Here is a 57,671-nt window from a genome sequence, read left to right as displayed (position 1 = left end):
TCCTGATCTTCCAGATCGTCCTCGACGTCGGCGATCGGGTCCCGAACTACATCGCCTACCTGCTGATCGGTGTCTTCCTCTTCGCCAGCACTCGCGCAGCCATCGGGCAGGGCACCGGCATCATCCGGGCCAACAAGGGTCTGATCCGTGCTTTCGCCTTCCCCCGCGCGGCACTGCCGCTGGCCCTCGTCGTCCGTAGCTTCCTCAATTCCGTGCCGGTGATCGTCGTGATGCTCAGCATCATCATGGTGAAACCCCCGCACGCGCTGCCCACGGCAACCTGGCTGCTGTTCCCGGTCGTGCTTGCGCTGCAGTTCATGCTCAATTTGGGGATCGCGTTTTACCTGGCCCGGCTGACCGATGCCTACCCGGACCTCGGCAAAGCCATTTCGATCGGATCCCGACTCCTGCTGTACGCCTCTTGCGTGATCTTCCCGGACGAACGGATCCGATCACTGCCCGGTGGTGACATCGTGTTGGACGTCAACCCGATCTATCACGTTCTCGACATCAGCCGTGATCTGTTGATCTACGACACCCTTCCCGAGGCGAGATCCTGGTTGATCCTCACCGCGTATGCCGTCGGCGGACTGGTGTTCGGGTTCATCTACTTCTGGCGGGGAGAGGTGAGTTATGGACGCACCACACAGTGAGGTCACAGTGGAGGTGGACAACATCGCCGTCGAGTACACCACCGACACCAGCTCCATTTCGCAGGTTTCGCCGGCTCACCGCGCCAAGGCCAAGATCGGTCGGATATTCGGCATCGCGCCGAAGACCACGGTGCCCGCGGTCAAAGGGGTGTCGTTCAGCGCCCATGTAGGCGAACAGATCGGCATCGTCGGCCAGAACGGCTCGGGCAAGAGCACCCTGCTGCGGATCATCGCCGGTGTCGAGCCTCCGACCCGGGGTGAGGTCCGGGCCACCTCCACCCCGGTTCTGCTCGGCGTGAACGCCGCGTTGATCGGCTCGCTCAGCGGCGAAGGCAACATCCGGCTCGGGCTTCTCTCCCTGGGCAAGACCAAGGCGGAAGTGGATGCCCTGATGCCAGGCATCGCCGCGCTGGCCGGTCTGGGCCCAGCCATCAAACGCCCCATGGGTACCTATTCCTCCGGCATGGCCGCCCGACTCCGCTTCTCGATCGCCGCCGCCTACAACCCCCATATCCTGTTGATCGACGAGGCTCTCGGCACCGGCGACGCAGCATTCGCCAGCCGGAGCGAGAAGGTGATCCAGCGGTTGCGGGAGAGCGCCGGCACGATCTTCCTCGTCTCCCACGCGGCGCAGACGATCGAGGAGACCTGCACCCGCGCGATCTGGTTGCACAACGGCGAGATGATCGCCGACGGAGAGGCGGTCGAGGTGGCCCGGAAGTACCGCTGGTGGGCGCACAACATCGCGCAGGACAAGCCGGAGAAGGCAGCCGGCCTGCTCGACGACGCCCGTGCCGAGTACGGATTGTCGAGGCCGCAATGAGCACCCGAGTCTTCATCATGGGCTCCTGCGTCTCCCGCGACAGCTTCGAGTTCCTCGGCCCGGAGTTCTCGCTGGCCGAATATGTCGCCCGACAATCGCTGATCAGCATCGGGCGGCCGGTTGCGAGCGACACCATCCCAGCCGATGAGTTGGACAGCGCATTCCAGCGTCGGATGCTGACCGGTGACCTGGCCGGCAATGCCCTGGCCCAGATCGACAAGGCCGGCGAGATCGATCTGCTGCTTTGGGATCTGACCGATGAGCGACTCGGGGTGCACCCGGGCGGAGACGGTTGGTTCACCCGTACCATCGAAGGTGTCGGGGCCGACTTCTATCCCGAAGACCTGCCGCATCATCCGTTCGGCAGTGATCAACACTTCGCCCTCTGGGCCGAGGCCGCCGAACGCTGGATCGATGCACTGGCCGCTCGCGAACTGCTGGGCCGGACCGTGATGCTACAGGTGCCCTGGGCGGCGGTCACGACCAATGGTCTGCCCACCCCGGCGAGTTTCGGACTCACCGCCCAGGATGCGAATGCGGCGAGTTTTCGCTATCAGCGGGTGATCATGGACCTGGCCCCGGAATTGCCGATGCTGCGGCCGCGGCAGCGCATGATCGCCCGGCCGGGACATCAGTGGGGTCTGGCCCCGTTCCATTACACCGAGGAGATCTACACCGAGATCGCGACCTCGGTGAAGCAACTTCTGCACTGAGTCGGCAGTCGAGTCTCCGAAACCGCAGTCGGCCCCTGGGCCTCAGCAACATCCAGGCGAGTCAGTTGCCCCACTCGTCCTGTACGAAGAGACTCACCCGTTCTCGGGTACATCCTCACCCGGTTGCTCCTCACCCGGACCCGGCTCGGCTGTACCGGTGGGCTCGGGATCGGGGTCGTTCGTCGGCTGCGGGTCCTTCGTCGGCTCCGGATCCTTCGTCGGTTCGGGCTTCTTCGTCGACTCGGGCTTCTTCGTCGACTCGGGCTTCTTGGTCGATTCGGGCTTCTTCGTCGGCTCCGGCTCCGGGTCCTTCGTCGGTTCTGCCGCAGGCTGGTCCGCGCCCTGATCGCTCTGCCCTGCCGCACCCTCACCGGACCCGCTCGTACCCGACCCCTGCTGCTCCGAGCTGTTCACCGTCGGCTCCGGCTCCGGCTCGAAGGTCGGTTCGGGCTCCTGGGTCGGTACCGGCACCTCCACCGCTGCCGGGGTCGAGGTCGGTGTGCTCGGTGTCGGGGAAACCGACACCGGAGCCGGGATTGCCGCGATCGGCGGCTGTTCTGCGGCCTGCCCGAGGCCGAGTCCCATCCAGGACCCCAACCCCAGCATCGCCACCCCGGCCGCGATCAGGGAGAACTGTGCCGGCCCGGGTTTGCGGATGCCCTTCGACGCCCGGCGTGCCCAGGTGATCAGGGCGAAGGCGATCGGCACGATGGCCAGCATCAGCACCGCGAACCACGGTCCGACCAGACCGCCACACAGGCCGACATAGGCGAACAGGCAGATGATCGCGAACCCGATCTTCTTTCCCGAACTCCTAGTCAGGACAGCAGGGTTCGCCAGGCCGTCGAGAATCTCGTCGACCTCATCGCGTGCGCTGTGTTCAGTCACGCCTCTCCCAGTCCAGTCGGTGGTTCGGCCCAAACTCCAACGAGGTTACACCAGCCTCTTAACCGTTTCACAGGCGAACGCCACTGTCTGCCGGTAGCAGCACTATCAGGGCAAGCGGTACTCGAGACTCGTCGCCACCACCAGTCCGTCGGCGATGAGGCTCTGCAGGGCTCGCTCCCGCTGGACCGGTTCTGGCCAGGCCAGGTCGATCTGCGCAGCGCTCACCGGTTCCTCCGACTCCCGCAGAACCCGCAGGATCGCTCCCCGACACTGCCGATCCGTACCGGCATAACCCTGACCACGTCGCGGGACCGCGTTGTCCGGCGTACCCGCTGCATGCCAGGCACAGATCTCGATCACCGGACAGCGTGAGCATTCCGGTCGCTTGGCGGTGCAGACGAGCGCTCCGAGTTCCATCGAGGCCGCGGCCCAGCGGGCCGCCAGCGCCGGCTCGTCCGGCAGCAGTGCCTCGGCCCGGGCGTACTCACCGCGGGTCGGCGTCGGGCCGGGCAGTGCTGTCCCGTCCAGCAGCCGGCCGAGTACCCGGCGGACATTGGTGTCCAGGACGACCTGTCGCTGCCCGAACGCGAAACTGGCGATGGCCGCAGCCGTGTAGCTGCCGACGCCGGGCAGCTCGAGGAGTTGTCGATGATCCGAAGGCACCTGGCCGTCATGCTGTTCGGTGATCGCGACGGCGGCCGCGTGCAGACGCATCGCCCGCCGGGGGTAGCCGAGCCTGCCCCACGCCCGGATGGCCTCACCGGCCGGCTCGGCGGCCAGGGCAGCCGGCACCGGCCAGCGTTCCAGCCATCGTCGCCACGGCTCGAGCACCCGGGAGACCGGGGTCTGCTGGAGCATGAACTCCGAGACCAGCACACCCCAGGGCGAGCACTCCGGTCGCCGCCAGGGCAGGTCGCGCGCCGCCTCGTCGAACCATTCGACGACCGGCTCGACGATCTGGTCCGAAACATCCACCCGCCGAGTGTGCCTCACCAGCCAACCCCGTAGCATCGACTTGGCGCCGATTCGGGGCGCCACGACCCGACCACGAGGACCCCATGAGTGCAGAATCGACCACCTCCCCGAAATGGCTGATCACCGGTGGCGCCGGCTACATCGGCGCCCACGTGGTACGGGCCCTGCAGCAGTCCGGACAAGGGGTGGTGGTGGTCGACGACCTCTCCAGCGGGTTCGGTGAGTTCGTACCGTCGGACGTGCCGTTGGTCGTCGCCTCGATCACCGACCGCGCAGCGCTCGACCAGCTCTTCGCCGAGCACCGGATCGAGGGCGTGATCCACGTCGCCGGTTTCAAGTACGCCGGGGTCTCGGTCGAACGCCCACTGCACACCTACGAACAGAACGTCACCGGTACGGTCGTGCTGCTGCAGGCCATGCAGGACGCCGGTGTGGACAAGATCGTCTTCTCGTCCTCCGCTGCCACCTTCGGCACCCCGGAGACCGATCTGGTCACCGAGTCCACCCCGACCCGCCCGGAATCGCCCTACGGTGAGTCGAAGCTGATCGGTGAGTGGTTGCTGGCCGACCAGGCCCGGGCGACCGGTCTGCAGCACACCTCGTTGCGCTACTTCAACGTGGTGGGCTCCGGCACCCCGGAGATCTTCGACGCCTCCCCGCACAACCTGTTCCCGAAGGTGTTCGAAGCACTGCTGGCCGGGAAGACACCGATCATCAACGGCGACGACTACCCGACCCCCGACGGTACGGCCGTCCGCGATTACATCCACGTCGCCGATCTGGCGCACTCCCATGTGATCGCCGCCGAACGGCTCGCCGCCGGTGAACCATTGGAACCGGTCTACAACCTCGGTTCAGGCGCCGGCTCCTCGGTACGCCAGATCATGACCGCCATGGCCACCGCCACCGGCATCGACTTCACCCCCGAGATCGCACCCCGCCGCCCCGGCGACCCGGCGCAGATCGTCGCCAGCGGCGAACTCGCCGCCCGCGACCTGGACTGGCACATGCGCCACACCCTGGACCAGATGGTCTCCAGCGCCTGGGAGGCGGCACGACAAGCCGCGCACCGGGACAGCTGACCCTTCCCCCCCCTCAGCCCCGCCTCACTCCCAAATTGTCGGAAGTTATGGCGACTTGAGCTTTCGGCAAGTCACCATAACTTCCGACAATTTGGGGTACGGGCGGGAATAGAGCAGCGGCCCGGCTCCCCAAGGGAAGCCGGGCCGCTGCTCTTTCCAGGGCCGTCAGCAGGCTGTCGTACCCGTGACGAACCTCAGGCCGTCTGCTCGCCGTCCTCGCTCGGACCGCCCTCGAGCTCCACCGGAGGCGTGTCCGGCAGTTCCGCCCGCGGCGTACCGGTGAAGGTGAACGGATGCTCCGCTCCCGGCTCGGCGACGTCGACCAACACGATCTCGCCCGACTTCAGCTCGTTGAACAGGATCTTCTCGGCCAGGATGTCCTCGATGTCGCGCTGGATCGCACGGCGCAACGGCCGCGCCCCCAGCACCGGATCGAATCCACGCTTGGCGATCAGTTCCTTCGCCGCCTGGGTCAGCTCGATACCCATGTCGCGGTCCTTCAACCGGACCTCGACCTGGGCGACCATCAGGTCCACGATCCGCTCGATGTCGGCCTGCGTGAGCTGGTGGAAGACCACGATCTCGTCGATCCGGTTCAAGAACTCGGGACGGAAGTGCGTCTTCAGCTCCTCCGCGACCTTCGCCTTCATCTTCTCGTAGCCCGATTCCTCGTCACCGGCCTTCGAGAAGCCCAGATTCACCGACTTGGAGATGTCACGGCTACCCAGGTTGGTGGTCATCACGATCACCGTGTTCTTGAAATCGACCGCACGGCCCTGGGCGTCGGTCAGACGACCTTCGTCCAGAATCTGCAGCAACGAGTTGAAGATATCCGGGTGGGCCTTCTCGATCTCGTCGAACAAGACCACCGAGAACGGCTTGCGGCGCACCTTTTCGGTGAGCTGGCCGCCCTCTTCGTACCCGACATATCCGGGCGGTGAACCGAACAACCGCGAAGCGGTGTGCTTCTCGGAGTATTCGCTCATGTCCAGCGTGATCAAGGCGTCTTCGTCACCGAACAGGAATTCGGTCAAGGCCTTGGTCAACTCGGTCTTTCCGACACCCGACGGGCCGGCGAAGATGAACGAGCCACTGGGCCGCTTCGGGTCCTTCAACCCGGCACGGGTACGCCGGATCGAACGGCTCAGCGCCTTCACCGCGTCGTCCTGACCGATGTAGCGCTTGCCGAGCTCGGACTCCATGTTCAGCAGCCGGCTCGACTCCTCCTCGGTCAGCTTGAAGACCGGGATGCCGGTGGCGCTGGACAGCACCTCGGCGATGATCTCCTCATCGACCTCGGCGACCACATCCATGTCACCCGAGCGCCAGGCGCGCTCCTTCTCCTCGCGTACCCCGATCAGCTTCTTCTCGTCGTCACGCAACGAGGCTGCCCGCTCGAAGTCCTGGGCATCGATCGCGGCTTCCTTCTCCAACCGGACCGTCGCGATCTTCTCGTCGTACTCGCGCAGGTCCGGCGGTGCGGTCATCCGGCGGATCCGCAACCGGGCGCCGGCCTCGTCGATCAGGTCGATCGCCTTGTCCGGCAGGAAGCGGTCCTGGATGTAACGATCGGCCATGTTCGCCGCCGCGGCCAGGGCCTCGTCGGTGATGGTCACCCGGTGGTGGGCCTCGTACCGGTCACGCAGACCGCGCAGGATGTCGATCGTGTGCCCGATCGACGGCTCGGCAACCTGGATCGGCTGGAAACGGCGCTCCAGCGCGGCATCCTTCTCGATGTGCTTGCGGTACTCGTCGAGGGTGGTCGCACCGATCGTCTGCAACTCACCGCGAGCCAGCATCGGCTTCAGGATCGAGGCCGCGTCGATCGCGCCCTCGGCCGCACCGGCACCGACCAAGGTGTGAATCTCGTCGATGAACAACACGATGTCGCCGCGGGTCTTGATCTCCTTCAGCACCTTCTTCAGGCGCTCCTCGAAATCACCGCGATAGCGCGATCCGGCCACCAGCGCCCCAAGGTCGAGGGTGTAGATCTGCTTGTCCCGCAGCGTCTCCGGCACGTCACCGCGGACGATCGCCTGCGACAGGCCCTCGACCACGGCGGTCTTGCCGACACCGGGCTCACCGATCAGCACCGGGTTGTTCTTGGTACGCCGGCTGAGCACGGTCATCACGCGCTCGATCTCGGTCTCCCGGCCGATCACCGGGTCCAGCTTGGACTCCCGGGCGGCCTGGGTCAGGTTGCGCCCGTACTGGTCGAGGACGGTGGTGCTGGACGGGGTGGAGCTGGACTCACTGCCGACTCCCGCACCGACCGGGCCGGACCCGGCTTCGGACTTGCCGCCCTGGAATCCGGACAGCAACTGCAGCACCTGGCTGCGGACCCGGTTCAGGTCGGCGCCGAGCTTCACCAGCACCTGGGCGGCGACACCCTCACCCTCACGGATCAGGCCCAGCAGGATGTGCTCGGTCCCGATGTAGGTGTGGTTCAGCTGCAGCGCCTCGCGCAACGAGTACTCCAGCACCTTCTTCGCCCGCGGGGTGAAGGGAATGTGACCGGTCGGGCTCTGCTGGCCGTGGCCGATGATCTCCTCGACCTTCTCCCGTACCGCTTCCAGCGAGATCCCGAGCGACTCCAAGGCCTTTGCCGCGACGCCTTCGCCTTCATGGATGAGACCGAGCAGGATGTGTTCGGTCCCGATGTAGTTGTGGTTGAGCATGCGAGCTTCGTCTTGAGCCAGCACGACCACTCGCCGTGCTCGGTCGGTAAATCGCTCGAACATCTGGTCTCCTCATCTTTGCCACAGCCCCCTCGGTCCGTGGGGCCCGGCGTAGGAACAGTCTAGACAGCGCTCTGCAGCGCCGAAGTGTTCCCCCGAATCCGTGCGTTCGCCCTCGGCGCAATTCCTTCACCTGAAGACCCGTTGCGGTTCAGGGCCACCCCGACCGCGACCGGCCGGCAGGCCGAAGACACGACACCCGATCCGCAATGGGATCGGGTGTCGTGAAAGTTACGCCGGAGTCAGTGCGCCTTGTCGTAGGCCTCCTGGATCTCGGCCGGGATCCTTCCGCGGGCCGAAACCTCCAGTCCCTGCGCCTGGGCCCAGGCCCGGACGTCGCCGGCCTTGGATGCCGTCGAGGTCGACGCCGACTTGCCCGCGCTGCGCTTGCGCCCACCCAGCCGCCGGCCGTGGGCGACCCACGGAGCCAGGCCGTCGCGCAGTTTTGCTGCATTGTCCTCGGACAGATCGATCTCGTAGTCGACCCCGTCAAGTCCGAAGCGAATGGTCTCCGTCGCCGAAGAACCGTCCAGGTCGTCCTCAAGAATAATCTGAACCCGTTGTGCCACGGAATTCTCCTTCTGAAATTCGAAATTCTGCCGAGATTGATGGTGCCATATGGATTGTTCGCCGACAAATGATCCCCGAGAAAACTCGCAGAATCTGTGGGGAACCCTTCGGTGACGCAAAACGAACAGGGCCCCGGAACAATTCCCGGGACCCTGGTCGAACCGACCTGTGCGTCGAAGGTACGACTGTGCGCTCAGGCCTCCTTGGCCTGTGGCAGCTCCGCGGAGACCGACCGCTCGGCCGCCTTCAGGGCAGCCATGTTGGCCACGGTCGGGTGTTCGGTGTCGGCCGACCAACGATCGTCGGCGGCGGGGTCGCCGGCCGAACGGGCGAGCTCGAGCACCGACGCCTCGGGCTCCTCGCCCCGCAGTTCGGCGAGTTCGAGCTCCTTGGCCACCAGCAGATCGGTGAGTTCGGCGATCTCGATCCGACGATCCTCGTGCTTGGTCTGCAGCACCGCATTGTCACCGCGCAAGGTCGACACCTCGGTCTGCAGGACGGCGATCCGGCGCTTCAGACCGACGATCTCGGAGTTGGCGTGCCGACGCTGCTCGTCCAGGCGGTCGTTCACCGCGGCGAGATCGTCGTTGTAGTGGGACAGCACGTCGAGGACATCCTGGGACTGCGCCCGCTCCGCGCTCCGGGCGGAGGCCTCCCGGCGCAACTGCTCGCGGTTCTCCTCCGCAGCCTGCTGGGCGGCCTTGCGGGCTTGGACAATCGTCACCCACAGAGCGGCGACACCACCGATGATCGCAATGGCGACGCCGGCTCGGACGATCCAGACCTGACCGAACGCCGCGGCGACGGCCAGGACGGCTGCCACTGCCAGGACGATCTGGGCGGTCCACCGCACGCGTGTGGGAAGGTTTCTGCGCTGTGTGGTCACGAGCATCACAGTAGACCGAATACCCCGAATTCTGTGGCATCTCCTCGGCGTGGCACATCATGCTGAGGGTTCATTCACGGCTGATCCACAGCCGGGCTCACAGCTCGGGCTGGTCCTCGGCATCGTCGTCGCCGTCCTCCGGCACCCGGCAGGCGCGTTCCAGCACCAGGCCCGCGACCATCACGATCAGTCCGCCGATCATCGCCACCGAGGCACGCAGCACACGATCCCGAGCAGCCGGTAGGGCCAGATCGGGCACCGAGAGCATGGCGAACATCAGATAGCCACCGGCCATCAGTACCCCACCCAGGGCGGCCGCCTTGCCAAGCGCCAGCAGTGCCACCGCGCGAGCCGGCTCGGTACGTACCCGATCGCGGCGCAGCCGCAACCAGGCCCCGGCGGCGATCGCGGAGATGCAACCACCGATCACCAGCAGCACCACCGCCCCCGGCCAGGTCAGCTGCAACGGCAGGCCGCTGAGCAACTCGACCAGACTGGCCAGTGCCCAGGCACCGACTGCACCGACCGCCGCGGCGGCGACCAGGTGCATCGGCGGGGTCAGCCGCAGACCTGTCCCCGCGGGATCGGGTCGGCCCCGGTCGGGAGGCTGTGATGAACGCGGTTCGGTCAGTGCTCCAACTCCAGGTCGTCGCGCCGGACGACACCGCTGGTGTCGAGGTCGGCGAGCAGGTCACCGATCGCGCCATGCCCGGGGATCGTCCCGGCCGGCTCGATCTCCAGCCACGGCACCAGCACGAAGGCGCGCTCATGTGCCCGCGGATGCGGGATCGTCAGGTCCTCGCTGTCCAGTTCCTCGTTGCCCACCACGATCAGGTCGACATCGAGGGTCCGCGGCGCATTCCGCTCCTCGCGGGTCCGGCCGAAGGCGTCCTCGATCGCGATCCCGCGCTCCAGCAGGGTCCGCGACTGCATGGCGGTGTCGGCGATGACGACCACGTTCAGGAAGTCCGGGTCACCCTCCGAACCGCCCACCGGGGAGGTCTCGTACACCGAGGAGATGTCGACGACCCGCAGGTCGGGGGTGTCCTCCAATGCCTTGATCGCGCCGGAGAGATTGGCCTGACGGTCCCCCAGGCTGGATCCCAGGCAGAGCACCACCTGCCGGATCGGTTTCATCCCGCTGAGGGTGTCGGCGTCGATAGCGAACGGGTTGGGACTGGTCATCGATCAGCACTCCTTTGCACCGTGACGGCAACATCGGCTACCGGCACCGGCATCTGAACATCCGGTTTGTGAACGGTCACGGCGACCTGTCGAACGCGTCGATCGTGAAGACACCGATCGGCGATCCTGGTCGCCAGGGTTTCCAGCAGGTCCACCGGCTCACCCTCGATGTCGCCAACGACGGCAGCCGCCAAGCCAGCGTAGTCGATGGTCTCGGCCAGATCATCAGTCGCCGCTGCCGGCGACAGGTCCAGCCAGCACCGCAGATCGACCACGAAGCGCTGGCCCTGCCGACGCTCGGCAGGATAGAACCCGTGGTAGCCGTAACCGGTGATGCCGACCAGGTCGATCCGGTCACCGCCGACAGGCCGTTCGGGGCCGGTGGGCGTCGGGGGGCCAGCATCGGCGGGGGTCTCCATACTGCTCCTCACCCTCTCGTTCGGGACCGGGCAGCCCGGTCGGACTGCCGAGCCGACCCTAGCCCAGGGTGCCTGCACCGCCGCAGGGCGTCCACACCCCACCCGGGTTCAGCCCGCACCCGGATTCAGCCTCACCGGTGGGCGACGACCTGATCGGCGACCGCGATCGCATCCCGATGCTCTGCTGCCGTATGCGTCCGTACCCCCCAGACTCCTCGGGCAGCCACCAGCGCGGTCACCGCTGCCGTCGCGGCGTCGCGCTGCGCCGGCGGACGCGGTCGCCGGCGGTCGGCCAGCAGGTCACCGAGGAAGCGTTTGCGCGAGGCACCGATGAGGATCGGCCGGCCCAGGCTCTGCAACTCGTCGATCCGGCCGAGCAGCTGCCAGTTGTGCTCACCGGTCTTGGCGAAGCCCAGACCCGGATCGAGGACGATCCGCTGCTCGTCCACCCCCGCTGCGATGGCGGCCTCCAGACGGGCGGCGAGCTCATCGCGTACCTCGCTCACCACGTCGTCATAGACGGCGTTGTGCACCATCTGCGTGGCATGACCTCGCCAGTGCATGCAGATCCAGGGCACATCGAGATCGGCCACCACCGACAGCATCTGCGGATCGGCCAGCCCGCCGGAGACGTCGTTGACGAGCTGCGCTCCGACCGCCACCGCCTCGGCGGCGACCTCGGCCCGGGTGGTGTCGACCGAGACCGCGATCCCGGCGGCGGCGAGCTCGGCGATCACCGGCTTCACCCGGCGCAGTTCCTCCTCGGCGTCGACCCGTTCGGCCCCGGGCCGGGTGGACTCACCACCGACATCGACGATGGATGCGCCGTCGGCCACCAGGCTGCGGGCGTGCGCGATCGCCGCCGCGTGATCGAACCAGCGGCCACCGTCGGAGAAGGAGTCCGGGGTGACATTGACGATGCCCATGACCCGGGTGGGGCCGGGAGTCAGCAGGTGATGGCTCACCCGGGCATTCTGCCCTGATCGGCGCGACCGGCGCCCGAACTTGTCGGGGTCATGTCAACATCAGCCAGCGTGTTGACGTTGTCGATCGATAGACCCTACTTTGACAGTCAAACTACTGGCGAGGGCCGTGCGGTTCTCGCCGGTTCGCAACAGAGAGGCCGTGAGGTTGACCGATCGACCAGAGAACCCCAAGCTCCCCACTCCGACGGCAACCGGTTCCAGCAGTTTCACCAAGCCGGCCGAATCGCAGCAACCAGCGGTCGCCGATACACCCCAGACGACCGCCGAGCAGCCCGAGGTCGCACCGGCCGATCCGAAACCGGGCACCCCGGCGGCGCCCACCGGTGACGTCCCGGCCGGCGACTCCGATGACCCGCGCAGCCGGGCGATCGGCACCTGGCAGGTGGACACCGCCCACTCCGATGTCGAGTTCACGATCCGTCACCTGATGAGCCGGGTACGCGGGTCCTTCACCGATTTCACCGCCACCGTGCACATTCCCTCGACCGATTTCACCCAGGCCTCGGTCGAGGCGACGATCCAGCTGGGCTCGCTGACCACGCAGAACGAGCAGCGCGACGCGCATCTGCGCTCGGCCGACTTCTTCAAGCAGACCGAACCGTTGATGACCTTCCGCTCGACCGAGATCGTGCAGGCAGCTCGCGGGCGGCGGCAGGCGAGCGCGGACACCAACTACACGATCATCGGGGACCTGACCCTCAACGGCGTCACCCGCGAAGTCGAGCTCACCTCGGAGTGGCTCGGGGTCGAGGTCGACGGGTTCGGCACCACCCGACTCGGTGTCGCAGCCTCCACCGAGATCAACAAGCGCGACTTCGGGGTCGACTTCAACGTGCCGCTGGACGGCGACAAGTTGCTGCTCGGTGACCGGGTGGACATCGACCTGTCGATCCAGGCGATCCGCGGCTGACCGCCCGCCGGCCGCTTTCGAGCGGTGGCCTGCGATGCCGGGCCCGCTGATTCCGCAGCGGTCCCGGCGTCGTACCGGCGGGATCAGCCGCCCCGGCGCCCGCGGATCAGGGCCAGCGCCTCGGCCCGCGTCGTGGGATCGCGCAGCTGCCCGCGTACCGCGCTGGTGATCGTCTGCGCACCGGGTTTGCGTACCCCCCGCATGGTCATGCACAGGTGTTCGGCCTCCATCACCACGATCACCCCCCGGGGTTGCAACCCGTGCACCAGGGCGTTGGCGACCTCGGTGGTCAGCCGTTCCTGCACCTGCGGGCGCTTGGCGTAGACGTCGACCAGCCGGGCCAGTTTGGACAATCCGGTGATCCGCCCGTCCGGGGCCGGGATGTAACCGACATGGGCGACGCCGGTGAACGGCAGCAGGTGATGTTCGCAGACACTCCACAACTCGATGTCGGTCACCAGGACCAGTTCGTCATGGCCGAGGTCGAAGGTCGTCGACAGCGCCTCGGCCGGATCGGTCCGCAACCCGCTGAACATCTCGGCATAGGCGCGTGCCACCCGGTCCGGGGTGTCCCGCAAGCCGTCGCGATCGGGATCCTCACCGATCCCGAACAACAGTTCCCGCACCGCCGCCTTGACCCGGTCATGATCGAATTCTGCGCTCACCCGTGCACTGTACTTTCGCCGGCCCGGCGGCCCTCGACGGGTCAGGCGGGTGAGACGGCCGGCCGCGGTCACGGCCGGTGGCAGACTCGGTCCATGGCTCCCGCACCTCCGACCGAGTCCGCTTCCGTCAACGATCCGGCGGTGATCGAACGCCTGCTCCGCGATGCCGATCGCTGGGCCGTGGTCGGACTGTCGAACAACAGCGCGCGCACCGCATACCGGATCGCGGAGTTCCTGCAAGGACTGGGCAAGCAGATCGTGCCGGTCCACCCGAAGGCCGAGACCGTGCAGGGACAGACCGGGTACGCCTCACTGGCCGACATACCGGGCCCGATCGATGTGGTCGATGTCTTCGTCAACTCCGAGCTGGCCGGGGCCGTGGTGGACGAGGCGATCGAGGTCGGCGCGAAGGCGGTCTGGTTGCAGTTGGGGGTGGTCGACTCCGCCGCCGCGCAACGCGCCGCCGAGGCCGGGCTGGACGTGGTGATGGACACCTGCCCGGCGATCGAGGCACCGAAGTTCGGGCTCGGCTGAGGCAGGCACTAGATCCCCCGTGGGACCGGGTGCGCTGACTCAACCGCTCATCTCACCGAACTGCTCGTGCGGACTCCGGGATCTCCTCGGCCCCGGTGATGAAGGAGACCACGTCGCTCATCGTGATCTTCTTCGGATCGACGACCCCGGCCCTGCTGCCCAGCCGATGGACATGGATCCGGTCGGCGACCTCGAACACCGCTGGCATGTCATGACTGATGAGCACCACCGGCAACCCTCGATTGGAGATCCGTTTGATCAACTCGAGCACCTGCGCGGTCTCCCTCACCCCCAACGCAGCAGTCGGTTCGTCCATGATCACCAGCTTGGACCCGAACATCGCGGCCCGTGCGACCGCCACGGCTTGACGTTGGCCACCCGACAAGGTCTCGACCGGCTGCTTCATGTCCTGGATGGTCGCGATCCCCAGGGCGTCGAGTTGTTCGGCCGCCGCGACTCTCATGGCCTTCCGATCGAGTATCCGCAGCCACCCCAGTGGCCCGTCGCGGCGCAGCTCTCGACCGAGGAACATGTTCGTCGCGATGTCCAGGCTCGGCGCGACCGCCAGGGTCTGGTAGACGGTCTCGATGCCATGCTCCCTGGCATGGCGCGGATCGGTGAACCGGACCTTGGTCCCGTCCAGCTCGATCGTGCCGGCATCCGGATTGACCGCTCCGGTCAAGGACTTGATCAAGGTCGACTTGCCGGCGCCGTTGTCGCCGACCACAGCCAGGACTTCACCCGGGTACAGATCGAAATCCGCCTGTTTCATCGCCGTGACCTGGCCGTACTTCTTCACCAGGCCCCTCGCCATCAGAACAGGCCTGACCGTTTCCATGGTCTCCCTCTGCGTCATCGTGCCCTCCTGCGAGTGGCCTGATCCACTGCCACCGCAGCGATCACCAAGGCTCCCGTGGCCAGGTTCTGGTAGTTGGAGTCGATACCCATCTGGGTCAATCCCGATCTCAGGACCGCGACGATCAGCGCACCGATGGCGGTCCCGGCCACACCACCACGACCACCGAACAAACTGGTTCCGCCGATCACGACAGCAGTGATCGCGTCGAGGTTGCCCGTCTGGTACGCATTCGGATCCGCACTGGGCGTGCGGCCGAGCGCCATCCACGCAGCGCAGCCGTAGATCAGACCGGCGAGCGCATAGACCGAGACCAGCACCCTACCGACCCGGATACCGGTGAGCCGGGCAGCCTCGGCGTCATTGCCCACGGCATAGACGTGCCTGCCCCAGGCGGTCCTGGTGAGGACGATCCCCACCACCAGGTACAACACGACGGCGAACAGCATGCCGAACGTCACCGGGATCTGACCGAAGAGATAGCGCGTGGTCCCCATCACCTGCAGCAGTCCGTCGGGTACCGGCCACGAGGTCCCCTCGGAGTAGATATTGGCAACGGCGGTCATCACCGCAAGCATCCCCAAAGTGACGATGAAGGGTGGGAGGCGAAGCCGTGTGACCAGCGCCCCGGACAGCAGTCCCACCAACATGGTGGCGAGCATTCCTGCCACCAGTGCACCGGCACTCGGCCAGCCACCGGTCGCGAGTTTCGTTATCAGCAGCGTTCCGAAGACCATGATCGCGGCGTTGGCGAGATCGATGCCCGCTGTCAGAATGATCAAGGTCTGACCCAGGGCCAGCGTACCGATGACCAATGACTGCTGGATGATCAGGGAGAAATTGTCCGCGCTGAAGAAGGTGGTCGTAGCTGCCGAGAAGACGATCACCGCGACCAACAGGGTCAGCCCGGGCCCAAGGACGGGATTGCGAGCGAAGACCGTACTGAGTCGCGTGACCAGGGAACGATCCTTTTCGATCACCAGTGGTGCAGACATATGTCAGCCCCAGCAGTTCTCGGCGCCCCAGGCGGTGTCCTGTGATTCCATGCCGTCCACCGGGTCGTCGGTGATCAACATGGCACCGGTGTCGATGAACCCGGAGGGCTTCTCACCGGTGGCGGCATAGGTCTCCACCGCGGCGACCCCCTGTACGGCCATCTCCTTGGGGAACTGCATCACGGTCGCCGCGAACTCGCCATCGGCCACATCCTGCACGCCTTCGCAACTGCCGTCGATCGCACCGACCAAGACCCGGTCGGTCAGGTTGCGGTCCTTCAGTGCCTGATACGAACCACGGGCGGCCGGCTCATTGATGTTGTAGACCACGTTCACCTGCTCGCCGACTCGCTGCAGGAGGTTCTCCGCTCCCTGTTGGGCCTTGGTCTGGTCACCCTGGGTGATAGCGCTACCGAGGATGTCCGGTGAGTCCTCGGGCACGCCCATGCCCTCCAGGAAACCTGTGCGGCGCTGAACCCCGACAGAGGCCGACGGGTCCAGGTCCATGGTCAGGATCTGTGGCTGGGTGTCCCCGAGCCGAGCTTTGATGTACGCACCGAGCAGTCGACCTGCCTCGGTGTTGTCCGTGGCGTAGGTGGCACTGACGACATCGGCCGGGTCGGTCTCGGTGTCGAGGGCGATCACCACGATCCCGGCAGCCTCCGCCTTCTCGATCGCATCCAGGATCCCGGTGGCATTCGAGGGAGTGATCAGAATCCCCGATACCCCTTGCTGCACCAGGTTCTCCACCGCGGCGATCTGGCCATCGTTGTCGCCGTCGAACTTCCCCGACAGCGCGATCAGCTCGTTGCCATTGGCCTCGGCGGCCGCCGTCGCCTCCTCCCGGAGCTTCACGAAGTAGGGATTCGTCTCGGTCTTGGTCACCAGACCGATCTTCACCGGCCCGCCGTCTGCACCGACCGGTGCGGATTCGACTGTTCTCGATTCGGTGCATCCCGTGAGCGCGATGCTCAAGGATGCGGCCGCAGCCACCACAGCCAGTCCCGGCCTGGAGAATTGCTTCATCCGAAAGACTCCCTTGTCTTGTCCGTTGCGTCGTCACCCCACTGTCGGGCGACGGTTTTCGGTCACAGTAGTTGCGGTGAACCCCGGGGGGCATCCGTTTGCGCAAAGGTTGCGCAAGCCGCAGGGAGGGTCGCTAATGGACCCATGGCTCCACGAGGCAGTGCGCCACGGCTGGCCGATCTGGCCGAACGTGCCGGCGTGTCCATCAGCACCGTCTCGCATGTCATCAATGGCACCAGATTCGTCGCCCCGCAAACGCGGCGTGCTGTCGAACAGGCCCTCTCCGAGCTGGGTCGACCGGCCCGTGCGGCAGCGCCGAAGAACCGGGCCGTGGGCCTGGTCACGACAGCCGCATCCAACCCCTACTGCGGTGAGATCATCCACGGAGTCGACAGCGAGGCGAGTAGGAACGGTTTCGCGGTCCTGTTGTGCGACAGCCATGACGATCCCGCCCGGGAGGAGGAGGCGGTACGCACTTTGGTCAGTCACCGGGTCGACGCCGTGATCATCGCTCCGACAAGGGACTGGCAGAGCGTGACTCTGCCCATCCTTCGACATCACGAGCTGCCGTTCGTCCTGGTCGACCGTACCGACGACGTGCGCTGCGATCAGGTGACCACGGAGAGCCAAGGTGCCTCCCGAGCACTGGTCGATCATCTGTTGGAGATCGGCCACCGGCGGATCGGCATGATCACCGGCGTGGATGGGATCTCGACGACCACCGAGCGAATCGCCGGATACCGTGAGGCCCATCTCGATGCCCAGGTCCCGGTCGATCCGTCCTTGATCGTCTCCGGCCGGTCGACGGTTGATGGTGGACGGCGGGCGACCGAAACCCTGCTGAGCCACCCGGACCCGCCGACGGGTCTGTTCTCGGCCAACAATGCGATGACGATCGGGGTCCTGCTCGCCGTACGTGATGCCGGTTTGCGCATACCCGACGACATTGCGGTGGTCGTCTTCGACGATCTCGAGGGAGCGGAGGTGTTCAGTTCGCCGCTGACCGCCGTGGCCCAACCCTTTGTCGCCGTCGGCGCTCAGGCGTTCCAGCTGCTGTACCGGCGATTGCAGGACCCGCTCGCACCGAGACGGTTGGTCCGGCTGCCGAACGAGATCGAACACCGAGACAGCTGCGGCTGCCACCGGCGGCAGCGTTGATACAAGAATGCCCGTCCGCCAACCGCGGGACGGGCATTCTGGGCAGCGACGACAGCCCGGTTCAGCGTGACGTGGGTGGCTGGCCGCCGTGGCCGTTGGTGTCCGGGCCGTTCGGGTACGGGTTGTGGTAGCTCGGCCCCTGCGGCCCGCCGTTCGGGCCCGGGTAGGGGCCCGGCTGGCCGGGTGCGGGATAGGTCGGGCCCGGATGCCCGCCCGGGGCCGGCGGCTGCGGATTGCCCGCCTGGTGTCCCGGGGGCAGCGGCGCACCGGCCGGTACGTGCTCGACCTCCGGCTGCTTCGGGCTCGGCGGCGGCTCCACCGGCGGCAGGTCACTGGGCTTGCGATCGTCCGAACCGGTCCAGGCCGGCCGCTTCGGCCAACGCCGCAGCGGTTCGAAGACCTTCGCCACCTGCGCCTTGTCCAGGGTCTCCTTCTCGAACAGCTGGCGTACCAGCTCATCCAGCACGTCCCGGTTGGCCTCCAGCACCTGGAAGGCCTCGTTGTGGGCATTGCTGACCAGCGTCGAGACCTCGTCGTCGACGATCGCGGCGATCTCCTCGGAGTAGTCGCGGCCACCGCCGCCACCCATGTCCCGGCCGAGGAACGGCTCGGAATCACCGGAGCCGAGCTTGATCGCGCCCAGCCGCTCGGTCATGCCGTACTCGGTGACCATCGCCCGGGCAACCTTGGTCGCCTTCTCGATGTCGTTGGCGGCGCCGGTGGTCGGGTCGTGGAAGACGAGTTCCTCAGCAGCCCGCCCACCCATCATGTAGGCGAGCTGGTCGAGCAGTTCGTTGCGGGTGTTGGAGTACTTGTCGTTGTCCGGCATCACCATCGTGTAGCCGAGCGCCCGGCCACGGGGAAGGATGGTCACCTTCTGCACCGGGTCGGTGGCCGGCATCGCCGCCGCCACCAGGGCATGGCCGCCCTCGTGGTAGGCGGTGATCAGCTTCTCCCGCTCGTTCATCAACCGGGTCCGCTTCTGCGGTCCGGCGATCACCCGGTCGATCGCCTCGTCCATGAACTCGGCGGTGATCACCTGCTTGTTCGACCGGGCTGCCAGCAGGGCGGCCTCGTTCAGCACATTGGCCAGATCGGCACCGGTGAACCCCGGCGTCCGGCGGGCGACCGAGGTCAGGTCGATGCTGTCGTCCAGCGGCTTGCCCTGGGCATGCACCTGCAGGATCTGGGTGCGTCCGGCCAGGTCGGGCGCCTCGACGGCGATCTGCCGGTCGAACCGGCCCGGACGCAGCAGCGCCGGGTCCAGTACATCGGGACGGTTGGTGGCGGCGATCAGGATCACGCCACCGCGGACGTCGAATCCGTCCATCTCCACCAGCAGCTGGTTCAGGGTCTGTTCGCGCTCGTCATGTCCGCCGCCCATGCCGGCACCGCGGTGCCGACCGACGGCGTCGATCTCGTCGACGAAGATGATCGCCGGGGCGTTCTCCTTGGCCTGTTCGAACAGGTCACGAACCCGGGAGGCACCGACACCGACGAACATCTCCACGAAGTCGGAACCGGAGATGGAGAAGAAGGGGACTTTCGCCTCACCGGCGACGGCGCGGGCGAGCAGCGTCTTGCCCGTACCGGGCGGACCGTAAAGCAGCACCCCCTTGGGGATCTTCGCCCCGACGGCCTGGAACTTGGCCGGTTCGGAGAGGAACTCGCGGATCTCCTGCAGTTCCTCGATCGCCTCGTCGGCACCGGCGACATCGGCGAAGGTCGACTTCGGGGTGTCCTTGTTGGCGACCTTGGCCTTCGACTTGCCGAACTGCATCACCCGGCTGCCGCCGCCCTGCACGGAATTGATCAGGAAGAAGAACAGCAGACCGATGATCAGCAACGGCAACAGCCACGGCAGCACCGCGGTGAAGAAGTTGGGCGAGGGGTTGCTGACACTCCAAGTCGTCAGCGAGCCGTCGGCGACCCGTTGCTCGAGCCGTTCGACGATCCCGTCGGACTGGGTCCCGACCCAGTGGGCGCTGACCTTCTGCGGCTCGGTGCCGGCGGTCGTCACCCGGATCTCCTGCTCCTCGTTGATCAGCTCGACCTCGGCGAGCGGATCGTCGGAGTCGATCAGCTGGATCACCTGTGAGGTGGGCTGCTCCTGGAATCCGGTCGCCCGGCCGGCCAGGTCGAAGACGACGACCAGCGCGAGCAGGGCAAGCAGGATCCACAGCAACGGTCCACGGAACAGCTTCGAAAAGTTCATTGAGTGCCTTGACGATGGGATACGAGCACCCTGAGACTACCCGGCTCCGGCAAGCTGTACCGCATTGCCGCAGCAGGTGGCGATACTGGCTCGCCGCGACCCGCCGAGCCGTACCCCTCGGAGGGCGCGACGGTAACTCCGGCCACGCCGGGCGGTCCCGCAGGCGGTTCGGCCCACAACCTCTGGTCACTTCGTGCGCGTCAACACACACAGATTGACCAGAACCCACACCCGTACCCCGGTCGAGCGTCGCCGATCCTGCAGGAGAAGCATCGAAGCCACCCAGGCGGCGGCAGCGCGACCGACAACCGCTTCGATGCGCCGACGAAGGAACGGCGGAAAGCGCGACCGGCCGTCGCCCGGAGGGCGACCAACTATCCGTACCCCGGTCGAGCGTCGCCGATCCTGCAGGAGAAGCATCGAAGCCACCCAGGCGGCGGCAGCGCCACCGACAACCGCTTCGATGCGCCGACGAAGGAACGGCGGAAAGCGCGACCGGCCGTCGCCCGGAGGGCGACCAACTATCCGTACCCCGGTCGAGCGTCGCCGATCCTGCAGGAGACGCATCGAAGCCACCCAGGCGGCGGCAGCGCCACCGACAACCGCTTCGATGCGCCGACGAAGGAACGGCGGAAAGCGCGACCGGCCGTCGCCCGGAGGGCGACCAACTATTACGAGTAGACCTTCGGATCCAGGGTGCTCAACCCGCGGTAGTTGCGGTACCGGCCGTCGTAGTCCAGCCCGTAGCCGACGACGAACTCGTTCGGGATGTCGAAACCGACGTACTTCACCTCGACCGAGTTCTGCAGCGCCTCCGGCTTGCGGAACATGGTCATGATCTCCAGGCTGTTCGGCCCCCGGGACTTCAGGTTCGACACCAGGTACGACAGCGTCAGCCCGGTGTCGATGATGTCCTCCACGACCAGCACATCGCGACCGGAGATGTCGGTGGTGAGGTCCTTCAGGAACCGGACGACCCCGGAGCTCTGGGTGCCCGATCCGTAGGACGACACCGCCATCCAGTCCATCTGGCAGTGCGACTTCAGTGCCCGGGCGAGGTCGGCCATGACCATCACGGCGCCGTTCAGCACACCCACCAGCAGCGGCTCGGTGTCGGCGTAGTCGGAGTCGATCTCGGCAGCGATCTCGGCGAGACGGTCGGCGATCTGCTCGGGGGTGTAGAGCTCGTGGGCGATGTCGCCGGCGATGTCAGGGGTATCCACGAAAACTCACTCTGGCACAACCTGCAGGATTCCCCCAGAGCGGGCGACCTTCAAACCCGGGACTTCCACGAAACGCTGTCCCGACCAGTGGGTGACCAGCCGCTCCACGGCCACGATGTTGGCCATCGACAGGTCGCTCGCCCCGTGGTGGATCAGCCAGGCGCGGATCATCCGCCGCCGGATCGCCGGATGTTCGGGACTGATCAGCGCCACCGGCAGGAAGTCGATGTCGGCGACCTCACCGGCTCGGGTCGAGAGCAGGTCGTCGTCGACGGCGAGTTGTTCGGCCGAGCGGGCCAGTGCCTCGGCGACCCCGGGACCGAGCTGGTCCTCCAGCACCGGCAGCACCCGGGTACGCACCCGCACCCGGGTGAAACGGGGATCGTCGTTGTGCGGGTCGTACCACGGTTGCAGACCGAACTCGTCGCAGGCGGCCGCGGTCTGGGCCCGCCGGACCCCCAACAGCGGACGGCGGTACGGCCCGCGCGCGACCGGCATCCCGGCCAGGGATCTCGCCCCCGACCCGCGAGTCAGTCCCAGCAGCACCTGTTCGGCCTGGTCGTCCAGGGTGTGCCCCAACAGCACCAGCCCGCCGGTGGCGGCGGCGACATCGTCCAGCACCTTGTACCGGGCGTTGCGTGCCGACGCCTCCGGTCCGCCGGGACCGGAGGCGACGGTGACCTTCGCCACCAGGATCTCCAGCACCTGCTGTTCGGCATCGGGTTCGGTACGGCTGCGCCGCTCCTGCCAGGCCCGCAGCTGCCGGCGTACCCCGGCGGCCACCTCGTCCGAACCGGGTTGCAGACCGTGGTCGACGATCACGATCCGCAGTTCGTCGACCAGCTGGGCGGTGGCCGCGGCCAGTGCCAGGGAGTCGGGGCCTCCCGAACAGGCGACCGTCACCGAGGTCACCTCGTCCTCATCGGCGAGCAGATTTCGTACCGCCTTGGTGACGGCGTGGGCGTTGGGGCCGAGGGCACGGTAGGCCATGCCCCAGTGTGGCACCGATCTGACCGATCAGACCCGGGGAAGACTCCCCATCCGGGACAGCCACAACGTCGGTTCGGCGATCTCGGCCGCATTGGGCAGGGTGTTCGGGGAGGTCCAGATGTGGTTCAGGCCGCTCATCCCGACCTCGGCCATCACGGCCCGGCAGAAGGCCGCGCCCTCGGTGTACTGGCGCAGCTTGGCATCCAGCCCGAAGACCTTGCGGATCACTGCGGCGAACCCCTTGGCCTGTCGGCGGGCGTCGAAGCGGCGGCGGATGGTCCGTACCGTCGGCACCACCGCGGGCCCGACCTCGTCCATGATCACATCGGCGTGCCCCTCCAGCAGCGACATCGTCGCCACCAGCTGGTCGAGCACCTCCTCCTGACCACTGTTGCGGGCGATCTGCTGCAGATAGTCGGCACCGCCGATGATCATGGAGATCCCGCCCGGCTGCAGATTGTCGAGGAAACTGCGCAGGTGATCGCGCAGATGGTCGGCCAGCCACGGCGCATGGGTGAACTGCACCCGATGGGTCTCCTCGTGCAGGCAGACCCAGAGCCGGAAGTCGTGTGCCCGCAGCCCGAGCTTCTGCTGTACCGACACGATGTTCGGCGCGACCAGCAACAGCCGCTGGGGATCCCCGAACGGATCGAACTGGCCCAGCACCGACCCGGACAGGAAGGCCATCATCGCCCCGAGTTGCACCGACGACGCGCGTTCGGCCACCGAGGGCCGAGACGCTCCGGCCGGTCCGGCCAGCAGTTCGCCCATCATCGCCAGGTTGGAGCGGATCCAGCTTGGCCGGTCGATCACCGCCACCGCCGGGTCTGCCGGCGGCACCTGCAGCCCGGTGATCCGGCCGACATGGTCGGCTGCCTGCTCGGCACTGCTGCGCAGATCGGCCACCACCTCGCGCGCCTTTTCGGCGGTGAGCTTCGGCCCCGGTCGGACCAGGGCCAGCGCGGTCGCCCGGGCCAATCGCTGGTCAACGCTCACATCCATGCCGGCCGCACCTCGCTCGTCCCGGCGCTCCTGCGCCTTCTCCAATCTAGCCAGCCGGGTTCAGCGGCACCCACAGCCGGCAAGTTCTGCTGCCATCCGTTCCAACCAGGTCCGGTTCTCGTAGTCGTTCTCCGGGGCGTCACCGTTGATCACGAAGGCGAACACGAGCAGTCCGCCGTCGTCGTCGATCACGTACCCGGCCAGTGCATGGACCTGCCGCAGGGTGCCGGTCTTCGCCCGTACCTCACCCCGCCCGGGATCGGTTCCGGGTTCGACGAACCGCTGCCGCAGGGTGCCCTCGGCGCCGGCGACGCTCATCCCGGTCAGCAGCGAACGGTAGTTGTCGTCGACCACCCCCAGTTCGATCGACTCGACCACCGCGGCGGTGGACAACCGGTTCTCCCGCGACAGACCGGAACCGTCCCGCAACTCGGCGCCATCGGTGTCGAGCCCCAGTTCGTCGAGCACCTGCAGCAACCGGGCGGTCCCGGCCTCGAAGGAGCCGTCACCGGAGACGAGGGTGCCGAGCTGGCGCAGCAGCACCTCGGCGGCGTTGTTGTCGGAGTGGCTGATCACCCGCTCGACGATCAGCCGCAGCGGCATCGACGACACCTCCGCGAGCGTCCGGGCGGTTGCCGGGGCGGTTGCCGGGCCGGTCTCGGTGACCTCGATGTCGTGGTCGGCCAGCGCCTCGGCGAAGACCTCGGCAGCCTCGCGCGCCGGTTCGGACGGACGGGTACGGTCGGCGCCGAATCCGCCGTCGAGCCACAGGGCGCTGATCGGCGTCACCTGACTGCGATAGTTCTCCGGCCAGTCCTCGTTCCAGTCCGGCCCGCCGAACAGGCCGGCATCGAAGCCGAGCGCGACCTCGGTGACCCCGTCGGCGGCCAGCGCCCCGGCGGTCAGTTCGGCCAGTTCGTCGATGCCGGCGGCCTCCTCGGGCCGTTCGCCATCGGCACCCAGCCCCTGGTCGAGCAGGTACGGGTCGCCGCCGCCGACCAGGACGATCTGCGGCACCTCGGGCTGCCCGGGCTCCTCAGGGGCGGTCGGCTCGGCGGTCGGCATCACCACCGTGGTGCTGAACCGGTGGTCGGCGCCGAAGGCCTGCAGCGCGGCCGCCGAGACCGGCAGCTTCAGCGTCGAGGCCGGGATCATCGGCCGCTCGGCATTCTCGGCCTGGACCTGGTCGCCGGTTGCCGGATCGATCACCACCGTCGCGACGTCGCCACCGGTGCTGCCGGCATCGGCCAACCGCTCCGCCAGCCGATCGGCGTCCACGGGTGTCGGGGAATCCGCCGCAGGCAACACCGGTTCGGGGGTGGCGGCCGGTGCGACCGGTTCGGCCGGGGTGAAGGCCCCCGGCGGCAGGGTGGCGGCGGCCACCGGCGGCAGTGCTCCCCACTCGCGACCGGTCTGCTGCAGCTGCCGGGGCAGGATGCCGGTGCCCAAGCCGACCAGCAGCACCAGCGCCAGGCTCGGCCCGATCACCCAGAGCAGGGCCGGTCCGATCCGGCTGGTTCGCGATCCCGACACCGGCCCATGATCGCAGACCGGTCCGGCCCACCGGGCGCGGACGACGGCGAGCGGAAGGCTCGAACGGCGAACTCATTCTGCTCCGGGGCGCCACTGACGCTACCCTCGGTCCACTACGGCACCGCAGAGAAAGGGCCAAGCGTGACAGAAGAGTACGAGTCCAGCCGGACCCCGGAGTCCGAACAGGCGAAGGCATTCACCTTCGATGTGACGGTCGAGATCCCCAAGGGTCACAAGAACAAGTACGAGTTGGACCACGAGACCGGCCGGATCCGACTGGACCGGACCCTGTTCACCTCCACCCAGTACCCCTCCGACTACGGGTTCATCGAAGGCACCCTCGGTGAGGACGGCGACCCCTTGGACGCCTTGGTCCTGCTCCCCGAGCCCACCTTCCCCGGTTGCCTGATCGAATGCCGCGCGATCGGCATGTTCCAGATGACCGACGAGGCCGGTGGTGACGACAAGGTGCTGTGCGTACCGGTGGCCGACATCCGCCGCCACCATCTGCAGGAGCTCGAGGACGTACCCGATCTGTCGCTGCGCGAGATCGAGCACTTCTTCTCCGTCTACAAGGACCTGGAGCCCGGCAAGTCGGTCGAGGGTGCGTCCTTCGCCGGTCGTAAGGAGGCCGAGGAGGAGATCCGGGCCAGCTTCGAACGGGCCAAAGGCACCCACTTCGAGCACAAGCACGTCAACCTCTACTGACACGCGATGAGCGCCACCGAAGACCGCCCGGCCCTGCCGTGGAGAACCCTGGTTCTGGTCGGTCTCGGTGGCGCTCTCGGCGTTCTAGCCCGGGATGGCCTGGGCTTCGCCGGCTCCCCCTTCGCGGTCATCACCGCGATCAACATCGCCGGCTCCTTCGCTCTCGGGCTGCTGGCCGGGTTGGCCACCGGCACAAGCAGTGAACGGTGGGCGATCCCGCTGCTGGGCACGGGTTTCCTGGGCGGGTTCACCACCTTGTCCGCGGTGACGGTCGTCCTCGCCGGTGGGCCCGGATTGCCGGACCTAGCGCTGGCCGGCGCACAGGTCGTGTTCGGCACGGGGCTGGCGCTGTTGGGTCTGCTCCTCGCCGACCGGGTACGCGAGGCGAGCCGATGACCGAATCGCTGTTGTTGGCCACCTTCGGGGCCCTCGGCGCGATCTGCCGGGCGCTGCTGGAGCACCGCTTCGCCACCGCCGACCCCGACGTCCTGCCGCGTGGGGTGTTGATCGCGAACCTTCTCGGGAGCCTGCTCATCGGAGCACTCCACGGGTGGGCGGACCTGAACGCCCACTACCTGCTGGCCACCGGTTTCATCGGTGTCCTGACGACCTGGTCGTCGTTCTCCCTGGGCACCGCCCGACTGCTCCACCATCGGCGCTACCGACTGGCGGTGATCAACATCGTGCTGAACCTCGGTGGTGGTGTGCTGGCCGCCCTGGCCGGTTCGGTGCTCGGCGTGATCATCTTCGCCTGATCGGCCGGCTGATGACGCCGATCATCCCGCGGGGCAGAATGGAAGGCCCCGACCCGGAGTAGTGATGCCCGTCATGTCATCCACCCAGCCCGCCGAGCCGACCTCCACCGCAGGCCAGACCTCGACCGCAGACCCAGGCTCGATCCGTGCCGTGATCGAACGCAGCTCGCTGCCACACGGCCTGCCGGACTTCGCCGCGATCTCCGACGACGCCTTCCGTCCGGCCTTCACCCAAGCCATCGCCGAACACCTGGCCGAGGTGGACCAGATCGCCGCCGACCCCGAACCGCCGACCTTCGCCAATACCGTCGAGGCCTTGGAACTGTCCGGCCAGAAACTCGCCCGGGCGGGTCGGATCTTCTCCAACCTGGCGATCTCCGACGCCAATCCCCAGCGCGATGCGATCGCCCGGGACCTGGCCGTGGCATTGGCCGAGCACACCGACACGATCAACCTTGACCCGCGGTTGTTCTCCCGGATCCATTCCCTGTACGAGCGCCGCGACGAACTCGGGCTGACCGAGACCCAACTCCGGCTGCTGGACAAGCAGCATCGTGACGCGATCCGCGCCGGTGCCGGCCTGGATGCCTCGGCACAGGAGGAGATGCGGACGATCTCGGCCCGACTGGCCTGGTTGGCGACCAAGTTCCCGCAGAACGTACTTGCCGAGGCCTACACCGCCGGGGTGCTGATCACCGACGAAGCCGAACTCGACGGGCTCAGCGCGACGGCGGTGGCCGCGGCCAGACAGGCCGCAGTCGAGGCCGGCCACGATCAGGGCTGGTTGATCGCGATGGAACTGCCCAGCAGCCAGTCGGCGGTGGCCGAACTGACCGATCCGGCCGTTCGCCGACGGGTGTTCGAGGCGTCGGTGACCCGCTGTCTGCACGGGGAGCACGACAACCGCGCATTGATCACCGAGATCATCGCTCTGCGCGCGCGCCGGGCCGAGCTGCTCGGGTACGCCGATGCGGCCGCGTACGAGATCGCCGAACAGACCGCCCCCTCGCCTGCTGCCGTCGACGAGCTGTTGACCCGGTTGGGAGCGGCGGCGGTACGGGCCGGCGAACGCGAACTGCAACAGGTACAGGACTATGCCGACTCGGTGAGCCCGGGAACCGTCATCGCGGCCTCCGACTACACCTATTGGCTGGAACGACAGCGCGGGTCGGTGACCGGAGTCGACCTCGACCGATTCGAGGAGTACTGCGAACTGGAACGGGTGCTCACCCACGGGATCTTCTTCGCCGCCGGGCAGCTCTACGGATTGCAGTTCGTCGAACGCGACGACCTGGTCGGTTATCACCCCGATGTCCGGGTCTGGGAGGTCTTCGACACCGCGGGAGACAGCATCGCGCTCTTCCTCGGCGACTTCCACGCCCGCAGCTCGAAACGCGGCGGAGCGTGGATGAGTACCTTCGTCGACCAGTCCTCGGTACTGGCCGAGACCCCGGTGGTGGTGAATGTGCTCAACCTGAACAAACCCGAGCCAGGGCAACCGTCGCTGCTGAGCGTGGACAATCTGATCACCTTGTTCCACGAGTTCGGTCACAGCGTGCACGGGCTGCTGTCGTCGGTGGAGTACCCGTCGCAGTCCGGTGCATCGGTGCCCCCGGATTTCGTCGAGTTCCCCTCCCAGGTGAACGAGATGTGGGCCTTCCATCCCGAGGTCCTGGCCAACTATGCGGTGCATCACCGGACCGGTGAGCCGATCTCGCCGGAGTTGGCCCGGGCCGCCCGGGAGGCGGTCGAGGTGGAGTCGGCCCACAGCACGATCGAATACCTGGCTGCGGCCGTACTGGACCTGGCCTGGCACCGCCTGGGAACCGAGGAGATCGCGGCGGTCGAGGATGTCGAGGCCTTCGAGGCGGCGGCGCTGGCGACCGCCGGGTTGGCTCATCCGCTGATTCCGCCGCGGTACCGCAGCACCTACTTCAACCACATCTTCGGCGGGCAGTACGCCGCCAGTTACTACTCCTACATCTGGTCGGAGGTACTCGCCGCAGAGACAGAGCAGTGGTTCCTCGCCAACGGCGGTCTGCAGGTCGAGAGCGGTCGCCGGTTCGCCGAGTCCACCTTGTCCCGCGGCGACAGTGTCGACCCACTGGCCGCCCACCAGCGGTTGATCGGCCGGAAACCGGAGCTGGGGCCGTTGTTGCGCAAACGGGGGCTGGAACCGGTCGCCTGAGCGCGGAATCTAAGCTGGGGCGATGCGATCGCTGTATCTGCTCCGGCACGCGAAGGCGGCCGATTTCACCCCTGGCGGGCTGGATCACGAACGGCCACTGACCGAGCGCGGCCGGCTGCAGGCCGCCGAGGTGGGGCAGGCCCTGGCCGATCCGGGACTGCCACGGATCGACCAGGTGTTGTGTTCGACCGCCACCCGTACCCGGCAGACCCTTGCCGGTCTCGCTACGGCCGGACTGGAACCGGACTGCCCGGTGACCTTCAGTGATGCGATCTACGGCGCGAGCCCCGAGGAACTGCTCGCCGAGATCGCGACCGCCGACGGCGATGCACTGCTGGTGGTCGGCCACTCCCCCGGGATTCCCGGTCTGGTGCTCGAACTGGCCGATGCCGACTCGGATCCGGCTCTGCTGGGATCGGTCGGTTCGCGATACCCACCGGCCTCGCTGAGCCTGCTGCGGGCCGATACCGGATGGACCGATCTGACCAGCGCCACCTTGTCCTACGTCCGCCTCGGAAGCTGACGCCTCACCTGGTCAGTGCGTGGCTGCGGTCTCCCGGTGCAGCGCCTGACCCAGCAGCTCCAGGGTCTGCACGCGGTTCGGGCTCCGGCGCGGGTCGGTCGCGGCGTCGGCACCGGCCACCGGGTGGATCATCACCTCGTCGACGTCGTAGCGCTCGGCCAGCTCCTGCAGCCTGCCAGCGACCTGGTCGGCGGTACCGATCAGCCACTTGTCCGACATCGCATCGGCCAGTACCTGGTGCGCCGGCGGGATCTGGGTCTGCAACGCCTCGTCGATGTTCAGTTGGGGACGCATCGGCTGATTGGTCCGCAGGGCCAGCATCGACAGCAGGTTCGGCCGGGCCTGGGCGATCGCCTCGGCCTCGGTCTTGGCGACGACTGCGTTCACGGTCAGGAAGGTACGCGGTGCACTGGTCACCCCGGGAGTGAACAGCGAGCGGTACAGGTCGAGGGCCTGGCCCGTACCCTCACCGGCGAAGTGGTGGGCGAAGACGTAGGGCAGGCCCAGCTTGGCCGCCAGCCGCGCCGAGTAGTCCGAGGACCCGAGCAGCCACACCGGCGGCGCCGAGGTGGCGGCGGGCGTCGCGCGCAGTGCGTACCGTCGGCCGCCGACACCGAGCTCGACACCTTCGGGTTCGAGCCAGGCGATGATGTCGTTGACGTAGGCGTCGAACTCCGCCACGGCATCGTTGCCCCTGCCCTGGCGCAGTGCGTAACTGGTGACCGGATCACTGCCCGGCGCGCGGCCGATGCCCAGGTCGATCCGGCCGGGGAAGGCGGCCTCCAGCAGCGCGAACTGCTCAGCGATCACCAGCGGTGTGTGATTGGGCAACATCACGCCACCCGAACCGACCCGGATCCGCTCGGTCCGTGCGGCGAGCAGCGCAATGCTCACCGGCGGGTTGGTGGCGGCGACTGCAGGCATGTTGTGGTGCTCGGCGACCCAGTAGCGGGTGTACCCGAGCCGGTCGGCGGCCTGTGCCAGCTCCACACTGGCGGCCAGCGAATCGGCGGTGGTCTGGCCGGTACGTACCGGCATCAGGTCCAGTACCGACAATGACAGGTCTTTGCTCATGTCGGTTCAACACCACCGACCCCGGGTTGATTCCGGCCGGTGGGCCCCTCGAGGCGACTGACAACCTGGTGGTGGGTGTCGCGGCGACACGGCCTGCCAGTACGGTGTCGGAGACATCTCAAGGCCAGTTCAAGGAGGCAGCCAAGCGATGACAGAGCCGGATTCCCCCCACCCGCGGCGCTCCTGGCCGAGCGATGACCCGGGTCAGCCGGACGGCCCCGGTTCGACGCCCCAGCGTGGACTGGCCTGGCCGGTGCTGCCCCAGGACTCCTATCCGTCGAGCCAGCCGACCCCGTCACGTCCGGAATCGCCGGCCCGGGGTCTGCCCGCCGACGCCGCCGCGGCCGAGGGCCGGCTCGACCCCGATGCCACCCACATCGCCGATCCGGCCGCCGTGCGACAACAGCCCGGCCCCTACGGCGTACCTCCCCAGGCCGGTACGGCACCGGGCGGTTTCTCCCGCCCCGGACCCGACACCGCACAGGCCCCGGCTCCCCATCCGGGCAGCGCCGGTGCTGCTCCGGAGAATCGCCCCTGGACCGGACCGCAGGCCCCGCCACCGTTCCTGCCCGCCGGTCCCCAGCAGGGGTGGGCAAACCCATCGCAGCAGCCCCGCGAAGCGACACCCTCCTCGCCCTTCTCCCAGTCGGGTGGGCGAAGCGCCCCGGAGCAGCAGCAACCGCAGGGCATCGGTGCGCGGCTACGCAAACTCTTCGGGGGCCGACGGGCCGAGGAGGCCGAACGCCGAGCCCGGGAGGAGGAGGCCCGCGCCCGGGAGGAGGCCCGGCGGGCCGATCAGGAGGCAGCCGAGCGCGCCGAGCGGGAGCGGGTCGAACGCCTCGCCGCCGAGGAGGCCGAACAGAAACGGGCGCAGGTCGAGGCCGTCAAGGCCCGACGACACAAGCTGATCGACACCCCCGTCCGGCATCACCTGGTGACCGTCTCCTCCCTCAAGGGTGGGGTCACCAAGACCACCGTGGTGCTGGCACTGGGTACGGCCATGGCGCTGCACCGCCGGGATCTGGTGCTGGCCATCGACGGCAACGCCCACCGCGGCACGCTGGCCGGCCGCCTGGGTGAGGAGACCTCGCTGACGGTACGGGATCTGGTCGCCACGCCCGGCGAGGTGACCACCGCGACCGATTTCCGCCGCTTCACCTCCCAGGCCGAGAGCCGCTTCGAGGTGCTTGCCTCGGAGTCCAATCCCCTGCAGGCACAGGGATTCTCGGCCGAGGAGTACAGCACCGCACTCCGGATCGCGAAGACCTTCCGCAGTGTGATCCTGACCGACACCGGGACCGACCTGACGCTGCCGCTGATGACCGAGGTCTACCAGAACACCGACACCTTGGTGGTTCCGGCGACAACCGCCTATGACGGTGCGGTACTGGCCTGGGAGACCCTGGACTGGTGGGAGGACCAGGCCGATCCCGAGCTGGTACGCAATGCCATCGTCCCGGTCACCCAGATCGAACCGTTGGCTCTGCCCCTGGACCTGGCGAACGTCGATGCCGACAGGTTGGCCGAGTTGCGTGAGGAGTACCTGGTCAAACAGGCGGCCCGGCGCCAGGAGATCCTCGACCGTTTCGGTCCCCGGGTGGGTGAGGTGATCTTCGTACCGTACGACCCGAGTCTGCGGGCCGGCGGGATGTTCGACTGGCAGGGGCTGAGCCCGGAGTCGCAGGAGGCCTACGAGAAGGTGGCCGAGGCGGTGGCGCGACGCTTCGCCCGGGAGGAAGCCGAACCCGGCGCCTGAGGGCGGTCGGGCGGGCCGGTTAGATTGAGCCCATGGACCTGCCCGTGATGCCCCCGGTGAAGCCGATGCTGGCCAAACCGCAGAAGCGGATCCCGCCGGATCAGGTCTACGAACCCAAGTGGGACGGTTTTCGTTCGATCATCTTCCGCGACGGCGAGGAGGTGGAGATCGGTTCTCGCAACGAGCGGCCGATGACCCGCTACTTCCCCGAACTGGTGGAGGCGTTGAAGGCGAACCTGCCCGAGCGGGTGGTCATCGACGGTGAGATCGTGATCGTCGACCCCGAGCGTGACGGACTCGACTTCGAGGCCCTGCAGCAACGGATCCATCCCGCCGAATCGCGGGTACGGAAACTGGCCACCGAAACACCGGCCGGCTTCGTCGCCTTCGACCTGCTGGCCCTGGGCGATCGCGACCTGACTTCGGAGCCGTTCTCGGTTCGACGTGAACTGCTCGAACAGGTCCTCGCCGAGGCGAAGCCGCCGATCTGGATCACCCCGGCCACCGATGATCATGAACTGGCCGAGCGCTGGTTCACCGAGTTCGAGGGTGCCGGTCTGGACGGGCTGATCGCCAAGTCCCCCGACGGTACGTACCAGCCGGACAAGCGGGTGATGACCAAGATCAAACACGAACGTACCGCCGATTGTGTGGTGGCCGGATACCGCGTCTACAAGTCCGACCCCGAGGCCATCGGATCGCTGTTGCTGGGGTTGTACGACGACACCGGGACCCTGTCCAGCGTGGGAGTGATCGGGTCCTTCCCGATGGCGCGGAGAAGGGAACTGTTCACCGAGCTGCAGCCGTTGGTGGTGCCGATCGATGATCATCCGTGGAACTGGGCGAAGGAGTATCTCAGCGGGATGACCGAATCGGGCGCCCGTTCGCCGCGGAAGTCGGAGGGCAGTCGGTGGAACAACGGCAAGGATCTGAGTTTCACACCGTTGAGCCCGGAGCTGGTCGTCGAGGCCCGCTACGACTACATGGAGGGCACCCGCTTCCGGCACACTGCGCAGTTCGTCCGCTGGCGACCCGACCGCGACCCTGCCTCCTGCACTTTCGATCAACTGGAGCGGCCGGTCGGTTTCGAGCTGGCCGAGATCCTGCCACCGGCCTGATCCCGCGATGATCTTGATCGATCCGCCGACCTGGCCCGCCCATGGCACGGTGTTCTCCCATCTGGTGTCGGACCGTTCGCGAGCGGAATTGCACGAGTTCGCCCTGCGCAGCCAACTGCCGGCCCGAGCCTTCGACCGTGATCATTACGACGTCGCCGAGCAGTGGTACGACCAGTTGCTGGGTGCCGGGGCCGTACCGGTCTCGGCGCGGGAGTTGGTCACGAGATTGCGGGCATCGGGGCTACGACGGACGAAGCAGACCGTGGCCCGAGAGCGCGCCGGGCGGATCGAAGAACTTCGCCATGCCTGGCAGGAGCTGGACCTGGGAGCGCCCGGATTGCGGGATCGGCTGTTGGCGGACTGGGGGGCCAGGAGTCGGCGCTATCGCGATCAGCAGCACCTTGCCGAGGCGCTGGCCGCGATCAGCCTGCTGACCCCACATCCCTCGCGCGAGCTGCGGTTGGCGGTCTGGTTCCACGACGCGGTCTATGCAGGGGAACCGGGGGCCGACGAGGAGGCCTCGGCGCAACTGGCCGAGCAGAGCCTGAGCGGGCTGCTTCCCTCGGGACCGGTCGCCGAGGTCGCCCGGTTGGTACGCCTGACCGCCTCCCATGCAGCGGCCGGTGAGGACACCGACGGCATGGTCCTGAACGACGCCGACCTGTCGATCCTGGCCGCCGACCCGGAGCGGTACGCGGGGTACACCGCAGGTGTGCGCGCGGAATACCACCATGTCCCGCCCGCCCAGTTCGTCCGTGGCCGGACCGCGGTGCTGGAGGACCTGCTCGGTCGGGACCGCTTGTTCGCCACCGCCCGCGGACGAGAACTGTGGGAGGAATCCGCCCGGCACAACCTGCAGGCAGAGCTCAGCGGCCTACGCCGGTGACTACAACCCCCGGTTCGGCCGGTTTTCCGCAGGCGCACCGATGGCTGCCTCTGCGAAGATGGGGCCATGGCAGAACTCAAGGACCAGATCCGCGACGACCTGAAGACTGCGATGAAGGCGCGGGACAAGCAGGTGACGACGGTGCTCCGGTCGGTGCTGGCGACGATCGGCACCGAGGAGGTGTCCGGTGACGCACCGCGCGAGCTGACCGGCGACGAGGAACTGGCGATCATCCGCAGTGAGGTGAAGAAGCGCCGCGAGGCAGCCGAGGGATTCACCGCCGGTGGCCGGACCGAGAGTGCGGAGTCCGAGCTGGCCGAGGCCAAGATCCTCGGTCGGTACCTGCCGGCCGCGCTGTCCGAGGACGAGCTGGACGCCCTGGTGGCGGCCGAGGTGTCGGCGGCCGCAGCCGAGCTCGGCGAGCAGCCCGGGATGAAGCAGATGGGCCAGATCGTCCGTGCGGTGAACGAGAAGGCGCACGGACGCGCCGAGGGCAAGGTCGTCGCCGCGAAGGTACGCGCAGCGCTGCAGTGAGCTGATGCGCGCCGGTGAACTCGCCCCCGTCTGGCGCTCGGTCAGGCGCAGCGGTCGGCCGGAGCCAGGTCGTGGGCTCGGCCTCCCCGTGCCATGACCGAACACGGGCCGTGGGCGCGGCCTCCCGCCGCCATGACCGATAACCCAGGCTGGGAGGCTCGACCTCCCGGTGCCATGATCGAACCCAGGTCGCAGGCTCGCCCTCCCGCGCCAGGGCCGAACCCAGGTCGTAGGCTCGACCCATGAGCGAACGCCCCACCAGGATCGGTGTGCAGATCCAGCCCCAACAGGCCGACTACGGCGCGATCCGGGAGGCCGTCGCAGCGGCCGAGGAGATCGGGGTCGACATCGTCTTCAACTGGGATCATTTCTTCCCGTTGTACGGCGACCCCGACGGCAAGCATTTCGAGTGCTGGACCATGCTGGCGGCCTGGGCAGAACAGACCTCGCGGGTCGAGCTCGGCGCGCTGGTCACCTGCAACTCCTACCGCAACCCCGAGTTGCTCGCCGACATGGCCCGGACGGTCGACCACATCAGCGACGGCCGGCTGATCCTCGGCATCGGCTCGGGTTGGTTCGAGCGTGACTACACCGAGTACGGCTACGAGTTCGGCACCGCCGGCGGTCGGCTGAACGACCTGTCCGAGGCACTCCCGCGGATCGAGTCCCGGTTGCAGAAGCTGAACCCGGTGCCGACCCGTGACGTGCCGGTGCTGATCGGTGGCGGCGGGGAGAAGAAGACCTTGCGGCTGGTCGCCGAGCATGCCGACATCTGGCACACCTTCGCCGATCTGGAGACCCTGGAGCACAAGCTCGGCGTCCTCGCCGGACACTGCGACGCCGTCGGGCGCGATCTCGCCGAGATCGAGGTGTCTGTCGGCGTCAACGGCCGCGGCCGCGACGGCCACCCGATCGGCCTGCCCGACGACACGGCCGATGCCCTGCACGGCGCCGGTGCCCGACTGTTCACCGTCGGTGTCGGCGGCCCGGACTATGACCTCGACGGGCTCGCCGAATGGGTGGCCTGGCGAGACCAGCACAACGCCTGAGCCGTCTGGCCTTGGGCCTTCGGCACTTCCGGTCCTTGGCGCCTTGAGACCTTGGCGCCTTGAGACCTTGGCGCCTTGAGACCTCGGCGTCCTTCGCGCCTTGAGACTTCGGGTCCTTGAGGCCTTGGAGATCGCGACCCCTCTGGAGCCTCGAACTCTTCGGGGTCTTCCCGCCCCAACACCGCTGCAGTGGCTCGAGAACCCAAAACCGCCCCATAAACCCGCAGATCGGCCGACTGGAGCCACGCCAGCGGTGTTCGACCGGCTCCACATCCACACCGAGAGACGGGTTCCCATTGCGGCTGTGCCGGCGGTGACCTCCGGGCAGTGCAGGAGTCTGCGAGACGGGCAGCGAAGCCAGGCCGATCAACATGCACTCCGGGCTTCGAGTCGTGTGGGGAAGACGGCCTATGAGACGAGCAGCGGCCAAGGACCGCGTCGAGACAGACCAAAGCCCCGGCGACTCGAGAGTCGCCGGGGCCAAGCCGAACTGGTGCGAGCGTCGCCTCTCGGCGAGTGGCGCGACGCGGTTCCAGCCGAACGGTATTCCGCGAAGGCAATAGGTGAGGCCCGGGGACACGTTCCGCACCAGCACTGGTTCCAACGAGCAAGTCGGACGAACTATTCCCCACCCGCCAACTTTCAGCAGTGATTGAGCCAGCCGCCCGGATCCGACGCGCGGGCGGAACCGCCGGCCAACGAGTTCAGGCGACCATCCGTCTCACTGCAGCGCCAACCTTCGACGCAGATTCAGCCAGCCACCCGGATCCGACGCGCGGCGGAACCACCAGCCAACGAGTTCAGCCGACCACCCGTCCTCAGTGCACCGCCAACTTTCGGCGCAGATTCAGCCGGCGGCCTTGTCCTCGTCCCGCTGTTGGGCCTGGGCGATCTCCTCGGCGCGGTCCTCGGCTGCCTCGGCGGTCAACCGAGCGCCCTCTTCGGCATCGCGGGTGAGGTTCTCCCCGGTTGACGGATCGAACAGGTGCACCCGTCGGGTGTCCACCCAGAACTCGCCGTTGCGCCCACCCTTGAGCCGGCTGGCCGAATCCAGCGAGAGCACCACCTGGGTGTTCATCTCCTCGGCGTCGAGGTCCTGGGCCAGTTCGGTCAACACCTCGGTCAGTTCGGCATCGGGGGTGAACTCGATGTAGCCGTACTGCTCGTTGCCCAACCACTCGGTGTGGGTCATATCGGCGGTGAAGGTGCTCCCGCGATCCCGCAGCGCCTCGTCGACGAACTTGAGATCCTCGAACGCCTCCGGCCGGACACCGAGCAGCAACAGTCCCTTGCCCTCGGCCTTCGCGGCCTTGTCCGCCGGGATCTCCCAGTCACCCAGCGGGGTCTTGGCGATGTTCCCCTCGATCGTCGCCGGCAGGAAGTTCATCGACGGCGAGCCGATGAAGCCGGCCACGAACAGGTTGATCGGTTGCTCGTACAACTCGCGCGGTGAGGCGACCTGCTGCAGCACACCGTGCTTCAGCACCGCCACCCGGTCGCCGAGGGTCATCGCCTCGGTCTGGTCGTGGGTGACGTAGACGCTGGTGATGCCGAGTCGGCGCTGCATCTGCGCGATCTCGGTCCGCATCTGTCCACGCAGCTTGGCATCCAGGTTCGACAGCGGTTCGTCGAAGAGGAAGGCATCGGCCTCGCGGACGATCGCCCGACCCATCGCCACGCGCTGCCGCTGTCCACCGGACAGGTTGCCCGGCTTCCGGTCCAGGTGCTCGGTCAGCTCCAGGGTCTTCGCCGCCCGGGTGACCAGTTCTCTGACCTTCTCCTCGGGCATCTTGTTCTTCGCCAGCCGCAGCGGGAAGGCGATGTTCTCGAAGACGGTCAGGTGCGGGTAGAGCGCATAGTTCTGGAACACCATCGCCAGGTTCCGGTCACGCGGAGCGAGCTCGTTCACCCGCTTGCCGCCGATGAACATATCGCCGGAGGTGATGTCCTCCAGGCCGACGATCATCCGCAACAGGGTCGACTTGCCCGAGCCCGACGGCCCCACGAGGATGATGAACTCGCCGTCGGCGATGTCGATGCTGACGTCGTTGATCGCCGGGAAACCGTCACCGTACCTCTTGACGATGTGCTTCATTTCGATCGATGCCACTGCTCAATCCTTTCTAGCCCGGTGGGCGACTCAGCCCTTGACGGCGCCCTGGGTGAGGCCGGAGATGATCTGTCGCTGGAACAACAACACCAACACCACGACAGGGATGGTGACGATGATGGCCGCGGCCGAGATGGCGCCGGTCGGTTCCTCGAACTGGGAAGCGCCGGTGAAGAACGCCAACGCGGCCGGGACCGGTCGCGCCGCCTCGGTGGAGGTCAGCGAGATCCCGTAGACGAAGTCGTTCCAGGCGATGAAGAAGGCGATGATGGCGGTGGTGAAGACGCCGGGCGCCGCCAACGGGACGATCGCCTTCCGGAAGGCCTGCCAGGTGGTTGCTCCGTCGACCTGGGCGGCCTGCTCCAGTTCCCAGGGGATCTGCTGGAAGAACGCCGCCAGGGTCCAGATGGAGATCGGCAGGGTCAGCGACAGGTACGGGATGATCAACCCGAGCCAGGTGTCGTACAGACCGATCAGCCGCCACAGGTTGAACAACGGCGTGACGATGCTGATCACCGGGAAGATCGACACCGCGAGTGCGGTGGTGAGGATGATCCGCTTGCCGGGGAAGTCCAACCGGGCGATCGCGTAGGCACACAGGGTCGCCAGCACCACCGCGATAAGGGTCGCGATCAAGGTGATGCCGATCGAGTTCCGCAAGGCGGTAAGGAACAAGCCCTGGGCGTCACCGGTGAGGATCAACTCGTAGTTGGCCAAGGTGCCGCCGCTGGCGGGGAGGAAACTGGGATTACCCAGGTCCGCTGAGGACTTGAACGAGTTGGCGAAGATCGACGCCACGGGGAACAACGCGTACAACAGCACCGCGACGGTGATCACCGCCCAGCCGATCTTGACCTTCGTGCTGGTCATCAGTTGCCTCCCCTCGTACCGGCCAGATCGACCTTGAACACCTTGATCGCGATGAAGGCGATCAACAACACGCAGATGAAGAGCAGCACCGAGACGGCCGAGCCCATACCGATCTCCAACCGCCCGATCGAGGTCCGGTAGGCCAACAGCGACAGCACCTCGGTGCTGTTCGCACCGTTGGTCATGATGAAGACGTTGTCGAAGATGCGGAAGGCATCGAGTGCCCGGAAGAGCACCGCGACCATGATCGCGGCCTTCATGTTGGGCAAGGTGACCTTCCGCATGACCTCCCAGCGGGTGGCGCCGTCGACCTTCGCGGCTTCGGTCAGCTCACCGGGCACCTGGGCGAGACCGGAGAGCAGCAGCAGGGAGATGAAGGGGGTGGTCTTCCAGATCTCGGAGGCGATGATCACCGCGATCGAGGTCTCGAAGTGGGCGAACCAGTTCAGATCCGGTGAGATTCCCGGCACCCAGGAGAACCATTGGTTCACGAAACCGGAGTTGATGTCGAAGGCGTAGTACCAGGCGAAGGCCGAGACCACGGTGATGATTCCGTAGGGCACCAGGATCGCGGTACGCAGGATGCCGCGGATCGACTTCAGCGCCCCGTGCATCACCAGGGCCAGCGCGAAGCCGAGGATCAGTTCGACCACCACCGTCACCACGGTGACCAGCAAAGTGACCAACAGGTCCCGCCACCAGACCCAGTCGGTCAGGATCACGCCGTAGTTGGCGAGCCCGACGAAATGGCGATCATCGGGCGCGGTCAGCCGGTAGCTGAACAGCGAGTCGTAGACCGCCTGCAGGATCGGGTAGGCCGTCACCAGCAGCATGATCACGAAGGCCGGGCCGGCCAGCAGCCATCCCAGACGGGACTCGGCCTTCGCCCGGTCGCTCTTGACCGGGCGGGCCTCGCGTACCGGCTTCCGGGCGGTTTCGGTGGTGGTGCTCACAGCAGGCGCTCCCCTCTGAGAACCTCGGTGATGAACTGCTGCGACGACGCCGGGGTGCTCGCCGGATCGACGGCCGACGGCGGGGTCCAGGTCTGCTGGATGCCGGTGGAGACCTCGTTGTAGTACGGGGTCTGCGGCCGCGGTGCGGCGATGTCCAGCGACTCCCGGATGGTCGTCGCCATCGGGAAGTCCTGAGCCACGCTCGGGTCATCGAAGGCACTACGGACCGCCGGCGCATTGCCGTTGGTGACGAAGTACTCGGTCTGGTTCTCCGGCTGCACGATGCAGGAGATCGCCTCGTAGGCAAGGTCCACATGGTCGGAGTCGGCTCCCACGCCGAGGTTGATCCCGCCCAGCGGCGGCGCGGCCTCGGTGTCGGCATCGACCCGGGGGAAGACCGCCCATCCGATGTCGTCGACCACCGACTGGTCCAGGCTGCCCTCCTCCACTGCCGACTGCATGGCCGGCCAGACGAAGTTGTAGTTGACCATGAAGGAGCCTTGATCGCCCTGGAACAACTCCATCGAGGCGTTCTCGTCCATCGTCGGCAGACCGGGACCGCCGAGCCCTTCGGTGCCGATGGTGCTGATGATCTCGGCAGCCTTCTCCCCCTGCGGGGAGTCCAGGCCGAGTTGCAGTTCCTCGGCCGATGCCTCGGGGTTGACCACGATCTCGCCTCCACCGGAGGCGATCAGGGCATTCAGCCAGACCGTCATCGACTCGGCCCGCGCCCCCTGCACACCGAGGTACTTGTCCTGGGAGCGGGCGGCTTCGATCAGTTGGTCCCAGGTGACCGGCTGGGTCATGTCCAACCCGGCGGCCTCGGCGACCGACTTGCGGTACCAGAGGATCTGGGTGTTGGCCCAGAAGGGCACCGTCACCAGTTCACCCTTCCAGGTCGCACCGTCGATGGCTCCCTGGACCACGTCCTGGGTGGAGCTCTGGGCGATGTCGTCGGGCACCGGCGCGAGGAAACCGGGCTCGGCCAATTCGGGGATGTAGGGCGGGTCGAGGCTCATGATGTCCATCGACGAGTCACCGGCTGCCAACCGCCGGGCGAGCTGTTCGCGCTGGGAGGCCGCATCATTGGGCAGCAACGAGGTCTCGATGGTGTAGGCACCATTGGCCTGTTCGGTGCACTTCTGCGCGATCGCGGCCTGCCCACCGTCATCGGGGTTGATGTACCAGGTGAGCGTCGGCGGACCGGACGAGCCGGAGCAGGCAGTCGCCACGAAGCCCAGCGCGGAGACGACGGCGACCGCTTTGATGCCGTTGCGCCAACGCCGACCGACGGTCTGCGTCACCTTCTGGTCTGCCATCCGATCACCTCATCGTGTGGAACATCCTCATGGGGAGACCATGAGAGCGTCCTCTGCGTTGCACTTGTGGGGCGATGCTAGCCCTCCCCCGACATGCGTGGCTACCGTGGTTTCCGGCCCGTCAACTACACGGCGTCGTGAAGCCGCGCAAACGCCGCTGTGGCGGGGATGTGCGTCTGGTCACGATCCGGGAAACCGTCAACCGTGGCTTGAGATCGGCAGGCGCTGGGGCACGTCAGGCGGCTGCTCGTAGCGGTGGAGCCACCTAGGGGAATCGAACCCCTGACCTACGCTTTACGAGAGCGTCGCTCTACCGACTGAGCTAAGGTGGCGCGGTCATTCCGACCGTGCGGCACTATACCGGTCGCGACCATGCAGCCCGAAATCAGCGAGCGGCCAACCGCTGCAGCGCCTGACCGGTGACACGCTGGGTGGTCCACTCCTCCATCCCGAGGGCACCGATCGAGCGGTAGAAGCCGATCGAGGGGGCGTTCCAGTCCAGGACCGTCCACTCGAACCGGGGATAGCCCCGCTGCAGACATACCTGGGCCAGGGAGGCCATCAGCGCCAGTCCGTACCCGCTGCCGCGCTCGGATTCGTGGACGTACAGGTCCTCCAACCAGATGCCGTGCTTCCCGGTCCAGGTGGAGTAGGTCAGGAACCACACCGCGATCCCGACGATCCGGCCGGACCGCTCCACGACCTGGGCGAAGACCTTCGGCTCGCCGCCGAAGAGCATCTCGGTCAAGGCCTCGGTGGTGTTGTCCACCGCATCGGGTTCGCGCTCGTACTCGGCCAGGGCCTGGATCGCGGCCAGGATCCCCGGCTCATCGCCCGGTCGGGCTTCCCGTACCACCGCGCCATCGGGCAACTGTCGTGTCTGCACGCTCGGACTGTACCTCCGGTCGCGCTACCGACCCGCCCTCCTCCACGGTAGGTACGCAACCCCTGATCGATGCACGCCTGGCATTGCTCGCCCGCGGACGAGAGTCGGATCGTCACCGACGGCCGATCCGGGCAACCACCGCTGGCGAAAGGGCCGGCTCAGGCCGAGCAGGTGGTCTCGTCCTCCGGCACCCGATCGAGGAAGTAGTCGCGAATCGTCGTGTTCACACACTCGTTGCGGCCGTAGGCGACGTGACCGTTGCCCTCGAAGGTCAGCAACCGTCCCACCCCGAGCTGATCGGCCATGCTGACCGCATTCTCGTACGGGGTGGCCGAATCGCCGGTGGTGCCGACCACCAGGATTGGCTCGGCCCCCTCGGCCTCGATCGGACCCGGGTCCTCGATCGCCGCCACCGGCCACGAGGGGCACCCGTAGTCCGGGCCCATGAACCGCCCGGCCCAGGGGGACACCTCTGCGGCGGCCGCCGCATCGGCATCGGCTCCGGCATAACCCTCATCGGGTTCGTCCAGACAGCGGATCGCGTTGAACGACTTCAGCAGGCCCCCGTAGCTGCCGTCGTCATTGCGGTTCCAGTAGGAGTCGGCGATCGCCAACATCAACTGCCCGTCGCCGTTGCGGGCATCGTCGACGCCCTGGCCAAGGTAGCTCCACACCGACTCGTCGGAGTACAGCATCTGGGCGACCGCAGTGACGAATGCCGACTGGGTGAGGCTGCGGTTGCCGACCGAGACGGGCTCGCTGTCCAGTTTCACCGTCAGGTCGGTGACCACGCCCATCACCTCCTCGGCACTGCCGCCGAGGACGCACTGCTCCTGTTCGGCACACCACTGGCTGAAGTTCTCCAGCGCCCGCTGGAATCCCTCCGACTGCGCCACTTCCTCCTCGCCGGTGATGTCCACGGCGCTGTCCAGCACCAGACGGCCCGAGGTCTGCGGGAACATCGAGGCGTACCGGGCACCGACCTCGGTGCCGTAGGAGGCGCCGTAGTAGTTCAGGCGACGGTCGCCGACCAGGCTCCGCAACATGTCCAGGTCCTGCACGGTGTCCACGGTGGAGATGTTCTCCAGCAGTTGCCCGGAGTTCTCCAGACAGGAGGCGCCGAGATTCACCTCGGCCTGCATCAGGTCCTCCCGCTCGGCCTCGTCATCGGGCGAGGAGTCCTGGTTGAACAAGATCTCCATGTCGGTGTCGCTGCAGACGACCGGCGTGGAGGCGCCGACCCCTCGGGGGTCCCAGCCGACGATGTCGTACTGCTCCAGACCGGTACGGTCGAACCCGGTGGCGAAGTCGGCACCGGAGCCGCCCGGCCCGCCGGGATTGACAAAGATGGTCCCCAGCCGGGGCGACTGGGTGGCCGGCACCTTCCGCATGAAGAGCGTGATCGCCGTCGGACCGGCCGGATCGTCCCAGTCCAGGGGCGCCAGCACCTCGGCGCATTCGCCACCCTCACACGGCTGCCAGGCGACATCCTGACCGTCCCAGCCGAGTTCGTCGATCTCGGCCGGGCGCTCGGTCATCCCGTCCGGGGTCACCTCGGGGACCGGCTGCAGGGGTCGCCCGTCACGGTTGATCGGATTGTCGTCCGGCGGCTCGGTCGGGGTGCTGCGCTGCACGAAGACGGCGCCGAATGCGGCGGCGGTGAGTCCGACGATCACGGCCAATACGGTCACCGACGCGATCACGGCCCGAATGGTCGAGGAGCGGCGAGCGGCAGGGGTCGTCGCAGATGGCACCGCGCCAATCTACCTGTGCCCCGGCGCGCATCAAGAACGCGCGCTGCTGCACCGACGGTTCCGGTCCGGGATCAGGGCCTACGCCACATCACGAATGCCTGCGCCTGCAGGATCGCAGACACAAACGCAGCGGGTGTCGCACCGATCGGTGCGACACCCGCTGCTGAAGGCAGTGTTGGAGGATCAGACCGACGCCTGGTCCAGCGCGGTCTCCTCCTTCTTGCGACGGCGGCTGGCCCGGAAGCTGCCGTCGATCGACCACCGGCCACCGCCGACGCAGAGGAACAGGATGCCCACCGCACCGAGCAGCAGCTCCAGCTCACCGGTCAGCTCGTACCCGTTCTGGAACGGGAAGGTCAGCCAGAGGACGAACACCAGCGCGCCGATGCCGATGGCGGCGACACCGAGTCCGGCCAGCCGGACCAGCACACCGAGGAGCAGGGCCACCGCGATGGCCACCTCGCTGATCGCCAGCACCAGCGCCATGATGTCGGGGTACGGGATGACCGTGTTCGACAACATGGTCTCCACGCCGGCCAGATCGAACAGCTTGGCCACACCGTGCAGACCCATGATCCCGGCGACGATCACCCGCAGCACGAACAGCCCGAGCGAGCCGAGGAAGCGGTCGGTGGTACGCGGGGACTTGCTGCGCTTGGCCGGTGCGACCGGCTGCGGTTCCTCCTCCTGATAGGCCGGTGGACGCTGCTTCATGCCCAGCGCGGCCTCACGGGCACGACGCTGTTCGGCCCAGTCGGTCTCCTCGGCCTCGACCTCGGCGAGCAACTGGGTGTGCTCCCCGCTGTCGGCCGGACGCGAGATCACCTGGGTCGAGTCGTCGACCTCGTCACGGTAGAGGGGCCGGGTCGGTTCGGCCGGCTTCTTCTCGCTGCCGCTGCTCCTGGGCGTCTGCGGCAGCAGCTCGGTCGCCTCGTCGGTGTTGTCGGCAGGAATCCTGTCCCCGCTGGGCTGGTCGCTGCTCACCGTGGGGGACTCCTGAATATCGGTGGTACGGCTGATGTGGGTGTCCTCGGCCGTACCGTCGGCCGGCACCGCCTGATTGGCCTGGGCATGGCTGGAGCGGTTCACAGCGGTGGAACCCGTCTTCGGGGTTGCGGCATCGTCGGGTGTCGACTCGTGGTCGACCGCCTCTTGGGACTTCGTGGTCACGAGCCTCTCCTTTCCGGGGTGTCCGTGTCAGTGTTTCATCGCCATAGCCCCGAATCGCGGAGCAACACGGCTGACACGCCGCGGAACCGGGCAATCGACATACGAATCGGCCCGGTGCCCGACCCACGAGTCGACCGGTGACAACACCCACGAGTCGACCGGTCACCGATCGGGTGCAGCGGCCGCTCTCAGTCGGGGCGATCGGCCCGGACCAGCGCGACCAACATCGCCTCCACCGCCAGCAGTGGCCGGACGTTGGTCTCCAATGCCTCCCGGCAGGCGAGCAGTGCGTCGATCCGTCGCAGAGTCGCCTCCGGACGCGACCGGGACGCCTGCGCGGCGATCTGTTCGGCCAGTTCGACATTGATCGGCTCAACCGCCGCACCGGTCTGCACGTTCAGCACATCGCGGTAGTACCCGGTCAACTCGGTCAACGCCCGGTCGAGGGCGTCGCGTTCGAAGCGCTTGGCCCGTGCCTTCTGCTGATCGGCCAGCTCCCGCAAGGCTGCCTGCGCCGAGCGGGACCTGGCGCCCTTCGTCCCCACCCCGAGTGCCCGTTCCAGTTCCTCGCGTTCCTTCACGTCCAGCTCGGCGGTGACCTGGGCGGACTCGGCCGAACAGGCAGTGACAAGCTGCTCCGCCGCCGTCAGACAGGCACCCAGGGAACGCAATCGCCCGGGGATCTGCAGCACGGCATGTCGCCGCTCCCGCGCCTCCGGGTTACGGGCGAGCACCCGGGCCCGACCGATGTGGCCCTGCGCGGCGCGGGCGGCGGCCACCGCCTGCTCGGCCGGGATGCCGTCGCGGCGCTGCAACAGCTCGGCGACCGCGGCCGGCTGCGGAGTGGTCAGGTGCAGTGCCCGGGACCGCGAGCGGATGGTCGCCACCACATCCTCCGGGGTCGGCGCGCAGAGCAGCCACACCGTCCGCGGTGAGGGCTCCTCGATGCTCTTCAACAACGCATCGGCCCCGCGCTCGGTGACCCGATCGGCATCCTCGATCACCAGCACCTGATGGCGGCCGACGCTCGGGCTCATCGACGCCCGGCGCACCAGGTCGCGGATCTCGTCGACCCCGATGGACAGCATCTCGGTGCGGACCAGGGTGACATCGGGATGGGCTCCGCTGAGCGCGGTACGGCAGCCGCGGCACTCCCCGCAGCCGGCCATGGTCCGATCCGCCGATTCACATTCCAGGGCAGCGGCGAAGGCCCGGGCGGCATTCGAGCGTCCGGACCCCGGCGGCCCGGTGATCAACCAGGCGTGGCTCATCGCATGCGGCCCGCCGGCGACGGCACGCCTCAGGGTGTCCACCGCCCGACCCTGACCGACCAGGTCGGCCCAGACACCGAAGCCTCCGCTGCCGGGCTCGACCGGGAACGGTGCGGTCTCGACCTGACTCATCGCTCCCCTGCCCGTCTGGCTGTCCGACCCGCCGGTCGGGGGTCTGTCGTCACGATCCGAAGTTACCCGGTCGCTCCGACAGCAGTTCTCGCACTCGGCGCCAGACGACCCCGGCGATCGCGGACCGGTCATCGCGGGCGGGCAGTACCAGGTAGCGACCCGGATCGGCTCCGGCCAGGCTCAGGAACCCCTCGCGTACCCGCTGGTGGAAGTCGGCACCGGCTGCCTCGATCCGATCCTTGGCGACGATGTCGGCGACCCCGCGTACCGGATCCAGATCCAGCAGTACGGTCAGGTCGGGCAGCAGACCATCGGTCGCCCAATCGGAGATCTCGGCCACCTCCGAGCTCGACAGCACCCGGCCGGCGCCCTGGTAGGCGAGCAACGAGTCGACATAGCGGTCGCAGACGACGACCTCACCACGTGCCAGGGCAGGTCGTACCACCTCGTGCACATGCTGTGCCTTGTCCGCGGCATACAACAGGGCCTCGGCCTTCGGCGCCAGATCCCCGGTGGCCGGGTCCAGCAGGATGCTCCGGATGGTCGCCCCGGCCGGTGTGCCACCGGGTTGACGGGTCGTCAGCTGGGCGATCCCGGCCTCGGTCAGGCGTTCGGCGAGCAGTCGCTGCTGGGTCGACTTGCCGACCCCGTCACCGCCCTCGAAGACGACGAACAAGCCGCTCATGCCCGCACCCGTACCGGTGGAGTGGTCATCGGAACTCTCCTCGCAGCGAGGACCACAGGGCCACCGCCCGGGCCCGGGCGGCCTGCCGGCGGGCGTCGGCGCGCTCGAAGCTCCGACCGGCCTCGAAGGCCTCGGCCGGACTCAGTCGGTCGATCTCCGGTGGCGAGCTGTCGATGATCGACTGCCGCAACTCGGCGAGCATCGATTTCGTCGCCCGGCGTACCCGCTTCGAACGTTTGGGCTTGATCATCTGCGTGATCGCTGCGGAGTTGATCAACTGCCCACCGGCGGCGACGGCGGCCTGCCAGGCTTCGTCATCGGACTCCGGCGACAACCGGTCGCAGGCCTCGACGAAGTCCAGGCAGACCCGTTCCAACAGGCCACCGAAGGCATCGCGCGCCTTCGGTGGTTGATCGGTGTCGATGCCGTCGACCAGCCGGGGTGCCCGGACGCTGCGGATCAACGTGTCCAGCGCCTTCAGGTGACGGCCACTGTTGATCACCGTCAGCGCTTCGTCAGGATCGGCAGCACGTAGACGCTCGGCGATCTCGATGTAGTCCTCGGGAAGGCTCGACGGGTGCCGCAGGAACGGCGCCAGTCCGCGCAACTCGGTGGCCACGGCCGTCAGCTGTTCGATCAACGGATCCGCCGGGCCACCACCGCGCAGTGCAAGATCGGCAGTGATGATCATCTGCAGCCGGGCGGCCAGCAGGGATCCGATCACCACGTCGATCCGGCTGTGATCATCCCAGGGCGCCGGGGCCGGGAAATCGGTACGGCCGGTGGCCGGGGCGCCGATCCGACCGGCCAGGGAGACGAACTCCTCGACCTGGGTGCCACCGGCCAACCCGAGGATCTCGATCACCCATTCGCGCTGCTCGGTGTTCAACCCCGCCCCGACGGTGACCTCCCGGAATCGCGAGGTGGTGAGCCCACCGGAGCGGACGGTGACGAACTTGTCGGTCACGGTGGTGATCCGTTCACCGGCCGACTGCAAGGCATAGGTCCAGTTGTCCACCTCCAGGGCGGCGACCGGGGTGAGCGGCGCGTCCCGCCGGAACGGGCGGATCAGCGAGGCGAGTTCGTCGGGAAGATCCCCGTCGCTCATCGGCTCACTGCGATCGGCCGGCAACCACGGATGCCACCCCGGCGCCGAGAGGTTCCAGTCACCACGGCCGTCGCTCACCCGATGGGTGAGCACGATCCCGGCCCGGATGAGCCGGAAGTCGGCGGCGTCCAGCAGGGTCTCCTGGCGGGTCCACCGATCGGTCGGACCGCCGAGCACGGTCACCTTGTCGATGCCGAGCTCGGAGTTCACCAGCCGCGAGGGCCGAGCGGCGAAGGGAAGCTCGATCCGGACCTCGCCGGAGAGGGAGGCCTGGGGCATCTCAGCTCCCGCTGCTGGACGAGGAAGTCGCCTTCTTCGCGGTCGTCTTCTTGGCTGCGGTCTTCTTCGCCGGCGCCTTCTTGGCCGTCTTCTTCGCAGTCGTCTTCTTGGCGGTCGACTTCTTGGCCGCGGCCTTCTTCGCCGGCGCCTTCTTGGCCGCCTTCTTCGCCGGTCCCTTGGCGCGCTTCTCGGCCAGCAGTTCGGCCCCGCGCTCGGGGGTGATCGTCTCCACGTCGTCACCGCGGCGCAGGCTCGCCATGGTCTCACCGTCGGTCACGTACGGCCCGAACCGGCCGTCCTTGACCACCATCGGTTTCTCGGTGTTCGGATCGTTGCCGAGTTCCTTCAGCGGCGGTTTGGCCGCTGCCCGTCCTCGACGCTTCGGCTGGTCGTAGATCGCCTTGGCCTGGTCGATGGTGACGGTGAAGATCTGTTCCTCGGTCTCCAACGAACGCGAATCGCTGCCCTTCTTCAGGTACGGGCCGTAGCGCCCGTTCTGCGCGGTCACCGTCTCCCCGTCGAGTTCGCCGACGGTCCGGGGCAGGCTGAGCAGCTTCAGTGCCGTGTCCAGGTCGATGGTGTCGAGGTCCATCGAGCTGAACAGCGAACCGGTGCGCGGTTTGGTCCCCTTCGGCGCATCCTCGGCCAACACCTCGGTGACATAGGGGCCGAAGCGTCCGCTGCGGGCCACGATCGGGCGGTGGGTGTCGGGATGCAGCCCCAGCTCCCGCTCCTCCCCCATCGGGCGGGCCAGCAACTCCTTGGCCTTCTCCACGGTCAGTTCGTCCGGCGGCAGGTCGTCGGGTACGGCGGCACGCTTGCCCTCACCGTCGCCCTCGGGGGCCTGTTCGACGATCGTCCCGTACCGGCCGACCCGAACGGTGAGCCCGGAGTCGAGGTCGCCGATGCCGAAGGTGCTGATCTTCCGGGCGTCGATGTCGCCGAGTTCGGTGGTGAGTTCCTTCAGCCCTTCGGCATCACCGTCGCCGAAGTAGAAGTCGCTGAGCACCCGTACCCGCTCGGCATTGCCGCCGGCGACCAGGTCCAGGGTCTGTTCCAACTTGGCGGTGAAGTCGTAGTCGACCAGCTGGGTGAAGTGTTCCTCCAGCAGGCGGGTGACGGCGAAGGCGAGCCAGGTCGGCACCAGCGCCGCGCCGCGTTTGAACACGTAGTCGCGAGCGGTGATGGTGCGCAGGATCGAGGCGTAGGTCGAGGGCCGGCCGATCTCCAGCTCCTCCAGTTTCGCCACCAGCGAGGGCTCGGTGTAGCGGGCCGGCGGGCGGGTCTCGTGACCGGCTGCGATGACCTCCTCGGCGCTCAGTGCCTGTCCCTGGCTGAGCTGCGGCAGGCGGGTCTGCTGATCATCGCTGGCACCGTCGTCGACCGACTCGACATAGGCCTTCAGGAAGCCGTGGAAGGTGATGGTCCGCCCGGAGGCCACCAGCTGTGCGGTGTCGGCGGTGACCTGTGCGGCAGGCGAGGTGACGGTGACCGATCCGGGCAGGTCGGCCTGGATCCGTACCGTCACGGTCTCACCGACCGCATCGGCCATCTGCGAGGCGACGGTGCGCATCCAGATCAGTTCGTACAACCGGAAGGCGTCCCCATTCAGCCCGGTCTGGGCGGGGGTACGGAAGGTGTCGCCGGCAGGCCGGATCGCCTCGTGCGCCTCCTGGGCGTTCTTCACCTTGGAGGTGTAGACGCGCGGCGACTTCGGCAGGTAGCTGTCGCCGAACAGTTGCTTCACCTGCGCCCGGGCGGCGGTGATCGCCGAGTTCGACAACTGCACCGAGTCGGTACGCATGTAGGTGATGTAGCCACCCTCGTACAGGTCCTGGGCGACCGACATCGCCCGCTGGGCGGAGAACCCGAGTTTACGCCCGGCCTCCTGCTGCATGGTGGTGGTACGGAACGGCGCGTACGGCCGTCGCGTGTAGGGCTTGGACTCGACCTGCTTCACGCTCAGGTCGGCGGCACGGATGCTGTCGGCGATGGTGTTCGCCGCGGTTTCGTCGAGTGCGATCACCGGGGCAGAGCCGGAGGCGGTGAGCTGACCGCGGGCATCGAAGTCGCGGCCCTGGGCGATCCGATGGTCACCGATCTCGGTCACCCGGGAGCGGAAGCTGCGCGGTTCGGCCTCGGCACCGGCATCCAGTTGGGCAGCCAGGTCCCAGTAGGCGGCGCTGCGGAAGGCGATCCGCTCCCGCTCCCGGTCCACCACCAGACGGGTGGCGACCGACTGCACCCGGCCGGCCGACAGGTTCTGGGTCATCTTCCGCCACAGCACCGGGGAGACCTCGAAGCCGTAGAGGCGGTCGAGGATCCGGCGGGTCTCCTGGGCGTCGACCAGGTCCATGTCCAAGTCGCGTAACTGGGTGAGGGATTCGCGGATGGCCGATTCGGTGATCTCGTGGAAGACCATCCGGCGGGTCGGCACCTTCGGCTTCAGTTGCCGCTGCAGGTGCCAGGCGATGGCCTCACCTTCGCGGTCACCGTCGGTGGCCAGCAGCAGTTCGTCGGCTTCGGCCAGCGCCTGCTTCAGCGAGGTGATGGTCGGCTTCTTCTCCGGCGGTACGACGTAGATGGCCTCGAAGTCGTGGTCGACGTCGACCCCGAGCCGGGCCCACTTCTCACCTTTGTACTTGGCGGGTACGGAGGAGGCATTGGTGGGCAGATCGCTGATGTGCCCGCGGCTGGACTCGACGATGTAGTCATCGCCCAGATAGCCCGCGATCTTGGTCGCCTTGGTCGGCGACTCCACGATCACGAGGGTCTTGGTCGATTCTGCTGCCACTGCTACCTCTCCTGATAACCCCCTGTGTGGGGCCAACACCGCCGAAGCGTACCCGAGGGCCGCGGTTCGGCAAGGTGGATGTACCGGAGCGATCACTCACCTCGGTGACGGTCACCTCCGGGGGCGACGCAGGAATCCGTCGGCGATCAGTTCCCGCAGCCGCGGCAACAGATCGGTACGCAATCCGGCCGGATCGACCTCCAGCAACTGGCCGACGGCATCGACGATCACACCCAGCGGCAGGTCGCCGTCACAGGCGCCGAGCACGCCGCCGAGTGCGGTGTCGACCTCCACCGCCCGGAGCAGGCCGGTGCGCTGGCGGTAGACGACGTGTTCGGGGTCCTCCGCGCCCGGCCGGCCGATGGTCTCGGCGTCGACCCGGCGGTCCAGCCGCCAGTTCGTCGCCCAGAGTTGTTCGGCGGCCATGGTGGAGTCACCGACGGCGTCCAGCCAGTCGCCGAGGGCGTCCCCGACGGGTTGGGCGACGGCATGCGGCCAGCTCTCGGTGCGGATGATCGAGGGTGCGTCGCCCGATTTGCGGACGGTGATCCAGCCCATGCCGACGCCGCGGATGCCGAGCTCGTCGAAGTAGTCGAGCCACCGGTCGTACTGCTCGAGGTAGTCCGGGGTGCCGACCAGTCCGGCGTCGGTGAGCCAGATCTCGATGTAGCTGAACACATCGAGGTGTTCGCGTTCGAGCACCAGCGCCTGGACACCGGTCTCGGGGAACCAGGTACGGATCCGCGCGCCCCAGTCCTCGTCGGTGATCGCCCAGTTGCCGAGCACCTGCAGGGTGCCACCCTCGGTGAGTCGTTCGATCCCGCCGGTGACGACTTCGCGGACCAGTTCGTCGCCACGTCGGGCGCCCTCGCGGTAGGTCAGTCGTTCGGCGCCGGTCGCCGGCGGCGACATCACATAGGGCGGGTTGCTGACGATCAGGTCGAAGCTCTGCTCGGCGACCGGGGCGTAGAGGTCACCGGCCAGCAGTTCGACCGGCGTCTGGTTCAACTCGGCGGTCCAGGCCGCCAGCCGCAGTGCCCGCTGGTTCAGGTCGGTCGCGACCACCTGCTCGGCATGGTCGGCCAGGTGCACGCTCTGCACACCGCATCCGGCCCCCAGGTCCAGCGCCCGGCCGACCGGTCGTCGGATGGTCAGCTGGGCCAAGGTGGTGGAGGCCGGGGAGACACCGAGGACGTAGTCCGGGCGCATCGGCGGCGGCGGGGAGTCCAGGCCGGGGGTCAGGTCGGAGACGATCCACTTGGGCAGTGCGTCCTCGGTGGCGTAGGGTCGGATGTCGATCAGGGCCCGGACGCCGTGTTCGACGAGTTCGACGATCTCGGCGTCCAGCAGTGGGGTGAGCAGTTCCGGCAGGGCGTGCTGCAGCGGTTCGATGTCGACACTGCGCTGCAGCAGGAACAGCCGGATCAGGGTCGCCAACGGATCGGTCGCCTCACCGAGGGCGCGGGTGGCCGGGGTGGTCTGGTTGCGACCGAGCCCGTCCTGACCGGATTCACCGATCCGGTCCAGCACTGCGTCGACGGTGTAGTCGACGTCGAGGAACCGGCGGCGCAGCGCTGTCAGCAGGGTACGGGTGTCGGGGTCCGGGGTGGTCACGCCAGAAGCCAACCCTGTCCGCGAGCAGTTGTCATCTTCATCCATGGCGGAAGGTGCCACGTGAGCAGGAGGGCTGGGCAGTCAGGCCCGCGTCCCTTGTCCAGGTATCTGGACCCAGTCACCATTCGGACCGAATCACCACTGGACACCATTCGGACCGAATCACCATGGACCGGGACCGAGTGTGTGTCGGTGGCCGGGTCAGCTGCCGAGCACCGGGCGCAGTTGTTCGACCACGCTCGGGTCCTCGATCGTGGACGGGATCACCGCCTGCTTGCCGTCGGCGATCTCCCGCATGGTCTTGCGCAGGATCTTGCCCGAGCGGGTCTTGGGCAATCCGTCGACGACATCGATCCGGCGCAGTGCCGCCACGGCGCCGATCTCGTCGCGGACCAGTTTGACCAGTGCTGCCTCCAGTTCGGCGGGGTCGACCTCCTTGCCCTGTTTCAGGACGACGAAGCCGCGCGGGATCTGTCCCTTGAGCTGGTCCGCGACACCGATCACCGCGCATTCGGCGACTGCCGGATGGGTGGCGATGACGGCCTCCATCGCACCGGTGGACAGCCGGTGTCCGGCGACGTTGATCACGTCGTCGGTACGGCCGAGGATCGTCACGTAGCCGTCCTCGTCGATCACGCCGCCGTCACCGGTGGCGTAGTAACCGGGATAGGCGCTGAGGTAGGAGCCGACCATCCGCTGACGATCACCCCAGACCCCGGCCAAGGTGCCCGGCGGCAGTGGCAGCTTGATCGCGATGGCGCCTTCGGTGCCGGCTGGCAGCTCGGTGCCGTCGGGGCCGAGCACCTGCACGTCGTACCCGGGCACCGGCACCGAGGGTGAGCCCGCCTTGATCGGCATCGGTTCCATCCCGCGAAGGTTGGCCGCGATCGGCCAGCCGGTCTCGGTCTGCCACCAGTTGTCCACCACCGGGATGTCGAGCTTCTCGGCCGCCCAGTTCAGCGTGTCCGGGTCGGTCCGTTCACCGGCCAGGAACAGGGTCTGCAGGGTGGAGAGGTCGTGATCGGCCAGCAGTTCGCCGTCGGGATCGACCTTGCGGATGGCCCGGATCGCGGTCGGTGCGGTGAACATCGCCTTCACACCGTGTTCGGCGACCACCCGCCAGAACGCGGCGGCATCGGGGGTACCGACGGGTTTGCCCTCGTACAGGATCGTGGTGGCCCCGGCGATCAGCGGCCCGTAGACGATGAAGGAGTGTCCGACCACCCAGCCGACATCGGAAGCGGTGAACATCACCTCACCCGCCCCGACGTCGTAGATCTCCCGCATCGCATAGCTCATCGCCACGGCGTGGCCACCGTTGTCGCGGACGATCCCCTTGGGCTTCCCGGTGGTGCCGGAGGTGTAGAGGATGTAGAGCGGATCCAGCGCCTCCACCTCGACCGCCGCGGCGGGTTCGATGTCCTTGGCCGACATCAATTCGGCGAAGTCGTGGTCACGCCCCTCAGTCAGTTCGGCCCTGGCCTCCGGCCGCTGCAGCACGATGCAGTGGTCGGGCTGGTGTTCGGTCCGGGAGAGCGCGGCGTCGAGGATGGGCTGGTACTCCACCACCCGGTTGGGCTCCAGCCCGCAGGAGGCCGAGATGATCACCTTCGGTTCGGCACCGTCGATCCGCGCGGCGAGCTCGGCCGGGGCGAACCCGCCGAAAACCACCGAGTGGATCGCGCCGAGCCGGGCGCAGGCAAGCATGGCCATCGCCGCCTCGGGGATCATCGGCATGTAGATCACCACCCGGTCGCCGCGGCGGACACCGAGGGCAGTCAGGGCACCAGCCAGCTTGGCGACCCGCTCCAGCAGCTCGGCGTAGGTGTAGGTCCGGCGCGCATCGGTCATCGCCGAGTGGTAGATCAGCGCGGGCTGGTCGGCACGCCCGGCGATCACGTGCCGGTCGAGGGCGTTGTAACAAGTGTTCAGCACACCGCCGCCGAACCATCGGGGGATCGGCTCGCCGTCCTCACCCTCGCTCGGCACCAGCACCTGCTTCGGCGGTGTGAACCAGTCGATCGCGCTCGCCTGCTCGGCCCAGTAACCCTCCGGGTCGCTGATGCTCCGGTCGTACGATTCTCGGTAGCCCATCGTCGCGCTCCTCTCCGCGCCAGAGTCTACGGCGGGTCCACCGTCTGCAATGACCCGGCATGGGCAATCGCCGGTATCGACTCCGGAAGCCCCGCCACGGGCATGCTCACCGGCGCCTCCACCCGGACCGAGACCACCAGGTCGAGGGCATCGCCGACCTCGGAACACTCGACCAGTTCGACTCCATTGGCCTGGGCAGCCGAGGCGGCCACAGCACAACCATCAGCACCGGCCACGGCGGCCTGTGCCCCGGAGAAGGCTGCCGAGTCCGCACCGGCACGGGCCTGGACCGCCGCGACCCGGTATCCGGAGACGATCAGCACCGCCGTTCCGAGCAGCATCGCCACCAGCATCAGCGTCATGATCAACACCGTCCCGGAACCGGACTCGTCGAACCGTGCCGGCCGTGCCCGGCCGGCCCGGCAACGCGTCGTCGGACGGGTTCTGAGCACGCTCATCACCCCGGTTCCGATCCGATCCTGGAACGGGCAGTCGTGGTGATCGCCGGCACCAGGTCGAACGGCCGGTACGCGGCCTCGACGGTCACCTCCACCCTGCCGCCTTCGTCGAACACGCTGACCTCGGCGCCATCGGGCACCCGCTGCCGGGCCAGATCGGCTGCGGCATCGTCACCCCGGGCGACCTGCCGGGCGATCTCCGCGGCTGCTTCGCTGCAACGCACCTGCTGGTTCATCGCCCCCAGACCGAAACCGATCCCGACCAAGATCACCACCAAGCAGAGCAACCCCACGGCGATCTCAGCGGTGACCATGCCGCGTTGTCGGTTTCTGGTCATCTGCCACCTCCTGTCATGCCGGTCTCACCACTCGACGTACCTGTCGAGCGTTCGCCTCGGCCTCCTGTGTCGAGGCGTACCCGAAGGTGGCCGGCAGGTCCTGCCGGCCACCTCGGCCCGTCGCCCAGCAGCCCGATTGATCCGGATCTTCGTCTCAGAACGGCTGCAGGTCGCTGAACAACCCGATCAGCCAGATGATGAACTGCAGCAGTGCTTCCTGCACCTCCGGATTGGTCAACACCTTGAGGAGGATGCCGGCGAACGACACCGCCGCCACGGTCCCCACCGCATACTCGGCGGTGGTCATCCCCCGCTCGTTCAGGTCGCCGTGTTCGGAGCCCACCGGGGCGAGGACGCCCTCCGACTCGATCTCCTCGCTGACGGTCGACGCCTGGACCGGATCCTGTCCTGCTCCCATGATCATTCCCTTTCCTGATTCCCCTGGGTGCCCACGGGCACCTGACCCGAACGGGTCGTACGAACCATGGGAATCCGCCACCACGATCAGTCGCGATCCGCCGGATCTGTGGACAGAGCCCGGATTGCTGAACGCTGTGGACAACGAATCAGCGACACAGGAGCCGTTGATCCTGTCGGAGGAAGCGAGTCAGCCGGATGTTCGCACCCCGGATCCCGGGCATCCCCTGGACGGGCCGCCATCGGCACACTTCGACCAGCCAGCCGCTCTCCCCATGACTCTGACGTCACTCTTCGCGGACCCCTGATCCGGTTACCAACGCGCCGACCTCGACACGCTGACGACTCACGGCAGCAGTGCCGTGATGGCGCCGGCAACGATCGGCACCACCCCGATCAGCAGGAACGCCGGGAGGAAACAGAGCGTCACCGGCAGCACACTGCGCACCCCGGCCGTCCTCGCGTGAGCACGCATCATCTGGTGCCGGCCCACCCTGGCCCTGACCGCATGGCCGAGCAGGACATCGGCCAACGGAGCTCCCGATTCCGAGGAGCGAACCGCGTCGCGGGCCAACCGACCCAGCACCGGATCCTCACGCAGCGAGTTCCACGCCCCCGCGTCGTCGGCACCGAGTTCGAGGGCCACGATCACCCGGGTCAATCGCGCTGCCAGGGGTCCTGAAGTCAGTCCGGCGACCTCCTTCAGGGCCGAAGGCAACGGCATACCCGACCCCAGGCATCCCGCCAACAGCTCCAGCGTCCCCGGCAGCTCGACGGTCATCAGTTCCTGCTCCCGCCGGACGGCGGCCGGTTGCAGACGACCCAGCGCAAGCAGCACACAGATCCCCACCGGCAACGACAGGATCAGCGCGATGGCAGAGGGCCAGAACACGATCGCGGTGACGACCCCGGCCCCACCACCGGCAAGCACCCGGACCCGCCACGACAGCGCCGGCACCGACGGCCGGACAGGACCGGCCGATTCCCCTGCCAGCCGAGTCCGCGCCTGCGTCGGGCCGCCGACCAGCAGCGCGACGACGACGGCCGTACCGAGCGCAGCAACGACAGTCGCGACCATGATCATCATCCTCTGGTCATCGACGGCTCGGACGGCAGCTGGGGCACCGGTCCGCTGCGGGCCGCGATCCGTTCGCCCCAGAACACACCGGCAGCAGCCAGAACCACGCCGAGGAACAGGCAGACCTGACCGACCAGGGTGTCGAGGAGGAAGGCGATCGGGTCGCCACCGACCACGAACCCGATCAACAGTCCGGCCAACGGCAGAGCCGCGAGCAACCGACCGGTGAACCGCGACGCGGCCAATTCGGTCTGCAGTTCGGCCGCCACTTCTTCCTCGGCCGCCACCGAGGTCGCCAGCCGCTGCAACAGCGGCCCGGCGGGCACACCGGACCGGATGATCAGCGACCACCCCCGGGCCAGTTCGGCCATCCCGGCGGCACCGGGTTGCGGGGACCCGGCGAACATCACCCGGACCGGGTCAGCACCGACCCGCGAGGCAGCCGCCGCCGGTTCGAGCACCGGGCACTCCAGGGCCGCCGCCGCGAGGGCCTGTTCGGGGATCGCACCACTGTGCAGGCTCTGCGCGAGGACCTGCGCCGCCTCGGCCACCGCCGACCGACGGCGCAGAGCTGCCCGGTCCCGCCGCCTGCCCCACACAGTGAGAACGATCATCGCGATCACCACACAGATCGTGGCCCCCTGCAGCAGCAGACTGCCGTACCCACTGCTGATCACCACCACTGCCCCGATCAGCACGACGACCGCAGCGGGCAGCAACCGTGC

54 protein-coding genes and 1 tRNA gene (2 of these 55 running past the window's edge) are annotated in these 57,671 nt (G+C 67.6%); 17 read left to right on the top strand and 38 right to left on the bottom strand.

The genetic code is table 11. The annotated features are described in order from the left end of the window. The 3 genes in view from CLV29_RS14790 to CLV29_RS14780 are tightly spaced (each overlapping or abutting the next) and all read left to right on the top strand, a layout consistent with a single transcriptional unit that may run on beyond the window. Positions 1-653: the 3' portion of an ABC transporter permease gene (locus CLV29_RS14790; RefSeq protein WP_166649296.1), read on the top strand. It extends 244 nt beyond the left edge of the window; only the last 653 of its 897 coding nucleotides appear in the window; its start codon lies beyond the left edge, outside the window; the stop codon is at positions 651-653. Further along, positions 634-1,476, top strand: coding sequence for an ABC transporter ATP-binding protein (locus CLV29_RS14785; protein ID WP_133755868.1), 843 nt, complete (start codon positions 634-636; stop codon positions 1,474-1,476). Before CLV29_RS14790 ends, CLV29_RS14785 begins: the two co-directional genes overlap by 20 nt. Then, positions 1,473-2,189 (top strand): DUF6270 domain-containing protein, encoded by a 717-nt coding sequence (locus CLV29_RS14780; protein WP_133755867.1) that lies wholly within the window; start codon positions 1,473-1,475, stop codon positions 2,187-2,189. The genes CLV29_RS14785 and CLV29_RS14780 overlap by 4 nt, the downstream gene beginning before the upstream one ends. Before the next feature lie 93 nt (positions 2,190-2,282). Here the strand turns inward: CLV29_RS14780 and CLV29_RS14775 are convergent, their stop codons facing one another. Continuing rightward, on the bottom strand, positions 2,283-3,077 hold the full coding sequence (locus tag CLV29_RS14775) for a hypothetical protein (RefSeq protein ID WP_133755866.1): 795 nt from the start codon (positions 3,075-3,077) through the stop codon (positions 2,283-2,285). 105 nt (positions 3,078-3,182) lie between these two features. After that, positions 3,183-4,088, bottom strand: coding sequence for an HhH-GPD family protein (locus CLV29_RS14770; RefSeq protein ID WP_133756022.1), 906 nt, complete (start codon positions 4,086-4,088; stop codon positions 3,183-3,185). Positions 4,089-4,135: 47 nt separating this feature from the next. On the opposite strand from CLV29_RS14770, the gene galE reads away from it, so the two are divergent. Continuing rightward, complete coding sequence (gene galE / locus CLV29_RS14765) at positions 4,136-5,134, top strand: UDP-glucose 4-epimerase GalE (protein WP_133755865.1); 999 nt, start codon at positions 4,136-4,138, stop codon at positions 5,132-5,134. 194 nt (positions 5,135-5,328) lie between these two features. On the opposite strand, the gene CLV29_RS14760 is transcribed toward galE, so the two are convergent. The 7 genes from CLV29_RS14760 to folP all read right to left on the bottom strand — a co-directional run bounded on the left by CLV29_RS14760 (position 5,329) and on the right by folP (position 11,858). Then, the gene (locus CLV29_RS14760) at positions 5,329-7,875 is read right to left on the bottom strand and encodes an ATP-dependent Clp protease ATP-binding subunit (protein ID WP_133755864.1); all 2,547 of its coding nucleotides are present in this window, start codon (positions 7,873-7,875) and stop codon (positions 5,329-5,331) included. Positions 7,876-8,114: 239 nt separating this feature from the next. Next, positions 8,115-8,441, bottom strand: a complete 327-nt coding sequence (locus CLV29_RS14755; RefSeq protein WP_133755863.1) for a histone-like nucleoid-structuring protein Lsr2 — start codon at positions 8,439-8,441, stop codon at positions 8,115-8,117. A gap of 194 nt (positions 8,442-8,635) precedes the next feature. Next, positions 8,636-9,328, bottom strand: a complete 693-nt coding sequence (locus CLV29_RS14750; RefSeq protein ID WP_133755862.1) for a hypothetical protein — start codon at positions 9,326-9,328, stop codon at positions 8,636-8,638. 97 nt (positions 9,329-9,425) lie between these two features. Then, on the bottom strand, positions 9,426-9,878 hold the full coding sequence (locus CLV29_RS14745; protein WP_133755861.1) for a DUF3180 domain-containing protein: 453 nt from the start codon (positions 9,876-9,878) through the stop codon (positions 9,426-9,428). A gap of 77 nt (positions 9,879-9,955) precedes the next feature. Continuing rightward, entirely contained in the window at positions 9,956-10,513 is a 558-nt protein-coding gene (gene folK, locus CLV29_RS14740) for a 2-amino-4-hydroxy-6-hydroxymethyldihydropteridine diphosphokinase (protein WP_133755860.1), read from the bottom strand. Beyond that, complete coding sequence (gene folB, locus CLV29_RS14735; protein WP_133755859.1) at positions 10,510-10,932, bottom strand: dihydroneopterin aldolase; 423 nt, start codon at positions 10,930-10,932, stop codon at positions 10,510-10,512. Before folB ends, folK begins: the two co-directional genes overlap by 4 nt. Positions 10,933-11,063: 131 nt before the next feature. Beyond that, positions 11,064-11,858 (bottom strand): dihydropteroate synthase, encoded by a 795-nt coding sequence (folP, locus tag CLV29_RS14730; RefSeq protein ID WP_133756021.1) that lies wholly within the window; start codon positions 11,856-11,858, stop codon positions 11,064-11,066. Between the two features lie 205 nt (positions 11,859-12,063). Between folP and CLV29_RS14725 the strand changes: the two genes are divergently transcribed. Further along, positions 12,064-12,828: a YceI family protein gene (locus CLV29_RS14725; protein ID WP_243831962.1), complete on the top strand. Its 765-nt coding sequence runs from the start codon at positions 12,064-12,066 to the stop codon at positions 12,826-12,828. 83 nt (positions 12,829-12,911) lie between these two features. On the opposite strand, the gene folE is transcribed toward CLV29_RS14725, so the two are convergent. Beyond that, complete coding sequence (folE, locus tag CLV29_RS14720; protein WP_133755858.1) at positions 12,912-13,493, bottom strand: GTP cyclohydrolase I FolE; 582 nt, start codon at positions 13,491-13,493, stop codon at positions 12,912-12,914. 93 nt (positions 13,494-13,586) lie between these two features. On the opposite strand from folE, the gene CLV29_RS14715 reads away from it, so the two are divergent. Continuing rightward, complete coding sequence (locus CLV29_RS14715) at positions 13,587-14,027, top strand: CoA-binding protein (RefSeq protein WP_133755857.1); 441 nt, start codon at positions 13,587-13,589, stop codon at positions 14,025-14,027. Positions 14,028-14,079: 52 nt separating this feature from the next. Here CLV29_RS14715 and CLV29_RS14710 read toward each other — a convergent pair whose 3' ends face one another. Genes CLV29_RS14710 through CLV29_RS14700 form a run of 3 tightly spaced genes read right to left on the bottom strand, consistent with a single transcriptional unit; the run spans position 14,080 to position 16,904 of the window. Continuing rightward, entirely contained in the window at positions 14,080-14,883 is an 804-nt protein-coding gene (locus CLV29_RS14710; RefSeq protein ID WP_243831961.1) for an ATP-binding cassette domain-containing protein, read from the bottom strand. Further along, a complete protein-coding gene (locus tag CLV29_RS14705) occupies positions 14,880-15,878 on the bottom strand; it encodes an ABC transporter permease (RefSeq protein ID WP_133755856.1) in 999 nt (332 codons plus the stop codon). The genes CLV29_RS14710 and CLV29_RS14705 overlap by 4 nt, the downstream gene beginning before the upstream one ends. Before the next feature lie 3 nt (positions 15,879-15,881). After that, positions 15,882-16,904, bottom strand: coding sequence for a substrate-binding domain-containing protein (locus CLV29_RS14700; RefSeq protein ID WP_133755855.1), 1,023 nt, complete (start codon positions 16,902-16,904; stop codon positions 15,882-15,884). 144 nt (positions 16,905-17,048) lie between these two features. Between CLV29_RS14700 and CLV29_RS14695 the strand changes: the two genes are divergently transcribed. After that, positions 17,049-18,062: a LacI family DNA-binding transcriptional regulator gene (locus tag CLV29_RS14695; protein ID WP_133755854.1), complete on the top strand. Its 1,014-nt coding sequence runs from the start codon at positions 17,049-17,051 to the stop codon at positions 18,060-18,062. 61 nt (positions 18,063-18,123) lie between these two features. Here CLV29_RS14695 and ftsH read toward each other — a convergent pair whose 3' ends face one another. The 5 genes from ftsH to dacB all read right to left on the bottom strand — a co-directional run bounded on the left by ftsH (position 18,124) and on the right by dacB (position 25,025). Then, on the bottom strand, positions 18,124-20,277 hold the full coding sequence (gene ftsH / locus CLV29_RS14690) for an ATP-dependent zinc metalloprotease FtsH (RefSeq protein WP_133755853.1): 2,154 nt from the start codon (positions 20,275-20,277) through the stop codon (positions 18,124-18,126). 671 nt (positions 20,278-20,948) lie between these two features. Continuing rightward, positions 20,949-21,500 (bottom strand): hypoxanthine phosphoribosyltransferase, encoded by a 552-nt coding sequence (gene hpt / locus CLV29_RS14685; RefSeq protein ID WP_133755852.1) that lies wholly within the window; start codon positions 21,498-21,500, stop codon positions 20,949-20,951. Positions 21,501-21,506: 6 nt separating this feature from the next. Then, entirely contained in the window at positions 21,507-22,490 is a 984-nt protein-coding gene (gene tilS, locus CLV29_RS14680) for a tRNA lysidine(34) synthetase TilS (protein WP_133755851.1), read from the bottom strand. A 27-nt stretch (positions 22,491-22,517) separates the two neighbouring features. Continuing rightward, on the bottom strand, positions 22,518-23,492 hold the full coding sequence (locus tag CLV29_RS14675) for a zinc-dependent metalloprotease (RefSeq protein WP_133755850.1): 975 nt from the start codon (positions 23,490-23,492) through the stop codon (positions 22,518-22,520). Positions 23,493-23,552: 60 nt separating this feature from the next. Then, entirely contained in the window at positions 23,553-25,025 is a 1,473-nt protein-coding gene (gene dacB, locus CLV29_RS14670; RefSeq protein ID WP_133755849.1) for a D-alanyl-D-alanine carboxypeptidase/D-alanyl-D-alanine endopeptidase, read from the bottom strand. A gap of 141 nt (positions 25,026-25,166) precedes the next feature. Between dacB and CLV29_RS14665 the strand changes: the two genes are divergently transcribed. The 5 genes from CLV29_RS14665 to CLV29_RS14645 all read left to right on the top strand — a co-directional run bounded on the left by CLV29_RS14665 (position 25,167) and on the right by CLV29_RS14645 (position 29,199). Continuing rightward, complete coding sequence (locus CLV29_RS14665; RefSeq protein ID WP_133755848.1) at positions 25,167-25,733, top strand: inorganic diphosphatase; 567 nt, start codon at positions 25,167-25,169, stop codon at positions 25,731-25,733. Between the two features lie 6 nt (positions 25,734-25,739). After that, entirely contained in the window at positions 25,740-26,129 is a 390-nt protein-coding gene (locus CLV29_RS14660; protein WP_133755847.1) for a FluC/FEX family fluoride channel, read from the top strand. After that, complete coding sequence (locus tag CLV29_RS14655; RefSeq protein WP_133755846.1) at positions 26,126-26,488, top strand: fluoride efflux transporter FluC; 363 nt, start codon at positions 26,126-26,128, stop codon at positions 26,486-26,488. Before CLV29_RS14660 ends, CLV29_RS14655 begins: the two co-directional genes overlap by 4 nt. Positions 26,489-26,561: 73 nt before the next feature. Continuing rightward, on the top strand, positions 26,562-28,676 hold the full coding sequence (locus tag CLV29_RS14650; protein WP_133755845.1) for a M3 family metallopeptidase: 2,115 nt from the start codon (positions 26,562-26,564) through the stop codon (positions 28,674-28,676). A 22-nt stretch (positions 28,677-28,698) separates the two neighbouring features. Next, positions 28,699-29,199 (top strand): SixA phosphatase family protein, encoded by a 501-nt coding sequence (locus tag CLV29_RS14645; RefSeq protein WP_133755844.1) that lies wholly within the window; start codon positions 28,699-28,701, stop codon positions 29,197-29,199. A 12-nt stretch (positions 29,200-29,211) separates the two neighbouring features. Here the strand turns inward: CLV29_RS14645 and CLV29_RS14640 are convergent, their stop codons facing one another. After that, a complete protein-coding gene (locus tag CLV29_RS14640; RefSeq protein ID WP_243831960.1) occupies positions 29,212-30,273 on the bottom strand; it encodes an LLM class flavin-dependent oxidoreductase in 1,062 nt (353 codons plus the stop codon). Positions 30,274-30,421: 148 nt separating this feature from the next. Here CLV29_RS14640 and CLV29_RS14635 point away from each other — a divergent pair, with 148 nt between their 5' ends. The 5 genes from CLV29_RS14635 to CLV29_RS14615 all read left to right on the top strand — a co-directional run bounded on the left by CLV29_RS14635 (position 30,422) and on the right by CLV29_RS14615 (position 35,616). Further along, positions 30,422-32,029 (top strand): MinD/ParA family ATP-binding protein, encoded by a 1,608-nt coding sequence (locus CLV29_RS14635; RefSeq protein WP_133755843.1) that lies wholly within the window; start codon positions 30,422-30,424, stop codon positions 32,027-32,029. 32 nt (positions 32,030-32,061) lie between these two features. Beyond that, positions 32,062-33,147, top strand: coding sequence for an ATP-dependent DNA ligase (locus CLV29_RS14630; protein ID WP_133755842.1), 1,086 nt, complete (start codon positions 32,062-32,064; stop codon positions 33,145-33,147). A gap of 7 nt (positions 33,148-33,154) precedes the next feature. Then, positions 33,155-34,033 carry a DUF4031 domain-containing protein gene (locus CLV29_RS16910; protein WP_133755841.1) on the top strand — a complete coding sequence of 293 codons (879 nt, stop codon included), beginning with the start codon at positions 33,155-33,157 and terminating at the stop codon, positions 34,031-34,033. 66 nt (positions 34,034-34,099) lie between these two features. Next, a complete protein-coding gene (locus CLV29_RS14620; protein ID WP_133755840.1) occupies positions 34,100-34,567 on the top strand; it encodes a GatB/YqeY domain-containing protein in 468 nt (155 codons plus the stop codon). 242 nt (positions 34,568-34,809) lie between these two features. Then, a complete protein-coding gene (locus CLV29_RS14615) occupies positions 34,810-35,616 on the top strand; it encodes an LLM class F420-dependent oxidoreductase (RefSeq protein WP_133755839.1) in 807 nt (268 codons plus the stop codon). 847 nt (positions 35,617-36,463) lie between these two features. Here CLV29_RS14615 and CLV29_RS14610 read toward each other — a convergent pair. From CLV29_RS14610 to CLV29_RS14520, 19 genes are all read right to left on the bottom strand, one after another. Further along, positions 36,464-37,726 carry an ABC transporter ATP-binding protein gene (locus tag CLV29_RS14610; RefSeq protein WP_133755838.1) on the bottom strand — a complete coding sequence of 421 codons (1,263 nt, stop codon included), beginning with the start codon at positions 37,724-37,726 and terminating at the stop codon, positions 36,464-36,466. 30 nt (positions 37,727-37,756) lie between these two features. Further along, complete coding sequence (locus CLV29_RS14605; RefSeq protein WP_133755837.1) at positions 37,757-38,596, bottom strand: carbohydrate ABC transporter permease; 840 nt, start codon at positions 38,594-38,596, stop codon at positions 37,757-37,759. Beyond that, positions 38,596-39,549 (bottom strand): carbohydrate ABC transporter permease, encoded by a 954-nt coding sequence (locus CLV29_RS14600; protein ID WP_133755836.1) that lies wholly within the window; start codon positions 39,547-39,549, stop codon positions 38,596-38,598. The genes CLV29_RS14605 and CLV29_RS14600 overlap by 1 nt, the downstream gene beginning before the upstream one ends. Then, the gene (locus tag CLV29_RS14595) at positions 39,546-40,868 is read right to left on the bottom strand and encodes a sugar ABC transporter substrate-binding protein (protein ID WP_133755835.1); all 1,323 of its coding nucleotides are present in this window, start codon (positions 40,866-40,868) and stop codon (positions 39,546-39,548) included. Before CLV29_RS14595 ends, CLV29_RS14600 begins: the two co-directional genes overlap by 4 nt. A gap of 256 nt (positions 40,869-41,124) precedes the next feature. Beyond that, positions 41,125-41,200 (bottom strand) — tRNA-Thr (locus CLV29_RS14590). A 53-nt stretch (positions 41,201-41,253) separates the two neighbouring features. Beyond that, a complete protein-coding gene (locus CLV29_RS14585) occupies positions 41,254-41,754 on the bottom strand; it encodes a GNAT family N-acetyltransferase (protein WP_243831959.1) in 501 nt (166 codons plus the stop codon). Between the two features lie 158 nt (positions 41,755-41,912). Beyond that, a complete protein-coding gene (locus CLV29_RS14580; protein ID WP_133755834.1) occupies positions 41,913-43,508 on the bottom strand; it encodes an alpha/beta hydrolase in 1,596 nt (531 codons plus the stop codon). A 183-nt stretch (positions 43,509-43,691) separates the two neighbouring features. Then, complete coding sequence (locus CLV29_RS14575) at positions 43,692-44,678, bottom strand: DoxX family protein (protein WP_133755833.1); 987 nt, start codon at positions 44,676-44,678, stop codon at positions 43,692-43,694. Positions 44,679-44,866: 188 nt separating this feature from the next. Then, entirely contained in the window at positions 44,867-46,081 is a 1,215-nt protein-coding gene (locus tag CLV29_RS14570) for a DNA polymerase III subunit delta' (protein WP_133755832.1), read from the bottom strand. 49 nt (positions 46,082-46,130) lie between these two features. Beyond that, a complete protein-coding gene (gene tmk / locus CLV29_RS14565) occupies positions 46,131-46,766 on the bottom strand; it encodes a dTMP kinase (RefSeq protein ID WP_133755831.1) in 636 nt (211 codons plus the stop codon). Positions 46,767-46,791: 25 nt separating this feature from the next. Beyond that, complete coding sequence (locus CLV29_RS14560) at positions 46,792-48,153, bottom strand: CYTH domain-containing protein (protein ID WP_133755830.1); 1,362 nt, start codon at positions 48,151-48,153, stop codon at positions 46,792-46,794. Between the two features lies 1 nt (position 48,154). Next, positions 48,155-50,947, bottom strand: coding sequence for a type I DNA topoisomerase (gene topA, locus CLV29_RS14555; protein WP_133755829.1), 2,793 nt, complete (start codon positions 50,945-50,947; stop codon positions 48,155-48,157). A 111-nt stretch (positions 50,948-51,058) separates the two neighbouring features. Continuing rightward, positions 51,059-52,561, bottom strand: coding sequence for a DUF7059 domain-containing protein (locus CLV29_RS14550; protein ID WP_243831958.1), 1,503 nt, complete (start codon positions 52,559-52,561; stop codon positions 51,059-51,061). Between the two features lie 201 nt (positions 52,562-52,762). Beyond that, positions 52,763-54,655 (bottom strand): propionyl-CoA synthetase, encoded by a 1,893-nt coding sequence (locus CLV29_RS14545; RefSeq protein ID WP_133755827.1) that lies wholly within the window; start codon positions 54,653-54,655, stop codon positions 52,763-52,765. Between the two features lie 26 nt (positions 54,656-54,681). Next, entirely contained in the window at positions 54,682-55,113 is a 432-nt protein-coding gene (locus CLV29_RS14540; protein ID WP_133755826.1) for an Rv3654c family TadE-like protein, read from the bottom strand. Continuing rightward, entirely contained in the window at positions 55,113-55,451 is a 339-nt protein-coding gene (locus CLV29_RS14535; RefSeq protein WP_133755825.1) for a TadE family type IV pilus minor pilin, read from the bottom strand. The genes CLV29_RS14540 and CLV29_RS14535 overlap by 1 nt, the downstream gene beginning before the upstream one ends. Before the next feature lie 154 nt (positions 55,452-55,605). After that, positions 55,606-55,869 (bottom strand): DUF4244 domain-containing protein, encoded by a 264-nt coding sequence (locus CLV29_RS14530; RefSeq protein WP_133755824.1) that lies wholly within the window; start codon positions 55,867-55,869, stop codon positions 55,606-55,608. A gap of 345 nt (positions 55,870-56,214) precedes the next feature. After that, positions 56,215-56,946, bottom strand: coding sequence for a type II secretion system F family protein (locus CLV29_RS14525; protein WP_166649295.1), 732 nt, complete (start codon positions 56,944-56,946; stop codon positions 56,215-56,217). A gap of 5 nt (positions 56,947-56,951) precedes the next feature. Continuing rightward, positions 56,952-57,671, bottom strand: partial view of a type II secretion system F family protein gene (locus tag CLV29_RS14520; RefSeq protein ID WP_133755822.1) — the 3' portion only. Its footprint extends 111 nt past the window's final position; the window shows 720 of its 831 coding nt (coding positions 112-831); its start codon lies beyond the right edge, outside the window; the stop codon is at positions 56,952-56,954.

It is taken from the genome of Naumannella halotolerans, from assembly GCF_004364645.1.
In the GTDB taxonomy this organism is placed as follows: Bacteria; Actinomycetota; Actinomycetes; order Propionibacteriales; family Propionibacteriaceae; genus Naumannella; species Naumannella halotolerans.
The sequence above is the reverse complement of the archived record's forward strand: the minus strand, read 5'-3'. Positions and strand labels throughout refer to the sequence as shown.

Excerpts from the sequence above, each read along its gene's own strand:
- CLV29_RS14785 (WP_133755868.1), top strand. The coding sequence starts at position 634 with ATGGACGCACCACACAGTGAGGTCACAGTGGAGGTGGACAACATCGCC.
- CLV29_RS14780 (WP_133755867.1), top strand. The coding sequence starts at position 1,473 with ATGAGCACCCGAGTCTTCATCATGGGCTCCTGCGTCTCCCGCGACAGC.
- CLV29_RS14770 (WP_133756022.1), bottom strand. The coding sequence starts at position 4,088 with ATGCTACGGGGTTGGCTGGTGAGGCACACTCGGCGGGTGGATGTTTCG.
- galE (WP_133755865.1), top strand. The coding sequence starts at position 4,136 with ATGAGTGCAGAATCGACCACCTCCCCGAAATGGCTGATCACCGGTGGC.
- CLV29_RS14760 (WP_133755864.1), bottom strand. The coding sequence starts at position 7,875 with ATGTTCGAGCGATTTACCGACCGAGCACGGCGAGTGGTCGTGCTGGCT.
- CLV29_RS14745 (WP_133755861.1), bottom strand. The coding sequence starts at position 9,878 with ATGCACCTGGTCGCCGCCGCGGCGGTCGGTGCAGTCGGTGCCTGGGCA.
- folK (WP_133755860.1), bottom strand. The coding sequence starts at position 10,513 with ATGACCAGTCCCAACCCGTTCGCTATCGACGCCGACACCCTCAGCGGG.
- folB (WP_133755859.1), bottom strand. The coding sequence starts at position 10,932 with ATGGAGACCCCCGCCGATGCTGGCCCCCCGACGCCCACCGGCCCCGAA.
- folP (WP_133756021.1), bottom strand. The coding sequence starts at position 11,858 with ATGGGCATCGTCAATGTCACCCCGGACTCCTTCTCCGACGGTGGCCGC.
- CLV29_RS14715 (WP_133755857.1), top strand. The coding sequence starts at position 13,587 with ATGGCTCCCGCACCTCCGACCGAGTCCGCTTCCGTCAACGATCCGGCG.
- CLV29_RS14710 (WP_243831961.1), bottom strand. The coding sequence starts at position 14,883 with ATGACGCAGAGGGAGACCATGGAAACGGTCAGGCCTGTTCTGATGGCG.
- CLV29_RS14705 (WP_133755856.1), bottom strand. The coding sequence starts at position 15,878 with ATGTCTGCACCACTGGTGATCGAAAAGGATCGTTCCCTGGTCACGCGA.
- CLV29_RS14700 (WP_133755855.1), bottom strand. The coding sequence starts at position 16,904 with ATGAAGCAATTCTCCAGGCCGGGACTGGCTGTGGTGGCTGCGGCCGCA.
- CLV29_RS14695 (WP_133755854.1), top strand. The coding sequence starts at position 17,049 with ATGGCTCCACGAGGCAGTGCGCCACGGCTGGCCGATCTGGCCGAACGT.
- ftsH (WP_133755853.1), bottom strand. The coding sequence starts at position 20,277 with ATGAACTTTTCGAAGCTGTTCCGTGGACCGTTGCTGTGGATCCTGCTT.
- tilS (WP_133755851.1), bottom strand. The coding sequence starts at position 22,490 with ATGGCCTACCGTGCCCTCGGCCCCAACGCCCACGCCGTCACCAAGGCG.
- CLV29_RS14675 (WP_133755850.1), bottom strand. The coding sequence starts at position 23,492 with ATGGATGTGAGCGTTGACCAGCGATTGGCCCGGGCGACCGCGCTGGCC.
- CLV29_RS14660 (WP_133755847.1), top strand. The coding sequence starts at position 25,740 with ATGAGCGCCACCGAAGACCGCCCGGCCCTGCCGTGGAGAACCCTGGTT.
- CLV29_RS14655 (WP_133755846.1), top strand. The coding sequence starts at position 26,126 with ATGACCGAATCGCTGTTGTTGGCCACCTTCGGGGCCCTCGGCGCGATC.
- CLV29_RS14650 (WP_133755845.1), top strand. The coding sequence starts at position 26,562 with ATGTCATCCACCCAGCCCGCCGAGCCGACCTCCACCGCAGGCCAGACC.
- CLV29_RS14645 (WP_133755844.1), top strand. The coding sequence starts at position 28,699 with ATGCGATCGCTGTATCTGCTCCGGCACGCGAAGGCGGCCGATTTCACC.
- CLV29_RS14640 (WP_243831960.1), bottom strand. The coding sequence starts at position 30,273 with ATGAGCAAAGACCTGTCATTGTCGGTACTGGACCTGATGCCGGTACGT.
- CLV29_RS14635 (WP_133755843.1), top strand. The coding sequence starts at position 30,422 with ATGACAGAGCCGGATTCCCCCCACCCGCGGCGCTCCTGGCCGAGCGAT.
- CLV29_RS14630 (WP_133755842.1), top strand. The coding sequence starts at position 32,062 with ATGGACCTGCCCGTGATGCCCCCGGTGAAGCCGATGCTGGCCAAACCG.
- CLV29_RS16910 (WP_133755841.1), top strand. The coding sequence starts at position 33,155 with ATGATCTTGATCGATCCGCCGACCTGGCCCGCCCATGGCACGGTGTTC.
- CLV29_RS14620 (WP_133755840.1), top strand. The coding sequence starts at position 34,100 with ATGGCAGAACTCAAGGACCAGATCCGCGACGACCTGAAGACTGCGATG.
- CLV29_RS14615 (WP_133755839.1), top strand. The coding sequence starts at position 34,810 with ATGAGCGAACGCCCCACCAGGATCGGTGTGCAGATCCAGCCCCAACAG.
- CLV29_RS14605 (WP_133755837.1), bottom strand. The coding sequence starts at position 38,596 with ATGACCAGCACGAAGGTCAAGATCGGCTGGGCGGTGATCACCGTCGCG.
- CLV29_RS14595 (WP_133755835.1), bottom strand. The coding sequence starts at position 40,868 with ATGGCAGACCAGAAGGTGACGCAGACCGTCGGTCGGCGTTGGCGCAAC.
- CLV29_RS14570 (WP_133755832.1), bottom strand. The coding sequence starts at position 46,081 with ATGAGTCAGGTCGAGACCGCACCGTTCCCGGTCGAGCCCGGCAGCGGA.
- tmk (WP_133755831.1), bottom strand. The coding sequence starts at position 46,766 with ATGAGCGGCTTGTTCGTCGTCTTCGAGGGCGGTGACGGGGTCGGCAAG.
- CLV29_RS14560 (WP_133755830.1), bottom strand. The coding sequence starts at position 48,153 with ATGCCCCAGGCCTCCCTCTCCGGCGAGGTCCGGATCGAGCTTCCCTTC.
- CLV29_RS14545 (WP_133755827.1), bottom strand. The coding sequence starts at position 54,655 with ATGGGCTACCGAGAATCGTACGACCGGAGCATCAGCGACCCGGAGGGT.
- CLV29_RS14540 (WP_133755826.1), bottom strand. The coding sequence starts at position 55,113 with ATGAGCGTGCTCAGAACCCGTCCGACGACGCGTTGCCGGGCCGGCCGG.
- CLV29_RS14535 (WP_133755825.1), bottom strand. The coding sequence starts at position 55,451 with ATGACCAGAAACCGACAACGCGGCATGGTCACCGCTGAGATCGCCGTG.
- CLV29_RS14530 (WP_133755824.1), bottom strand. The coding sequence starts at position 55,869 with ATGGGAGCAGGACAGGATCCGGTCCAGGCGTCGACCGTCAGCGAGGAG.
- CLV29_RS14525 (WP_166649295.1), bottom strand. The coding sequence starts at position 56,946 with ATGGTCGCGACTGTCGTTGCTGCGCTCGGTACGGCCGTCGTCGTCGCG.